General features: G+C 72.4%; 51 protein-coding genes. 17 read left to right on the top strand and 34 right to left on the bottom strand.

The features are described from left to right. Positions 1-80: 80 nt before the first annotated feature. Complete coding sequence (locus ACFVU3_RS24055) at positions 81-1,529, bottom strand: hypothetical protein (RefSeq protein WP_390069146.1); 1,449 nt, start codon at positions 1,527-1,529, stop codon at positions 81-83. A 253-nt stretch (positions 1,530-1,782) separates the two neighbouring features. On the opposite strand from ACFVU3_RS24055, the gene ACFVU3_RS24050 reads away from it, so the two are divergent. Beyond that, on the top strand, positions 1,783-3,621 hold the full coding sequence (locus tag ACFVU3_RS24050; RefSeq protein ID WP_390069144.1) for an endonuclease/exonuclease/phosphatase family protein: 1,839 nt from the start codon (positions 1,783-1,785) through the stop codon (positions 3,619-3,621). 14 nt (positions 3,622-3,635) lie between these two features. On the opposite strand, the gene ACFVU3_RS24045 is transcribed toward ACFVU3_RS24050, so the two are convergent. Continuing rightward, positions 3,636-4,343, bottom strand: coding sequence for an antibiotic biosynthesis monooxygenase (locus ACFVU3_RS24045; protein WP_390069142.1), 708 nt, complete (start codon positions 4,341-4,343; stop codon positions 3,636-3,638). A gap of 93 nt (positions 4,344-4,436) precedes the next feature. Here ACFVU3_RS24045 and ACFVU3_RS24040 point away from each other — a divergent pair, with 93 nt between their 5' ends. Together ACFVU3_RS24040 and dapA are read left to right on the top strand one after the other, a co-directional pair. Next, positions 4,437-4,889: a GNAT family N-acetyltransferase gene (locus ACFVU3_RS24040; RefSeq protein ID WP_390069140.1), complete on the top strand. Its 453-nt coding sequence runs from the start codon at positions 4,437-4,439 to the stop codon at positions 4,887-4,889. A gap of 79 nt (positions 4,890-4,968) precedes the next feature. Next, the gene (dapA, locus tag ACFVU3_RS24035) at positions 4,969-5,862 is read left to right on the top strand and encodes a 4-hydroxy-tetrahydrodipicolinate synthase (protein WP_390069138.1); all 894 of its coding nucleotides are present in this window, start codon (positions 4,969-4,971) and stop codon (positions 5,860-5,862) included. Here dapA and ACFVU3_RS24030 read toward each other — a convergent pair. After that, entirely contained in the window at positions 5,841-6,059 is a 219-nt protein-coding gene (locus ACFVU3_RS24030; RefSeq protein ID WP_390069136.1) for a hypothetical protein, read from the bottom strand. The two genes, dapA and ACFVU3_RS24030, sit on opposite strands and share 22 nt — an antisense overlap. A 200-nt stretch (positions 6,060-6,259) precedes the next feature. On the opposite strand from ACFVU3_RS24030, the gene ACFVU3_RS24025 reads away from it, so the two are divergent. Continuing rightward, positions 6,260-7,498 (top strand): PQQ-binding-like beta-propeller repeat protein, encoded by a 1,239-nt coding sequence (locus tag ACFVU3_RS24025; RefSeq protein WP_390069134.1) that lies wholly within the window; start codon positions 6,260-6,262, stop codon positions 7,496-7,498. A 26-nt stretch (positions 7,499-7,524) separates the two neighbouring features. Here the strand turns inward: ACFVU3_RS24025 and dapD are convergent, their stop codons facing one another. The 3 genes from dapD to ACFVU3_RS24010 are packed head-to-tail and all read right to left on the bottom strand — an operon-like array spanning position 7,525 to position 9,472. Further along, positions 7,525-8,511, bottom strand: a complete 987-nt coding sequence (dapD, locus tag ACFVU3_RS24020; RefSeq protein WP_390069132.1) for a 2,3,4,5-tetrahydropyridine-2,6-dicarboxylate N-succinyltransferase — start codon at positions 8,509-8,511, stop codon at positions 7,525-7,527. Between the two features lie 44 nt (positions 8,512-8,555). Further along, a complete protein-coding gene (locus ACFVU3_RS24015) occupies positions 8,556-9,152 on the bottom strand; it encodes a TetR/AcrR family transcriptional regulator (RefSeq protein WP_390069130.1) in 597 nt (198 codons plus the stop codon). Beyond that, complete coding sequence (locus tag ACFVU3_RS24010) at positions 9,152-9,472, bottom strand: DMT family transporter (RefSeq protein ID WP_390069128.1); 321 nt, start codon at positions 9,470-9,472, stop codon at positions 9,152-9,154. Before ACFVU3_RS24010 ends, ACFVU3_RS24015 begins: the two co-directional genes overlap by 1 nt. A 63-nt stretch (positions 9,473-9,535) precedes the next feature. On the opposite strand from ACFVU3_RS24010, the gene ACFVU3_RS24005 reads away from it, so the two are divergent. Next, entirely contained in the window at positions 9,536-10,615 is a 1,080-nt protein-coding gene (locus ACFVU3_RS24005) for an oxidoreductase (protein ID WP_390069126.1), read from the top strand. A gap of 64 nt (positions 10,616-10,679) precedes the next feature. Here the strand turns inward: ACFVU3_RS24005 and ACFVU3_RS24000 are convergent, their stop codons facing one another. The 8 genes from ACFVU3_RS24000 to ACFVU3_RS23965 form a co-directional block, all read right to left on the bottom strand. Then, positions 10,680-11,018, bottom strand: a complete 339-nt coding sequence (locus ACFVU3_RS24000; protein ID WP_376595993.1) for a metal-sulfur cluster assembly factor — start codon at positions 11,016-11,018, stop codon at positions 10,680-10,682. Beyond that, complete coding sequence (sufU, locus tag ACFVU3_RS23995; RefSeq protein WP_390069123.1) at positions 11,015-11,488, bottom strand: Fe-S cluster assembly sulfur transfer protein SufU; 474 nt, start codon at positions 11,486-11,488, stop codon at positions 11,015-11,017. The genes ACFVU3_RS24000 and sufU overlap by 4 nt, the downstream gene beginning before the upstream one ends. 9 nt (positions 11,489-11,497) lie before the next feature. Then, positions 11,498-12,766, bottom strand: a complete 1,269-nt coding sequence (locus ACFVU3_RS23990; RefSeq protein WP_390069121.1) for a cysteine desulfurase — start codon at positions 12,764-12,766, stop codon at positions 11,498-11,500. Further along, positions 12,763-13,527 (bottom strand): Fe-S cluster assembly ATPase SufC, encoded by a 765-nt coding sequence (gene sufC, locus ACFVU3_RS23985; protein WP_351108928.1) that lies wholly within the window; start codon positions 13,525-13,527, stop codon positions 12,763-12,765. The genes ACFVU3_RS23990 and sufC overlap by 4 nt, the downstream gene beginning before the upstream one ends. A 7-nt stretch (positions 13,528-13,534) precedes the next feature. Beyond that, complete coding sequence (locus tag ACFVU3_RS23980; RefSeq protein ID WP_030322524.1) at positions 13,535-13,852, bottom strand: bifunctional 3-phenylpropionate/cinnamic acid dioxygenase ferredoxin subunit; 318 nt, start codon at positions 13,850-13,852, stop codon at positions 13,535-13,537. Next, positions 13,852-15,033: a Fe-S cluster assembly protein SufD gene (gene sufD, locus ACFVU3_RS23975; protein ID WP_390069119.1), complete on the bottom strand. Its 1,182-nt coding sequence runs from the start codon at positions 15,031-15,033 to the stop codon at positions 13,852-13,854. Before sufD ends, ACFVU3_RS23980 begins: the two co-directional genes overlap by 1 nt. Before the next feature lie 63 nt (positions 15,034-15,096). Further along, positions 15,097-16,512: a Fe-S cluster assembly protein SufB gene (gene sufB, locus ACFVU3_RS23970; RefSeq protein WP_390069117.1), complete on the bottom strand. Its 1,416-nt coding sequence runs from the start codon at positions 16,510-16,512 to the stop codon at positions 15,097-15,099. Next, positions 16,509-17,234 (bottom strand): helix-turn-helix transcriptional regulator, encoded by a 726-nt coding sequence (locus ACFVU3_RS23965; RefSeq protein ID WP_390069116.1) that lies wholly within the window; start codon positions 17,232-17,234, stop codon positions 16,509-16,511. Before ACFVU3_RS23965 ends, sufB begins: the two co-directional genes overlap by 4 nt. A 294-nt stretch (positions 17,235-17,528) precedes the next feature. On the opposite strand from ACFVU3_RS23965, the gene ACFVU3_RS23960 reads away from it, so the two are divergent. From ACFVU3_RS23960 to ACFVU3_RS23950, 3 genes are read left to right on the top strand one after another with little or no spacing between them, the layout of a single operon-like run. Continuing rightward, positions 17,529-18,464: an ABC transporter ATP-binding protein gene (locus tag ACFVU3_RS23960; protein WP_390069114.1), complete on the top strand. Its 936-nt coding sequence runs from the start codon at positions 17,529-17,531 to the stop codon at positions 18,462-18,464. Next, on the top strand, positions 18,461-19,225 hold the full coding sequence (locus ACFVU3_RS23955) for an ABC transporter permease (protein WP_390069112.1): 765 nt from the start codon (positions 18,461-18,463) through the stop codon (positions 19,223-19,225). Before ACFVU3_RS23960 ends, ACFVU3_RS23955 begins: the two co-directional genes overlap by 4 nt. 52 nt (positions 19,226-19,277) lie before the next feature. Then, complete coding sequence (locus ACFVU3_RS23950; protein WP_390069110.1) at positions 19,278-20,267, top strand: heme A synthase; 990 nt, start codon at positions 19,278-19,280, stop codon at positions 20,265-20,267. Positions 20,268-20,295: 28 nt separating this feature from the next. Here the strand turns inward: ACFVU3_RS23950 and ACFVU3_RS23945 are convergent, their stop codons facing one another. The 3 genes from ACFVU3_RS23945 to ACFVU3_RS23935 form a co-directional block, all read right to left on the bottom strand. After that, positions 20,296-21,375 (bottom strand): amidohydrolase family protein, encoded by a 1,080-nt coding sequence (locus tag ACFVU3_RS23945; RefSeq protein ID WP_390069108.1) that lies wholly within the window; start codon positions 21,373-21,375, stop codon positions 20,296-20,298. Positions 21,376-21,468: 93 nt separating this feature from the next. Continuing rightward, positions 21,469-21,813, bottom strand: a complete 345-nt coding sequence (locus ACFVU3_RS23940; protein ID WP_390069107.1) for a hypothetical protein — start codon at positions 21,811-21,813, stop codon at positions 21,469-21,471. A 92-nt stretch (positions 21,814-21,905) separates the two neighbouring features. Further along, positions 21,906-22,859, bottom strand: a complete 954-nt coding sequence (locus ACFVU3_RS23935) for a heme o synthase (protein WP_390069296.1) — start codon at positions 22,857-22,859, stop codon at positions 21,906-21,908. Between the two features lie 331 nt (positions 22,860-23,190). Here ACFVU3_RS23935 and tkt point away from each other — a divergent pair, with 331 nt between their 5' ends. The 5 genes from tkt to pgl are packed head-to-tail and all read left to right on the top strand — an operon-like array spanning position 23,191 to position 29,844. After that, a complete protein-coding gene (tkt, locus tag ACFVU3_RS23930; RefSeq protein WP_390069105.1) occupies positions 23,191-25,278 on the top strand; it encodes a transketolase in 2,088 nt (695 codons plus the stop codon). A gap of 36 nt (positions 25,279-25,314) precedes the next feature. Beyond that, the gene (tal, locus tag ACFVU3_RS23925; RefSeq protein ID WP_390069103.1) at positions 25,315-26,439 is read left to right on the top strand and encodes a transaldolase; all 1,125 of its coding nucleotides are present in this window, start codon (positions 25,315-25,317) and stop codon (positions 26,437-26,439) included. Next, a complete protein-coding gene (gene zwf, locus ACFVU3_RS23920) occupies positions 26,436-27,977 on the top strand; it encodes a glucose-6-phosphate dehydrogenase (RefSeq protein ID WP_390069101.1) in 1,542 nt (513 codons plus the stop codon). The genes tal and zwf overlap by 4 nt, the downstream gene beginning before the upstream one ends. Continuing rightward, positions 27,974-29,065, top strand: a complete 1,092-nt coding sequence (gene opcA, locus ACFVU3_RS23915) for a glucose-6-phosphate dehydrogenase assembly protein OpcA (protein ID WP_390069099.1) — start codon at positions 27,974-27,976, stop codon at positions 29,063-29,065. The genes zwf and opcA overlap by 4 nt, the downstream gene beginning before the upstream one ends. Next, the gene (pgl, locus tag ACFVU3_RS23910; protein ID WP_390069098.1) at positions 29,062-29,844 is read left to right on the top strand and encodes a 6-phosphogluconolactonase; all 783 of its coding nucleotides are present in this window, start codon (positions 29,062-29,064) and stop codon (positions 29,842-29,844) included. The genes opcA and pgl overlap by 4 nt, the downstream gene beginning before the upstream one ends. 22 nt (positions 29,845-29,866) lie before the next feature. Here pgl and ACFVU3_RS23905 read toward each other — a convergent pair whose 3' ends face one another. The 15 genes from ACFVU3_RS23905 to ACFVU3_RS23835 form a co-directional block, all read right to left on the bottom strand. Beyond that, positions 29,867-31,480, bottom strand: a complete 1,614-nt coding sequence (locus ACFVU3_RS23905) for a PH domain-containing protein (RefSeq protein ID WP_390069096.1) — start codon at positions 31,478-31,480, stop codon at positions 29,867-29,869. Further along, positions 31,477-31,977: a PH domain-containing protein gene (locus ACFVU3_RS23900; RefSeq protein ID WP_390069095.1), complete on the bottom strand. Its 501-nt coding sequence runs from the start codon at positions 31,975-31,977 to the stop codon at positions 31,477-31,479. Before ACFVU3_RS23900 ends, ACFVU3_RS23905 begins: the two co-directional genes overlap by 4 nt. Positions 31,978-31,980: 3 nt before the next feature. Continuing rightward, positions 31,981-33,645 carry a glucose-6-phosphate isomerase gene (gene pgi, locus ACFVU3_RS23895; protein ID WP_390069093.1) on the bottom strand — a complete coding sequence of 555 codons (1,665 nt, stop codon included), beginning with the start codon at positions 33,643-33,645 and terminating at the stop codon, positions 31,981-31,983. Between the two features lie 155 nt (positions 33,646-33,800). Beyond that, positions 33,801-34,136 (bottom strand): RNA polymerase-binding protein RbpA, encoded by a 336-nt coding sequence (locus ACFVU3_RS23890; RefSeq protein ID WP_003957010.1) that lies wholly within the window; start codon positions 34,134-34,136, stop codon positions 33,801-33,803. A 77-nt stretch (positions 34,137-34,213) separates the two neighbouring features. Next, positions 34,214-34,444 carry a preprotein translocase subunit SecG gene (gene secG, locus ACFVU3_RS23885; RefSeq protein WP_017238647.1) on the bottom strand — a complete coding sequence of 77 codons (231 nt, stop codon included), beginning with the start codon at positions 34,442-34,444 and terminating at the stop codon, positions 34,214-34,216. A gap of 105 nt (positions 34,445-34,549) precedes the next feature. Next, entirely contained in the window at positions 34,550-35,326 is a 777-nt protein-coding gene (tpiA, locus tag ACFVU3_RS23880) for a triose-phosphate isomerase (protein WP_390069092.1), read from the bottom strand. Between the two features lie 7 nt (positions 35,327-35,333). Beyond that, entirely contained in the window at positions 35,334-36,545 is a 1,212-nt protein-coding gene (locus tag ACFVU3_RS23875; RefSeq protein WP_390069090.1) for a phosphoglycerate kinase, read from the bottom strand. Positions 36,546-36,662: 117 nt separating this feature from the next. Further along, entirely contained in the window at positions 36,663-37,673 is a 1,011-nt protein-coding gene (gap, locus tag ACFVU3_RS23870) for a type I glyceraldehyde-3-phosphate dehydrogenase (RefSeq protein ID WP_390069088.1), read from the bottom strand. A 222-nt stretch (positions 37,674-37,895) separates the two neighbouring features. Continuing rightward, positions 37,896-40,850, bottom strand: coding sequence for a M14 family zinc carboxypeptidase (locus tag ACFVU3_RS23865; RefSeq protein WP_390069086.1), 2,955 nt, complete (start codon positions 40,848-40,850; stop codon positions 37,896-37,898). Between the two features lie 360 nt (positions 40,851-41,210). Continuing rightward, positions 41,211-42,200 carry a DNA-binding protein WhiA gene (gene whiA, locus ACFVU3_RS23860; protein WP_030746080.1) on the bottom strand — a complete coding sequence of 330 codons (990 nt, stop codon included), beginning with the start codon at positions 42,198-42,200 and terminating at the stop codon, positions 41,211-41,213. Then, a complete protein-coding gene (gene yvcK / locus ACFVU3_RS23855) occupies positions 42,191-43,231 on the bottom strand; it encodes a uridine diphosphate-N-acetylglucosamine-binding protein YvcK (RefSeq protein WP_390069084.1) in 1,041 nt (346 codons plus the stop codon). The genes whiA and yvcK overlap by 10 nt, the downstream gene beginning before the upstream one ends. Continuing rightward, complete coding sequence (gene rapZ, locus ACFVU3_RS23850; protein WP_079021787.1) at positions 43,228-44,208, bottom strand: RNase adapter RapZ; 981 nt, start codon at positions 44,206-44,208, stop codon at positions 43,228-43,230. Before rapZ ends, yvcK begins: the two co-directional genes overlap by 4 nt. Beyond that, positions 44,205-46,187: an excinuclease ABC subunit UvrC gene (gene uvrC / locus ACFVU3_RS23845; protein ID WP_390069082.1), complete on the bottom strand. Its 1,983-nt coding sequence runs from the start codon at positions 46,185-46,187 to the stop codon at positions 44,205-44,207. The genes rapZ and uvrC overlap by 4 nt, the downstream gene beginning before the upstream one ends. A 280-nt stretch (positions 46,188-46,467) precedes the next feature. Continuing rightward, positions 46,468-47,337, bottom strand: coding sequence for a hypothetical protein (locus ACFVU3_RS23840; protein ID WP_390069081.1), 870 nt, complete (start codon positions 47,335-47,337; stop codon positions 46,468-46,470). A 2-nt stretch (positions 47,338-47,339) separates the two neighbouring features. Next, on the bottom strand, positions 47,340-47,975 hold the full coding sequence (locus ACFVU3_RS23835) for a papain-like cysteine protease family protein (protein WP_390069079.1): 636 nt from the start codon (positions 47,973-47,975) through the stop codon (positions 47,340-47,342). Positions 47,976-48,222: 247 nt separating this feature from the next. On the opposite strand from ACFVU3_RS23835, the gene ACFVU3_RS23830 reads away from it, so the two are divergent. Next, positions 48,223-49,152, top strand: a complete 930-nt coding sequence (locus ACFVU3_RS23830) for a hypothetical protein (protein ID WP_390069077.1) — start codon at positions 48,223-48,225, stop codon at positions 49,150-49,152. Between the two features lie 12 nt (positions 49,153-49,164). On the opposite strand, the gene ACFVU3_RS23825 is transcribed toward ACFVU3_RS23830, so the two are convergent. After that, positions 49,165-49,602, bottom strand: a complete 438-nt coding sequence (locus ACFVU3_RS23825) for a Rieske (2Fe-2S) protein (protein ID WP_390069075.1) — start codon at positions 49,600-49,602, stop codon at positions 49,165-49,167. Positions 49,603-49,813: 211 nt separating this feature from the next. Further along, a complete protein-coding gene (gene uvrA / locus ACFVU3_RS23820) occupies positions 49,814-52,843 on the bottom strand; it encodes an excinuclease ABC subunit UvrA (protein ID WP_390069073.1) in 3,030 nt (1,009 codons plus the stop codon). Between the two features lie 237 nt (positions 52,844-53,080). On the opposite strand from uvrA, the gene ACFVU3_RS23815 reads away from it, so the two are divergent. The 3 genes from ACFVU3_RS23815 to ACFVU3_RS23805 all read left to right on the top strand — a co-directional run bounded on the left by ACFVU3_RS23815 (position 53,081) and on the right by ACFVU3_RS23805 (position 55,917). Continuing rightward, positions 53,081-53,770: a maleylpyruvate isomerase family mycothiol-dependent enzyme gene (locus ACFVU3_RS23815; protein WP_390069071.1), complete on the top strand. Its 690-nt coding sequence runs from the start codon at positions 53,081-53,083 to the stop codon at positions 53,768-53,770. Between the two features lie 47 nt (positions 53,771-53,817). Continuing rightward, entirely contained in the window at positions 53,818-54,474 is a 657-nt protein-coding gene (locus ACFVU3_RS23810) for an MBL fold metallo-hydrolase (RefSeq protein ID WP_390069069.1), read from the top strand. A 141-nt stretch (positions 54,475-54,615) separates the two neighbouring features. Next, the gene (locus tag ACFVU3_RS23805; protein WP_390069294.1) at positions 54,616-55,917 is read left to right on the top strand and encodes an MFS transporter; all 1,302 of its coding nucleotides are present in this window, start codon (positions 54,616-54,618) and stop codon (positions 55,915-55,917) included. The last annotated feature ends 87 nt before the right edge of the window (positions 55,918-56,004 follow it).

Here is a 56,004-nt window from a genome sequence, read left to right as displayed (position 1 = left end):
CGGCTGAACGCCACGGGAACGGCCGCGGAGCGCTTTCCCCGGGCCGGGGAAAGCACTCCGCGGGCGTGCCGGAGGAGGGGTCAGGCGGAGCCGGCGCGGGAGCGGGCCTTGAAGGCGGCCTTGCGGGCCTCCTTGGCGGCCGTCTTGTCCGGGTGGAGCCGGCCCATGGCGTCGAGGACGTCGGCGGTGGCGGGGTGCTCGACCCGCCAGGCGGTCTCCAGGAAGCCGGTGTGACGGCTGGTCAGGCCCTCGATCAGCTCCTGGAGCTCGGTGAGGTCGCCGGCGGCGTCGAGCTGGGCGGCGATGGTGTCCACGGCGAGCCAGAAGATCAGGGACTCCGGCGGCGGGGGCACGTCCGAGGCGCCGCGCTCGGCGAGCCAGACGCGGGCGAGGCCGCCGAGCTCGGGGTCGTCGAGGACGGCGCGGACCATCGGCTCGGCCTCGGCGCCGACGAGGGCGAGGGCCTGCTGGCAGTGGAGGCGGCGGAGCGGGGACTCGGGGTCGGAGCCGCGGGCGGCGGCGAGGAGTTCGGCGGCGGCGGGCACCGGCTCGCGGCCGGCGAGCCATGCCTCGGTCTCGGCGCGGGCGGCGGACTCGGGATAGCCGGCGAGGCCGGCGAGGAGGGTGTCGGCGTCCTTCTCCGCGAGGTCTCCGACGGCGGGGGCGTCGACGCCGGCCTCCAGCATGCGGGTGCGGACGCCGTAGAGGCCGAGCGGGGTGAGCCGGACCATGCCGTAGCGGGAGACGTCCTCGTCGTCGACGGGCGGGGCGGGCTCCTCGCCCTCCTCGGCCATCAGGGCCTCGTCGACGGGGTGGTACTCGACGAGGCCGATGGGCTCCAGGAGCCGGAACTGCTCGTCGAGCCGCATCATCGCGTCGGAGACCTGCTCCAGGACGTCGTCGGTGGGTTCGCCCATGTCGTCGGGGACGACCATGGAGGCGGCGAGCGCGGGCAGCGGGACGGGGCCTTCGCCGGGGCCGCCCTCGCTGACGGTGAGCAGGTAGAGGTTGCCGAGGACGCCCTCCAGGAAGTCGGCCTCCGCCTCGGGGTCCCAGTCGAGGCTGTCGAGGTCGAGGCCGCCGTCCTCGTCGAGCAGCGGCTCCAGGTCGTCGAGGACGGGGGCGACGGCGTCGGCGAAGACGGCCTCGAAGGCGTCGAGCCAGATGCCGAGCACGTCCCGGGGCGCGCCGCCGGTGACGACGGCGAGGTTCTCGCCGGGGGCGGCGGTGCCGGGGGTGTCGTCGTCGGCGCCGTCCTCGACGTCGACGAGGCCGGTGTCGACGGCGAGCCGCCAGGCGTCGCCCGCCCAGTACTCGGCGTCCTCGTCGTCGCCGAGGCCGAGGGCGCCGGCGGCGTCCGGCAGCTGCTCGTCGACGAGTTCGCCGCCCGCGCCGACCCGGGTGTCGGGTCCGGCCCAGCGGGCGAGGCGCACGGCGTGGGCGAGGAGGGGCGCGGCCAGGGCTTCCCGAGCCAGCTCCGCGTCCGAGGGCAGCCGAACGGGGGGAAGGGTGGGGTGCTCCGCAGCCATGTGGGGGATCTCCTCGACGCGTGCGTGGATCGGTGTGGATCGTGGGGTGGATCGCGGGCCGGCCGGGGTCGGCCGGCGGCGGCCGGGCGGGACCGGCGTCCTCAGCGTAGACGCATCCGGGGGGCCGTCCGGCGGTTCACGGATCCGTCAGCCTTCGTACACCCGTCGACCCTTGACAAGTGGGGCGCTCTCGCAAGAGATTGACGCGCGTAGATCTCTCTGCCGTTCCTCCAAGCACCCTCGGAGCCTCCTGATGTCTTCCTCCATACCGAGAACCGCCGCCGTCTCCGCGGTGGTCGCGGCCGCGCTCGCGGCCGGACTGCTCGCCGGCTCGCAGAGCGCCGCGGCCGAGGACACCGCCGCGGTCCGCATCCACGACGTCCAGGGCACGACCCGGGTCTCGCCGCTGGCGGGCAAGCAGGTCACCGGCGTGACGGGCGTCGTCACCGGTGTCCGCGGCTACGGCTCCTCGCGCGGCTTCTGGATGCAGGACCCGCAGGGCGACGGGAACCCGGCCACCAGCGAGGGCCTGTTCGTCTTCACGAGCTCCAACCCGACGGTCGCGGTCGGCGACGCGGTCAGCGTCGACGGCACGGTCACCGAGTACGTCCCCGGCGGCCTGAACTCCGGCAACCAGTCGCTGACGCAGCTGTCCCGTCCCAAGGTCACCGTGGTCTCGAAGGGCAACGCGCTGCCCGCCCCGGTCACCATCGCCCCCTGGTCGGTGCCGGACGCGTACGCCCCCGCGGGCGACCCGGCGAACGGCGGCTCCGTCAACGGCCTGACCTTGGACCCGGACACCTACGCCCTGGACTACTACGAGTCGCTGGAGGGCACCAACGTCCGCGTCTCCTCCTCCCGGGTGGTCGGCGCCACCGACCCGTACTCCGAGCTGTGGGTCACGGTGAAGCCGTGGGAGAACCGCAACCGGCGGGGCGGCACGGTCTACGGCTCGTACGAGTCCCAGAACACCGGCCGGCTCCAGATCCAGTCGCTGATCCCGCTCGCCCAGCAGCCCTTCCCGAAGGCGAACGTGGGCGACTGGCTGACCGGTTCGACCGAGGGGCCGCTCGACTTCAACCAGTTCGGCGGCTACACCCTGACCGCCCGCACCCTCGGCACCGTCGAGGACGGCGGCCTGGAGCGCGAGGTCACCGAGAAGCAGCACAAGAACGAGCTGGCCGTGGCCACGTACAACGTGGAGAACCTCGACCCGACCGACCCGCAGGAGAAGTTCGACGCGCTCGCGAAGGCGGTCGTCGAGAACCTGGCCGCGCCGGACGTCCTGGCCCTGGAGGAGATCCAGGACGACAACGGCGCCAAGAACGACGGCACGGTCTCGGCCGCGCAGACGGTGAAGAAGTTCACGGACGCGATCGTGGCCGCCGGCGGCCCGGCGTACGAGTGGCGCTCGATCGACCCCGAGAACAACAAGGACGGCGGCGAGCCCGGCGGCAACATCCGTCAGGTCTTCCTCTTCAACCCCGAGCGCGTCTCCTTCGTGGACCGCGCGGGCGGCGACGCGACCACCGCGACCGGCGTCACGGGTTCGAAGGGCCGCGCCGCCCTGACCCTCTCCCCCGGCCGGATCGACCCGGCGAACGCCGCCTGGGAGGCCAGCCGCAAGCCGCTCGCGGGCGAGTTCGTCTTCCGCGGCCGCACGGTCTTCGTCATCGCCAACCACTTCGGCTCGAAGGGCGGCGACGAGTCGATCGTCTCCCACCACCAGCCGCCGAACCGTTCCTCCGAGGTGAAGCGCCACCTCCAGGCGCAGGCCGTCAACGCCTTCGTCAAGGAGATCACCGCGCTCGACAAGCAGGCGGACGTCCTCGTCGTCGGCGACATCAACGACTTCGAGTTCTCGGACACCACCGAGGCGCTGACCGACGGCGACGTGCTCTACCCGGCCGTGAAGTCGCTGCCGCGCTCCGAGCGGTACTCGTACGTCTACCAGGGCAACAGCCAGGTCCTCGACCAGATCCTGACCAGCCCCGGTGTGCACCACTTCGAGTACGACAGCGTGCACATCAACGCCGAGTTCGCGGACCAGGACAGCGACCACGACCCGCAGGTCCTGCGCTTCCGCCCGTAACCCGGATCCCGCCGCTACGCGCCCGCGCTCAGGCTGAGCGCGGGCGCGTACCTGCGCACCCGGCTGCCCACGAGCGCCGGGTGGTGGTGGACCCGCGCCCACGCCCCGCTCGGCGGGGCGTCGTCCGCCAGCCACCTCTCGTGGGCGCGCTCGCTCTCCCACTCGGCGTAGTTCAGGACCCGGACGCCGTCGACGGACAGATGGAAGCGGCCGCTGATCCCGCCGGACGCGGGCCGCGTCACCGCGTCCTCGCCGAGCGCGGCGAACACGCTTTCCACCCACTCCTCCTGGTGCCCGGCCCCGTCGAAGTCGGCCTCCACGACCACGACGATCCCGGGCAGCTCCCCCGCGCCCGTGCCGGCGTGGACGGTGGAGCGGTGGATCGGCCCGTAGCGGCGGAGCTCCACCCGCTCGATTCCGGGCACGGCGGCGTCGATCTCGGCGTTCCGGTCGTCGCGGTAGGTGCGGACGAAGTCGTCGTAGGCCCGCTGATCGGTCCACTGCGAGTAGTGCAGCAGCGTCTCCCCGTCGGTCCCCGCGAGGACGCTGTACCCGAGCAGGCCGAGGTCCGGCCAGTCCCGGCTCTCCCATGCCTTACGGATCGCCTCGACGGCGGCGCGCTGGCGCTCGGGGGTGCCGACCCGCCAGGTGCTGACGAGGACGGCGCCGACTCCGGGGCGGTGGAGGTCGGGACGGGCATCGGGGCGTGCGACGGCGTTCATGGGGTGTCTCCTCCTGCTCGGTGCGGACGGTTCGACCCTCCACCCTCGACCTTGGTCGAGGTCAAGGGGGTTCGCCGTGAAAGACTGGCCGTCGTGATCCTCCGCCCCGCCACCCGCGCCGAACTCCCCGCCGTCCTCGCCCTCCTGGCCGACGAGGAGCGGGTCGTGGACCCGGCGACCGTCCTCGTCACCGAGGCGTACGAGCGGGCCTTCGCCGCCATCGAGGCCGACCCGCGCAACGAGATGCTGGTGCTGGCCGGCGCGGACGGCGTGCTCCTCGGCTGCCTCCAGGCCACCTACGTCCCGGGGCTCGGCAAGGGCGGCGCCGAGCGGGCGCTGATCGAGGCGGTCCGGATCAGGGCCGACCGGCGGGGCGCGGGCCTGGGCCGCCGGCTGATGGAACTGGCGGCGGAGCGGGCCCGGGCGCGCGGCTGCGCCCTCGTCCAGCTGACCAGCAACAAGGAGCGCGCCGACGCCCACCGCTTCTACGCCTCGCTGGGGTACGCCCGCAGCCACGAGGGGTTCAAGCTCGCCCTCCACCCCTGATTCCGTTCACCCGAACTGAACGTTCCGCCCAAGCAGATCTAAGTGGACCTGAACGATGGCGTCCGCCCAGACTGCTTCCATGAGCACTCCAGGAACGCCCCGCCCCTTCGGCCGCGCCCTCTGCGCGATGGTCACCCCCTTCACCGGCACCGGCGCCCTCGACCTCGACGCGGCCGGGAAGCTGGCCGCCCGGCTGGTCGGGGAGGGCTGCGACGGCCTGGTCCTCAACGGCACCACCGGGGAGTCGCCGACCACCACCGACGCCGAGAAGGCGGCCCTGGTCCGGGCGGTCCGGGAGGCGGTCGGCCCGGCCCCCGCGCTGGTCGCGGGCGTGGGCACGGCCGACACCCGGCACACGGTGGAGCTGGCCCGCCAGGCGGAGGCGGCCGGCGCCGACGGCGTGCTCGTCGTGACCCCGTACTACAGCCGTCCGCCGCAGGACGCGGTCGCCGCCCACTTCCTGAGGGTCGCGGACGGCAGCGGGCTCCCCGTGATGGTCTACGACATCCCGGGCCGCACCGGCACCCGCGTCGAGCCCGACACCATGCGCCGGCTCGCCGCGCACCCGCGGATCACGGCCGTGAAGGACTGCTCGTACGACCTCCTCACCGCGGCCCGGCTGATCGCCGAGACGCCCCTCGCCTACTACTCCGGCAGCGAGGAGCTGAACCTCCCGCTGTACGCCGTCGGCGGCGCCGGCTACGTGAGCACGGTCGCGAACGTGGCGCCGCGTCAGCTGGCCGCCGTCCTCGACGCGTACGACGCCGGCGACACCGCCCTCGCCGCCCGGCTGCACGCCCGCACGCTCCCCCTCGTCGAGCGGATGATGGCCGCGGGCCTGCCGGGCACGGTCACCGCGAAGGCGCTCCTCGGCGGCCCGCTCCGGGAACCGCTGCTGCCCGCCGGCCGGGAGACGGCCGACGGGCTGCGGGCCCTCCTGGAGGAGCTGGTTCAGGCGGAGTCGGTGGTGTAGGTCCGCCCGAGGATCGCCGCGTGCTCCAGGACGTCCTCCAGCGGGTCGTCGATCTGGCCGGTGTGCAGGGTGAGACTGGGACCGTTGGTCACGGTGGGCCCGTTGTGCGTGTGCGTCTCGTCGGCCCGGGCTGCCCCCGCCGGCAGCAGCACCGCCGCCGCGGTGAGCACCGCGGCGACCATGGGCTTCGTCCTCATGTCGGCTCCTCGCCTCGTCTCTCGGTGGAGCACTGCGCTCCCCAGTGACAACGCTCCGTGACCGGAAGGGTTGCCGTGCTGTCACGAGGTTCACGGTCCTGTCCCCGTTGCGTCCCGGACCCGGGTGCGGCCCGGCCGGGTCGCTAGGCTCCCCGCCGTCGAACAAGGACACGAACCACACGAGAGTCGGGGGCGGACGGATGAGACGGCACGAGGGACGCGGAGTCTCCCGCAGGACCATGCTGCGGCGGGCGGGCACGGGGATCGGCCTCGCGGCGCTGGGGGCGGGCGCCTGGGGCTGCGGCCCGGCGGAGGAGCCGGGCGTGGCCGCCCCCTCCGCCCCGGAGGGGACCCCGTCCGGGACGCCCGCCGCCGGCGGGGACTCCTTCACCGCCCCGCCGCCCGGCACCGCCCCGGAACCCCTGTGGCAGCAGCGGACCGCCAAGGGCACCCTCGGCATGGACGCGCTCGCCGTCGCCGGAGACGTGGTCCTCGTCTCGAACGACCCGCTGGTCGGACGGGACGCCGCCACCGGCGCGGAGCGCTGGCGGCGCGAGGAGGTCGCCGTCCCGGGCGCGCGGATGCTGGTGCGCGGCGGCACGCTCTACCTGGCGAGCGCCCAGTACGACGGGGACGTCGTCGGCCTCGACCCGGCGACCGGCCGGGAGACCTGGCGCAGCCGGCTCGGCAGGCGGTTCTCGCAGCCGCGGCCGATCGCCGCCGACGAGCACCGGGTGTACGTCCTCGCGGGCATCCTGGAGAAGGACTTCCGGGTCGAGCGGAACGTCGTCGCGGCGATCGACACCTCGACGGGCAAGGTGGCCTGGCAGGAGCTGCGCGACGCGGGGACGCAGGAGTACGGGATCGCCGCCGACGCCGTCGGCCGGTATCTCGTCTACACGGACTACAAGGAGAACGTGACGGTCCGGTCCACCGACACCGGCCGGCAGCTCTGGACGAAGAAGATCGGGCGCTCCAACAGCGGCCGGCTCGCGGTCCACGACGGTCTGGTGATCGTCGCCGACGCCGGGCGGCTGCGCGCCTTCGCGCTGGCCGACGGGGCGGAGAAGTGGTCGCTGGCGTCGGAGGAGTTCACCCGCTTCCACGGCATCGGCGTGCTCGACGGGGTGCTGTACGCCGCCGACTCGGGCCATGTGGTGCGGGCGGTCGATCCGTCGACCGGCAAGGAGAGCTGGCGCACCGAGGCGCTCCTGGACGTCGCGTACCCCGGGCAGTTCGCCAAGGTGGGCGGCACGCTCTACGCGGCCACCGAGCTGGACGACAAGGGCGGGATCCTCGCCTTCGACGCGCGGAACGGGAAGCTGCGCTGGCGGTACAACGACGGCAGCAAGGCGCTCGACCAGTGGTACGTCGCAGCGGCGGGCACGCGTCTGATGGCGCTCCACGGGGAGCGGCTGACCGCCCTCCCGGCCGTCTGAGCGGGTCCGGGAGGGCGGCCGGGCCGTCAGTTGTGGCTGTGCAGGATGTCGTTGAGGCCGCCCCAGACCGCGTTGTTCGGGCGGGCCTCGACGGCGCCGGTGACCGAGTTGCGGCGGAAGAGGATGTTCGAGGCGCCGGAGAGGTCACGGGCCTTGACGACCTGGCCGTCGGGCATGGTGACCCGGGTGCCGGCGGTGACGTACAGGCCGGCCTCGACGACGCACTCGTCGCCCAGGGCGATGCCGACGCCCGCCTCGGCGCCGACGAGGCAGCGCTCGCCGATGGAGATGACGACGTTGCCGCCGCCGGAGAGGGTGCCCATGGTGGAGGCGCCGCCGCCGATGTCGGAGCCGTCGCCGACGACGACGCCGGCGGAGATACGGCCCTCGACCATGGAGGTGCCGAGGGTGCCGGCGTTGAAGTTGACGAAGCCCTCGTGCATGACGGTGGTGCCGGCGGCGAGGTGGGCGCCGAGGCGGACGCGGTCGGCGTCGGCGATGCGGACGCCGGCGGGCACGACGTAGTCGGTCATGCGGGGGAACTTGTCGATCGAGGTGACCTGGAGGTGCAGGCCCTCGGCGCGGGCGTTGAGCCGCACCTTCTCGATGTCGTCGACGGCGACCGGACCGAGCGAGGTCCAGGCGACGTTGGCGAGCAGGCCGAAGACGCCGTCCAGGCTCTGGCCGTGCGGCTTCACCAGGCGGTGGCTCAGCAGGTGGAGGCGGAGGTAGGCGTCGTGCGCGTCGAGCGGCTTCTCGCCGAGGGAGGCGATGACGGTGCGGACGGCGACCACCTCGACGCCGCGGCGGGCGTCCACGCCGAGGGCCTTGGCGGCGCCCTCGCCGAGGGCGTTCACCGCCTCGTCCGGGGAGAGCCGCGTGGTGCCGGCCGGGCCGGGCTCTTCGGTGAGCTCGGGGGCGGGGAACCAGGTGTCGAGGACGGTGCCGTCACCGGCGATGGTGGCGAGGCCGGCGGCGACGGCGCCGGTGGTGCGAGGAGCAGTGGTGGTCATGACGGAAAACCTAACGGGCGGGCCCCTGCGCGGGCCAACCGGTCTCAGGTGCCGGTCGGGCCGACCGGAGCTTCCGACGAGTCCGCGGGCCGGTCGTTCGGGCCTTCGTTCAGGATCCGGGCGACCATCTCGCGCGTGTACGCCTCGTCGTACGGCGCGCCGGTGAGCAGGGTCTGGAGGCCGATGCCGTCCATGAGGGCGACGAGGGCGCGGGCGGTGGTCCGTCCGGTGTGCGGGGCGAGGACGGTGACGACCTCCTCGGCCCATTCGGCGGCGACGGGCCGGAGCGCGGGGCGGCGCAGGGCGGCGAGGTAGAGCTCGTACTCCAGCTCCACCTGGCTCCGTTCGGCCCCGAGCCACGCGCCGAGCAGCCGGGCGAGTCCGGCGGGGAGCGCCTCCCCCTCGCGCAGGGTCGCGCCGCGCAGTTCGCCGGCGAAGCCCGCGTTGACCTTCCGCAGGGCGGCGACGAGGAGTTCGTCGAGGGAGCCGAAGTGGTAGGTGGTGGAACCGAGCGGGACGTCGGCCTCGGCGGCGACCGTCCGGTGGGTCAGTCTGCCGATCCCGTCCCGCCGCACCACCCGCAGGGCCGCGTCCACGATCCGCTCCCGCCGCTCGGGGTCGTGGCGGCGGGCCCGCGCCATCAGTGCGCCCCGCCCAGGTTGAGCACGGCGACCCCGGCGACGATGAGGACGATCCCGGCGATCTTGGCGAGGCTCAGGGCCTCCCCGAGGAAGAGGATCCCGATGCCGGCGACGGCGGCCGTGCCGACGCCGGACCAGATCGCGTAGGCGGTGCCGACCTGGAGGGTCTTGAGGGCCTGCGCGAGCAGCGCGAAGGCGATGACGTAGCCGGCGCCGGTGACGATCGAGGGCCAGAGCCGGGTGAAGCCCTCGCTGTACTTCATGGAGGTGGTGGCGATGATCTCGGCCGCTATGGCCCCGGCGAGCAGTCCGTATCCCATGTGTACGAAGGTACACATCGTTGCGTACGGGCGTACACAACGGTGACGGCTACGGTATGGCGCATGACTGACGCCCCCGGGCCGTACGGGTACGGCTACGCGCCCGCGCCGCCTTCGCCGAAGCCCGGCGTGATACCCCTGGCCCCGCTCGACCTGGGAGACGTGCTGGCGGGCGCCTTCGCCGCGTACCGTCGGCACTGGGCGGTGCTCCTCGGCATGGCCCTCACCACCTACGCGGTGGCCGCCGCGCTGATCGCCGGCGTGGGCCTCGCCGCCTGGGCCGGCCTCGCCGACCACTACCGGCGCTGGGCGGACACCCCCACCCCTGGGGACCCCGGCCTCCGGGACCTCGCGCCGCTCCTCGCCGTCCTCGGCACCGTCTGGCTGGTCTGCGCGGTGGCGCTGCTGGTCGCCACCGCCCTGCTGAACGCGGCCGTCGCGACCGTGGTCCAGGAGACGGTGCTCGGCCGCCGGGCCGGCTTCGGGACCGTGTGGCGCCGGGCCTGGTCGCGGCTCGGCCCGGTGCTCGGCTCCCTCGTCCCGCCGGCGCTGGCCGCCCTCGTCCCGGTGGCGCTCTCCCTGGTCGGCCTCTGCCTGATGCTCGCCGCGATGATCGTGAACGTCTCCGCCCACGGGGGGCACGACGAGGGCGTCGGGCTCGCGCTCACCGGCCTCCTCGCGCTCCTCCTGAGCCTCGGGACCCTGCCGTTCGCCCTCTGGATCTGGGTGAGGTACAGCCTCGCCCCGGCGGCCGCGGTGATCGAGTCCGCCGGGCCGGTGGCCGCGATGCGCCGCTCGGCCGAGCTGGTCCGCGGCTCCTGGTGGCGGATCTTCGGGTGCACCCTGGTGATGCTGCTGATCGTCGGCGCGGTCTCGTTCGTGGTGCAGACGGGCGTCTCCGCGGTGAGCCAGTTGTCGATGTTCTCCGTCCAGGCCGGGATGGACCTCACCCTCACGCCCGGCACGCTGTTCGCCGCCGCCGGCGCCCTGGCCGTCACCCTCGGCCTCGTCCAGCTCCTCACCCACGCGTTCCTCGCCCCGCTCCAGCCCCTGGTCTCCGGCCTGCTCTACGTCGACCAGCGCATCCGCAAGGAGAACCTCGGCCCGGTCCTGGCCGAGACGGCGTCCGTGCCGCGCTCCTGACCCGGGCGGAGACGGAGAAGAGGCCCCCGGCGATGCCGGGGGCCTCTTCTCACGTACTCACCGCTCAGACGTTGAAGCCGAGCGCGCGCAGCTGCTCGCGGCCGTCGTCGGTGATCTTGTCCGGGCCCCACGGGGGCATCCAGACCCAGTTGATCCGCAGCTCGTTGACGATGCCGTCGGTGGCCGCGCGGGCCTGGTCCTCGATGACGTCGGTCAGCGGACAGGCCGCCGAGGTCAGCGTCATGTCGAGCGTCGCGATGTTCGCGTCGTCGATGTGGATCCCGTAGATCAGGCCCAGGTTGACGACGTCGATGCCCAGCTCGGGGTCGACGACGTCGTACAGGGCCTCGCGGACCTCTTCCTCGGAGGCCGGCTTCATCGTGGCCTCGATGTTCTCGGTCATGCCGACTTCCTCACAGACTTCTGGTCGTCTCCGCCCAGGGCCTGGGCGGTCGCGTCCTTCCACGCCATCCAGCTGAGCAGCGCGCACTTCACACGGGCCGGGTACTTGGAGACGCCGGCGAACGCGACCGCGTCCTCCAGCACCTCCTCCATGGCGTCGTCCGGCTCGATCTGGCCCTTGGACTGCATCAGCTCCAGGAAGGTCTCCTGGATCTTCTGCGCCTCGGCCAGCTCCTTGCCGACGAGCAGCTCGTTGAGGACGGAGGCCGACGCCTGGCTGATGGAGCAGCCCTGGCCCTCGTACGACACGTCCTCGACCCGGTCGCCGTCGTACTTCACGCGGAGCGTGATCTCGTCGCCGCACGTCGGGTTGACGTGGTGCACCTCGGCGTCGCCGTCCCGCAAGCCCCGCCCGTGCGGGTGCTTGTAGTGGTCCAGGATGACGTCCTGGTACATCGAATCCAGCTTCACGACCGACCCCTACCCGAAGAAGTTCCGTACGTGCTCCAGACCCGCGACGAGGGCGTCGACCTCGGCCGGCGTGGAGTACAGATAGAACGACGCCCGCGTGGTCGCGGGAATTCCGTACCGCAGGCAGACCGGCCGCGCGCAGTGGTGGCCGACCCGGACCGCGATGCCCTCTTCGTCGAGCACCTGGCCCACGTCGTGCGGGTGGATGTCGCCGAGCGTGAAGGAGATCGCCGCGCCGCGGTCCTCGGCCGTGGTGGGGCCGATGATCCGCAGGTCCGGGACCTCCTGGAGGCGCCGGACGGCGTACTCGGTGATCGCGTGCTCGTGGCGCGCGATGTTCTCCATGCCGATCGCCGACAGGTAGTCCACGGCCGCGCCGAGGCCGACGGCCTGGGCGATCGGGGGCGTACCCGCCTCGAACTTGTGCGGGGCCGGCGCGTAGGTGGAGGAGTGCATCGAGACGGTCTCGATCATCTCGCCGCCACCGAGGAAGGGCGGGAGGTCCTCCAGGAGCTCCTGCCGTCCCCACAGCACGCCGATGCCGGTCGGGCCGCACATCTTGTGGCCGGTGAAGGCCACGAAGTCGGCCTGGAGCGCCTGGACGTCCAGGACCTGGTGCGGGGCCGCCTGCGAGGCGTCGATGCAGACGAGCGCACCGACCTCCTGGGCGCGCCGGACGATGGTCTCGACCGGGTTCTGGGTGCCGAGCAGGTTGGAGACCAGCGTGAAGGAGACGATCTTCGTCTTCTCCGTGATGACCTCTTCTATGTTCGACAGGTCGAGGCGGCCGTCGTCGGTGAGGCCGAACCACTTCAGCTTCGCGCCGGTGCGCTGCGAGAGCAGCTGCCACGGGACGATGTTGGAGTGGTGCTCCATCTCCGTGATGGCGATCTCGGTCTCGTGGTCCACGCGGTAGGGCTCGTCGGCCCAGCCCAGCATGTTGGCCACGAGGTTGAGCGACTCGGAGGCGTTCTTGGTGAAGATCACCTCGTTGCGGCTCGGCGCGTTGATGAAGGCGGCGACCTTGTCGCGGGCGCCCTCGTACAGCGCGGTGGCCTCCTCGGCGACCGTGTAGACGCCGCGGTGGACGTTGGCGTTGTGACGCTCGTAGTAGGCGTTGAGCGCGTCGAGGACCTGCCGCGGCTTCTGCGAGGTCGCCGCGGAGTCCAGGTACACGATCTTCTTGCCGTCGTGGACCGTGCGATCCAGGAGCGGGAAGTCCTTGCGGATCGCCTCGGTGTCGAGGAGGCCGGTCAGCCCCTGATGGGCGGAAGTCACGCGGATGCGCCACCCTTCACGTACTTGTCGTAGCCCTCGTTCTCCAGCTGGTCGGCGAGCTCGGCGCCGCCGGACTCGACGATGCGGCCGTTCGCGAACACGTGCACGAAGTCGGGCTTGATGTAGCGCAGGATGCGCGTGTAGTGGGTGATCAGCAGGGTGCCGACCTCGCCCGTCTCGCGGACGCGGTTGACGCCCTCGGAGACGATGCGCAGGGCGTCGACGTCGAGGCCGGAGTCGGTCTCGTCGAGGATCGCGATCCTCGGCTTGAGCAGCTCCAGCTGGAGGATCTCGTGGCGCTTCTTCTCGCCGCCGGAGAAGCCCTCGTTCACGTTGCGCTCGGCGAAGGCCGGGTCCATGGAGAGCTTCTCCATGGCCTCGCGGACCTCCTTCACCCAGGTGCGCAGCTTGGGGGCCTCGCCGCGGATGGCGGTGGCGGAGGTGCGCAGGAAGTTGGAGACCGAGACGCCGGGGACCTCGACCGGGTACTGCATGGCGAGGAAGACGCCGGCGCGGGCGCGCTCGTCGACGGACATCTCCAGGACGTCCTCGCCGTCGAGGGTGACGGTGCCGCCGGTGACCGTGTACTTGGGGTGGCCCGCCAGGGAGTACGCCAGGGTCGACTTGCCGGAGCCGTTGGGGCCCATGACCGCGTGGGTCTCACCCTGCTTGATGGTCAGGTCGACGCCCTTGAGGATCTCGCGGGGGCCGTTCTCCGCCTCGACGGAGACGTGCAGGTCGTGGATTTCGAGCGTTGCCATGGGTGACTCAGGACTCCTGGGTGACGGAGACGAGCACATCGTCCCCTTCGATCTTTACGGGGTACACGGGGACGGGGCGCGTCGCGGGAAGGCCGGACGGCTTGCCGGTACGGAGGTCGAAGCTGGAACCGTGCAGCCAGCACTCGATGGCGCAGTCCTCGACCTCCCCCTCCGAGAGGGAGACGTTCGCGTGCGAGCAGATGTCGTTGATCGCGAACACCTCGCCCTCGGTGTGGACGACCGACACCGGCGTGCCGTCGACCTCGACCCGCTTCGGGGTGTCGGCCTCCAGCTCGCTCAGTGCGCAGACTCGGACGAAGGCCATCAGACGGTGGCCTCCAGCTCGGCCTCGACCTTGGCGATCAGGCGCTCCTCGACGTCCGGCAGGCCGATCTGCTGGACCAGCTCGGCGAAGAAGCCGCGGACGACGAGGCGGCGGGCCTCGGTCTCCGGGATGCCGCGGGCCATCAGGTAGAAGAGCTGCTCGTCGTCGAAGCGGCCGGTGGCGGAGGCGTGGCCGGCGCCGGCGATCTCGCCGGTCTCGATCTCCAGGTTCGGCACGGAGTCGACCCGGGCCCCGTCGGTGAGGACGAGGTTCCGGTTGAGCTCGTAGGTGTCGGTGCCCTCGGCGGCGGCCTGGATGAGGACGTCACCGATCCACACCGCGTGCGCGTCCTGGCCCTGGAGCGCGCCCTTGTAGGCGACGTTCGAGGTGCAGTGCGGGGTGTTGTGGTCGACCAGGAGGCGGTGCTCCTGGTGCTGGCCCGCGTCGGTGAAGTACAGGCCGAGGAGCTCGGCCGAGCCGCCGGGGGCGGCGTAGCTGACGCGCGGGTGGAGGCGGACGACGTCACCGCCGAAGGTGACGACGACCGACTTGAAGGAGGCGTCCCGGCCGAGCAGCGCGTTGTGCTGCGCGACGTGGACGGCGTCCTTGTCCCAGTCCTGCACGGAGACGACGGTGAGCTTGGCGCCGTCGCCGAGCACGAAGTCGACGTTGGCGGCGAGCACCGCGTCACCGGTGTGGTCGATGACGACGACGGCCTCGGCGAAGGCGCCGAGCTCGATCACCTGGTGGCCGAAGGCGACGCCGCCCTGGCCGTGCACGGCGACGCGGATCGGCTCGTCGAGGACGGCCTCCTTGGCGACGGTGACGACCGACGCCTTCTCGAAGGAGGAGTACGCCTGGGCGGCGACGCGGTCGACGGGCGTGCCGGCCTTGCGGAGGCGCTCGTCGTCGCGGCCGACGGTCTCCACGGTGACGCCCTCGGGGGCCTCGATCTCGACCCGGACGCCCTCGCCGGTGGCGACGGCGGTGCCGTCGTGCAGACCGCGGAGGCGGGCCAGCGGGGTGAAGCGCCACTCCTCCTCGCGGCCGTGCGGGACGGGGAAGTCCGCGACGTCGAAGGACGGCGGGGCGCTCATGCGCGTGGCGACGGTGGACTCGGCGGCCACCGCGATCGAGCCGGCGGTGGTGGAGCCCGCCGGGATGTTCTGAGCCTCAGCCATGGCTGTCGTCTTGCTCTCTTCCTGCGTACGTGTGAGTCGGTCGCTGCGGTGGGGCGGTGGCTGCTAGCCGACCGCGCCTTCCATCTGCAGCTCGATCAGCCGGTTCAGCTCCAGCGCGTACTCCATCGGCAGCTCCTTGGCGATCGGCTCGACGAAGCCGCGGACGATCATCGCCATGGCCTCCTGCTCGGTGAGACCGCGCTGCATCAGGTAGAAGAGCTGGTCCTCGGAGACCTTGGAGACGGTGGCCTCGTGGCCCATGGTCACGTCGTCCTCGCGCACGTCCACGTAGGGGTACGTGTCGGAGCGGGAGATCGTGTCGACGAGCAGGGCGTCGCAGAGCACGTTGGACTTGGCGCCGGGGGCGCCCTCGCCGATCTCGATGAGGCCGCGGTAGGAGGTGCGGCCGCCGCCGCGCGCCACCGACTTGGAGACGATGGACGACGAGGTGTTCGGGGCCATGTGGACCATCTTGGCGCCGGCGTCCTGGTGCTGGCCCTCGCCCGCGAAGGCGATGGAGAGGGTCTCGCCCTTGGCGTGCTCGCCCATCAGGTAGACGGCCGGGTACTTCATGGTGACCTTGGAGCCGATGTTGCCGTCGACCCACTCCATGGTGGCGCCCTCGTAGGCGACGGCGCGCTTGGTCACCAGGTTGTAGACGTTGTTCGACCAGTTCTGGATGGTCGTGTAGCGGCAGCGGCCGCCCTTCTTCACGATGATCTCGACGACCGCGGAGTGCAGCGAGTCGGAGGAGTAGATCGGGGCGGTGCAGCCCTCGACGTAGTGGACGTAGGCGTCCTCGTCGACGACGATCAGCGTCCGCTCGAACTGGCCCATGTTCTCCGTGTTGATACGGAAGTACGCCTGGAGCGGGATCTCGACGTGCACGCCCTTCGGCACGTAGATGAACGATCCGCCGGACCACACGGCCGTGTTCAGCGAGGCGAACTTGTTGTCGCCGACCGGGATGACGGTGCCGAAGTACTCCTTGAAGAGCTCCTCGTGCTCCTTCAGCGCGGTGTCGGTGTCGACGAAGATGACGCCCTGCTCCTCCAGGTCCTCGCGGATCTGGTGGTAGACGACCTCGGACTCGTACTGGGCCGCGACACCGGCGACGAGGCGCTGCTTCTCCGCCTCCGGGATGCCGAGCTTGTCGTACGTGTTCTTGATGTCCTCCGGCAGGTCCTCCCAGGACTCGGCCTGCTTCTCGGTGGACCGCACGAAGTACTTGATGTTGTCGAAGTCGATGCCGCCGAGGTCGGAGCCCCAGGTCGGCATGGGCTTCTTGTCGAAGAGGCGCAGACCCTTGAGACGCAGCTTCAGCATCCACTCGGGCTCGTTCTTCTTCGAGGAGATGTCGCGGACGACGTCCTCGTTGAGACCGCGCTTGGCAGTGGCGCCGGCCGCGTCCGAGTCGGCCCAGCCGTACTCGTACCGACCCAGGCCCTCGAGCTCGGGGTGGCTGATCTCGGTGGTCATGCGGGGTTCCTCCCGGCCGTGCTTGCAGATGCTGATTCGTCGGTCTGTGGGGCGCTGTGCGGAATGAACGTGGTGCAGACGCCGTCACCGTGGGCGATGGTGGCCAGGCGCTGGACGTGCGTTCCCAGGAGGCGGGAGAAGATCTCCGTCTCCGCCTCGCACAGCTGCGGGTACTGCTCGGCGACGTGGGCGACCGGGCAGTGGTGCTGGCAGAGCTGCTCGCCGACCGGCGCGTTGCGCGCAGTGGCAGCGTACCCGTCCGCCGTCAGGGCCTTGGCCAGCGCCTCGGCCCGCCGCTCGGGCTCGACCGCCTCGACGGCCTCCCGGTAGGACTCGGCCTGGGCCTCGATCCGGTCGCGGGCGAAGGCGGCGACGGCGGCCTCTCCTCCGGCGTTGCGCTCGATCCAGCGGAGCGCCTCGACGGCGAGGGAGTCGTACGACTGGTCGAAGGCGTCCCGGCCGCAGTCGGTGAGGGCGAAGACCTTGGCGGGCCGGCCCCGGGTGCGGGCGCCGTAGACGCGCTTCTCGCGGGCCTCGACGACCTGCTCGGCGACGAGCGCGTCGAGGTGCCTGCGGACGGCGGCCTGGGTGAGGCCGAGCCGCTCCGCGAGGTCGGCGACGGTGGACGGCCCGTGATCCAGGATGGACCGCGCGACCCGGTTGCGTGTGGACCGCTCTCGGGTCGCGAGTTCCTCCGACGGAGCCGCGCCAAGGTTTTTCACAACGCCATTGTTGCGTAATTAATCAGGCAGTGACAAGCCGCGCCGGAAGTGGTGACGATGGCGTGCATCACTCAGGTAAGGCTTACCTGACCTGCGGAAACGATCATTCGTGGGATGAATCGGAGCCCCCTCCCGGCCGTCCCCCGCGGGCCCGCGGGGCGCCCGTACGCGCCTCCCACCAGCACTCCCTCGCCCCCGGAGCGGTCCCGGCGACCCGCGCGGAGGCGCTCCCTCCGCCCCCGGCCCGGGCCCCGGACCCGAAGCGCCCCCGCCCCCTCTCCTAGACTTCCCGGCATGCGAAAAGAGTCCGTCGACACCGCCGTCCGCGTCCGCGGCCTGGTCAAGCGGTACGGCACCAAGACCGCCGTCGACGGCCTCGACCTCGACGTGCGCACCGGCACCGTCACCGCCGTCCTCGGCCCCAACGGCGCCGGCAAGACCACCACGATCGAGACCTGCGAGGGCTACCGGAAGCCGGACGCCGGCACCGTCCGCGTCCTCGGCCTCGACCCGGTCGCCGACGCCGCCGCCCTGCGCCCCCGCGTCGGCGTGATGCTCCAGTCCGGCGGCGTCTACTCCGGCGCCCGCGCCGACGAGATGCTCCGCCACATGGCGAAGCTGCACGCCCACCCGCTGGACGTCGACGCCCTGATCGAGCGCCTCGGCCTCGGCTCCTGCGGCCGGACGACCTACCGGCGGCTCTCCGGCGGCCAGCAGCAGCGGCTCGCCCTCGCCATGGCCGTCGTCGGCCGCCCCGAGCTCGTCTTCCTCGACGAGCCCACCGCCGGCCTCGACCCGCAGGCCCGCCGCGCCACCTGGGACCTCGTCCGCGAGCTGCGCGCCGACGGCGTCACCACCGTCCTCACCACCCACTTCATGCAGGAGGCCGAGGAGCTCGCCGACGACGTCGCCATCGTCGACGCGGGCCGGGTCGCCGCCCAGGGCAGCCCCGAGCAGCTCTGCCGCGGAGGAGCCGAGAACACCCTCCGCTTCTCCGGCCGCCCCGGCCTCGACCTGGGCTCCCTGCTCAAGGCGCTCCCGGACGGCACCGAGGCCGCCGAGCCGCTCCCCGGCACGTACCGGATCACCGGCGCCGTCGACCCCCAGCTGCTCGCCACCGTCACCACCTGGTGCGCCCAGCACGGCGTCATGCCCGACCGCATCTCGGTCGAGCGCCACACCCTCGAAGACGTCTTCCTCGAACTGACCGGCAAGGAGCTGCGCGCATGAGCGCCGGTACGTACGCGCCCAGGCCGGGGGCCGCCCCCGTCGGACGGATGATCGCGGCCCAGACGGCCCTGGAGACCCGGATGCTGCTGCGCAACGGCGAGCAGCTCCTCCTCACGGTGATCATCCCCTCCCTCCTGCTGGTGCTCTTCTCGACCGTCGACATCGTCGACACGGGCGCCGGCGAGGCCGTCGACTTCCTCGCGCCGGGCGTCCTCGCGCTCGCCGTGATGTCCACCGCCTTCACCGGCCAGGCCATCGCCACCGGCTTCGAACGCCGCTACGGCGTCCTCAAGCGGCTCGGCGCCTCCCCGCTGCCCCGCTGGGCCCTGATGACCGCCAAGACGCTCTCCGTGCTGGTCACCGAGGTCCTCCAGATCGCCCTGCTGACCGCCATCGCGCTCGGCCTCGGCTGGTCCCCGCGGGGCAACCCGCTCGCCGTGCTGCTCCTGCTGGTCCTCGGCACCGCCGCCTTCTCCGGGCTCGGGCTGCTCATGGCCGGCACCCTCAAGGCCGAGGCCACCCTCGCCGCCGCCAACCTGGTCTTCCTGCTGCTCCTGGTCGGCGGCGGGGTGATCGTCCCGCTGGAGAAGTTCGGCGCGGCCGGCGACGTCCTGGCGCTGCTGCCCATCTCCGCCCTCTCCGACGGCCTCAGGGACGTCCTCCAGGGCGGTGCGGGCATGCCGTGGGCCGACGGCGGGATCCTCGCCGTCTGGGCGGTCCTGGGGCTCGGCGCGGCCGCGCGGTTCTTCCGCTGGGAGTAGCGGAAGACACTCAGAGGGTGACGTGTCCCGACAAGGCACCCCTCGTGAAAGCGTGCACAAGCCCGCGCCTACGATAGGGCCCGTGCAGACCCCCCTCGCCTTCATCGCCCAGCGCTGGACGCCGTCCCCCCGGATCCTCCGGCGCGCCGCGCTCTCCGCCGTCGTGATGAGCGTGCTCATCATCGTCACGGGCGGCGCGGTCCGGCTGACCGGTTCCGGTCTCGGCTGCGACACGTGGCCCAAGTGCACCGACGACAGCCTCATCGTGACGCCCGAACAGGGCTACCGCGGCCTGATCGAGTTCGGCAACCGGATGCTGACGTACGTCCTGTCGGCGGCCGTCGGCTGGGCGATCGTCGCCGCCCGCTCGACCAAGCCGTGGCGGCGGAACCTCACCCGCTGGGGCTGGGCGCAGTTCTGGATCGTGATGAGCAACGCCGTGCTCGGCGGCATCACCGTCTGGATGGGCCTCAACCCGTGGACGGTGGCCGGCCACTTCCTGGCCGCGAACGCGCTGCTGACGGTCGCCCTGATCACCTGGCACCGGGCCGGCGAGGGCGACACGCCCGCGCGCCCGCGCGTGCCCAAGCCGGTACGGAAGCTGTCCTGGGCGATCACCGTCACCTCGGCCGTGCTCATCGCGCTCGGCACCACGGTGACCGGCGCCGGCAAGCACGCGGGGGACAGCAGCGACGTGCCCCGCATGCCCTGGGACTGGACGGCCGCCGCCCATCTGCACGCCATCGCCGCCTGGGTCGTCTGCGCCCTCGCCGTCGCGATGTGGCTGGTCCTGCGCGTGGTCGACGCCCCGGACGACACCCGCGCCCGCGCCCGCGAGCTGCTGATCGTGCTGCTGCTCCAAGGCGGGGTGGGCTACATCCAGTACTTCACCGGCGTTCCGGAGCTGCTGGTCGGCGCCCACATGCTCGGCTCCTCGCTGATGTGGATCGCCGTGCTGCGGCTGGCCCTGAGCCTGCGCGAGCGACCGCTGCCGACGGCCGGCATCCCCGCCCAGGCCGAGCCGGAACCGGCGAGGGCCTGACCCACACCCCCGACGCGGGTCCACCGGCTCACCCGAGCCGGTAGACCCGCGTCGCGTTGTCCGCGGCGATCATCGCGGCGACCCGCTGCGCGTCCGTACGGGACCAGGCGCCGTCCATGACCCAGGCGCCCAGCACCCGGCCGAGGGCGGTCCGGAAGGCGCTGGCGGCGACCACGTGCAGCTCGGGCAGGCCGCGGGCGCCGCTGGAGTAGAGCAGCTTGCCGAACGGCGCCAGTTCCAGGACCTCGGCGAGGACGTCCGCCGCCCGCGCCCCGGTGTGCGCCAGGGCGGCCCCCAGGTCCGCGTACACGTGCGGGAAGACCCCGGCCATCCGGGCCGCCGTCCGGTGGTGCGGCGAGCCGTGGAGCAGGACGAGGTCGGCGCCGAGCCCGGCGGTGGCGGCGGCGAAGCCGGCCAGGCCGCCGGGGTCCCGGTCCCCGGTGTGCAGCTGGAGCGGCCGTCCCGCGCCCACCGCGGTCCACAGCAGGTGGCGCACGAGCGCCGGCGCGTCGAGGGGGCCTCCGGCGGGACGGTCCGCGAGCCAGCGCCCGGCGGCCCGGCGGACCTCGCCGCGCCCGGGGGGCTCCGCGACGGCGGCGAGCCCGCAGCGCGCGGCGGAGACCGAGGAGAAGGCGACCGAGTGCACGGCGGCGTCCTGGACGGCCTCGGTGAGGTTGGCGAGGAAGGCGTCCACGGTCCCGGAGGTGTCGGCGACCTGCTCGGCGAGGGGTTCGAGGCGGACGATCTCGTGGGCGCGGGCCCGGCCCGCGGCGGCGAGCTCGGCGGGCCCGGTGAGGTCGCCGGGGAGGCCGGTGTCGACGAGGTACGTGGCGATGCCGGCGCCCCGCAGCAGCCTGCGGCCGGTCTCGGCGACGCCGAGCTCGCGGCGGCGGGCGAGGTAGCGGGCGGGCGGGCAGTGCGGTTCGAGGCCGAGCAGCGGCGGGCACCAGCGGCGTACGGCGAAGCCCGTCTGGGTGTCGAAGAAGGTGGTGCCGGAGGCGGGCAGGACGGCGGCCGGGCCGAGGTGGGCCTCGAAGGTGCCGAGGCCCAGCTCCGTCCGGAGCACCCCGTGGCAGTACTGGTCCACCAGGCGCGGCGTGTCGATCATCTCGGGGGGCTCCCTGCGTGGGCGTGTCTCCACACGTCCTAACGGGTGAGCCCCGTGCGAGGTTGTTGCCTGGCGCCCGGTGCCGTCGCCGGATCAGGTGTTGGCGGGACCGCCGAGCTGGATGCCGGCCATCCGGGTCCACTCGTACGGGCCGGTGACGACCTTGGCGGCGAACTCGCCGTCGAACTCGTCGTGCAGGGTCAGCCCGGCCTTCTCGGCGGCCTGCTGGGCGATCGCGTAGGTGGGGGCCACCAGGTCGCCCCAGCCGCCGTCCTCGCCGACGAGGACGATCCGGGTGCCGGCCTGGCCGATGTGGGCGAGCTGGCCCTCGACGCCGCCGTGCTCCTTGCCGAAGGCGCGGATCTCCTTGGCCAGCTTGGCCGCCTTGCGCTCCGCTCGCGGGGAGACGGCCGTGGTGTCTTCCGTGGTGTCTGCCATGGCAAGGATGCTACCGATGGGTAGATCGACTGGCGACGGCCGGGCCGCGTGGGACAGCCCACACGACCCGGCCGTCGCCGGAAACGTTCGTCCTACCGCAGGAAGGGGTCCACCGCGACGGCCACGAAGAGCAGCGACACGTAGGTGATGGACCAGTGGAAGAGGCGCATCTCCTTGAGCTTCGCGCCGGTGACCTCGGCCTTGGCGCGGTTCAGCAGGCCGTGCGCCTCCCAGAGCCACCAGCCGCCGGTGGCCAGGGCGACGGCGGTGTAGAACCAGCCGGTGTAGCCCAGCGGGGTGAGCAGCAGCGAGACCGCGACCATGACCCAGCTGTAGAGGACGATCTGCTTGGCGACGACCTTGTTGGAGGCGACCACGGGCAGCATGGGCACGCCCACGCGCGCGTAGTCCTCCTTCACCTTCATCGACAGCGGCCAGTAGTGCGGCGGCGTCCAGAAGAAGATGACCATGAAGAGGATGACGGCGGCCCAGGACATCGAGTTCGTGACCGCGGACCAGCCGATGAGGACGGGCAGGCAGCCGGCGATGCCGCCCCAGACGATGTTCTGCGCGGTGCGCCGCTTGAGGATCATCGTGTAGACGACCACGTAGAAGAGGAGCGCGCCGAGGGAGAGCCAGGCGGAGAGCCAGTTGACGAGCAGGCCGAACCAGAGGGTGGAGACGACGGCGAGGGTGACGCCGAAGACCAGGCCCTCGCGCGGCGAGACCATGCCGGTGACCAGCGGGCGCTGCGCGGTGCGTTCCATCAGCGCGTCGATGTCGCGGTCGATGTACATGTTGAGCGCGTTGGCGCCGCCGGCCGACAGGTAGCCGCCGAAGCAGGTGGCGAGCACCAGCCACAGGTCGGGCACGCCCTGTTCGGCGAGGAACATCACCGGAACGGTGGTGATGAGCAGCAGCTCGATGATCCGCGGCTTGGTCAGCGCCACGAATGCCTTGGCGCGGGCCCCGAACGGCCGATGGCCCCCCGGGCCGGTAGCCAAGACGACCCCTGCGGGTCGGGACTCGACGGCCGTCACGCACACCCCTGACAGAGAAATTCCCAGCAAGTTCCCCGGATAAAGGCGGGGTGAAACTTGCGCGTACCACGCCACTGTAGACGTTGCCCAGACAGCGATCTTCGCGGGGGTGGGGTCGTGTTGGCGGGCCTCACTCTTAGGCGCGTATCAAGGGGCGGACACCCTTCGGCGCGCCGTTCGGGAGGCGAACCGCCACGGGCACCGGCACTCTTGCTCTGTCCGCTCATTTGAGGGGCATGGACACGAAAAGAGGGGGCTTTTTCGGGGGTAGGCTCGACACCGCCGGTACACCCTCAGTCACCGGCTACAGACATGTGGAGAGGAGCCCTGACCCAGGGTGAGCACTAAGCCGACCACCACAGACCTCCAGTGGACCGAATTGGACCAGCGGGCCGTCGACACCGCCCGCATCCTGGCCGCGGACGCCGTACAGAAGGTCGGCAACGGCCATCCCGGTACGGCGATGAGCCTCGCGCCGGCCGCGTACACCCTCTTCCAGAAGGTGATGCGCCACGACCCGTCCGACCCCGAGTGGGTCGGCCGCGACCGGTTCGTGCTCTCCGCGGGCCACTCGTCCCTGACCCTCTACACCCAGCTGTACCTGGGTGGCTTCGGTCTGGAGCTGGACGACCTCAAGGCGTTCCGCACCTGGGGCTCGAAGACCCCGGGTCACCCCGAGTACGGCCACACGGCCGGCGTCGAGACCACCACGGGCCCGCTGGGCCAGGGCGTGGCGAACGCGGTGGGCATGGCGATGGCCGCCCGCTACGAGCGCGGTCTCTTCGACCCGGAGGCGGCCCCCGGCACCTCCCCCTTCGACCACAACGTCTACGCGATCGCCGGCGACGGCTGCCTCCAGGAGGGCATCTCCGCCGAGGCGTCCTCGCTCGCGGGCCACCAGAAGCTCGGCAACCTGATCCTGCTGTGGGACGACAACCACATCTCGATCGAGGGCGACACCGAGACCGCCGTGTCCGAGGACACGATGAAGCGGTACGAGGCGTACGGCTGGCACGTGCAGCGCGTGGAGCCGCAGGCCAACGGCGACCTGGACCCGGCCGGCCTGTACGCGGCGATCCGCGCGGCCGAGGCCGAGACGGAGCGCCCCTCCTTCATCGCGATGCGCTCGATCATCGCCTGGCCGGCGCCGAACGCGCAGAACACCGAGGCCGCGCACGGCTCGGCGCTCGGCGCCGACGAGGTCGCGGCCACCAAGCGCGTCCTGGGCTTCGACCCGGAGCAGAGCTTCGAGGTCACCGACGAGGTCATCGGCCACACCCGTGCGCTCGGCGACCGGGGCCGCGACGCCCGCGCCGCCTGGGAGAAGCAGCTCGCCGAGTGGCGTACGGCCAACCCGGAGCGCGCCGCCGAGTTCGACCGGATCCAGGCGAACGAGCTGCCGGCCGGCTGGGAGGAGAAGCTCCCGGTCTTCGAGGCGGGCAAGAGCGTCGCCACCCGTGCCGCCTCGGGCAAGGTCCTCCAGGCGCTCGGCGAGATCGTCCCCGAGCTGTGGGGTGGCTCGGCCGACCTCGCGGGCTCGAACAACACGACGATCGACAAGGCGTCGTCCTTCCTCCCCGAGGGCAACCCGCTGCCGGAGGCGAACCCGTACGGCCGCACGATCCACTTCGGCATCCGCGAGCACGCCATGGCCGCGGAGATGAACGGCATCGCGCTGCACGGCAACACCCGCATCTACGGCGGCACCTTCCTGGTCTTCTCGGACTACATGCGCAACGCGGTGCGCCTGTCGGCCCTGATGCACCTGCCGGTCACCTACGTGTGGACGCACGACTCGATCGGTCTCGGCGAGGACGGCCCGACCCACCAGCCGGTGGAGCACCTGGCCTCGCTGCGCGCGATCCCGGGCCTGAACGTGGTCCGTCCGGCCGACGCCAACGAGACGGCGATCGCCTGGCGCGAGATCATGAAGCGGCACACGCGCGAGTACCTGAAGGGCGCGCCGCACGGTCTGGCGCTGACCCGCCAGGGCGTGCCGACCTACGCGCCGAACGAGGACGCGGCCAAGGGCGGATACGTGCTGTTCGACGCCGAGGGCGGCTCCCCGGAGGTCGTGATCATCGCGACCGGCTCCGAGGTGCACCTGGCCGTCGAGGCCCGCGAGCAGCTCCAGGCCGAGGGCGTCCCGACCCGCGTGGTCTCGATGCCGTCCGTGGAGTGGTTCGAGGAGCAGGACCAGGCGTACAAGGACTCCGTCCTGCCGCCGTCGGTCAAGGCGCGGGTGGCGGTCGAGGCCGGTGTCGGCCTGACCTGGCACAAGTACGTCGGTGACGCCGGCCGGATCGTCTCGCTGGAGCACTTCGGCGCCTCGGCCGACGCCAAGGTCCTCTTCCGTGAGTTCGGCTTCACGCCGGAGGCCGTGGCCTCCGCCGCCCGGGAATCGATCGCCGCCGCCGCGCGCTGACGCGGATACGTACGACTTTTTGGAGATGCAACTCTCATGACAGACGCTCTCAAGCGCCTCTCCGACGAAGGCGTCGCGATCTGGCTGGACGACCTGTCGCGCAAGCGGATCACGTCGGGCAACCTGGCCGAGCTGATCGACCAGTCGCACGTGGTCGGTGTGACCACCAACCCGTCGATCTTCCAGAAGGCGATCACCTCGGGCGACGGCTACGAGCAGCAGCTCGCCGACCTGGCCGCCCGCAAGGTGACCGTGGACGAGGCCATCCGCATGATCACGACGGCGGACGTCCGCGACGCCGCCGACATCCTGCGCCCGGTCTTCGACGCGACCGACGGCCAGGACGGCCGGGTCTCGATCGAGGTCGACCCCCGTCTGGCCCACCACACGGCCCCGACCATCGCCGAGGCGAAGCAGCTGGCGTGGCTCGTGGACCGGCCGAACACCCTCATCAAGATCCCGGCGACGAAGGCCGGCCTGCCGGCGATCACCGAGGTCATCGGCCTCGGCATCAGCGTCAACGTGACGCTGATCTTCTCGCTGGAGCGCTACCGCGCGGTCATGGACGCCTACCTGGCGGGCCTGGAGAAGGCCCGCGAGCGCGGCCTCGACCTGTCGAAGATCCACTCGGTTGCGTCCTTCTTCGTGTCCCGCGTGGACACCGAGATCGACAAGCGCCTGGACGGCATCGGCACCGACGAGGCCAAGGCGCTCAAGGGCAAGTCGGCCCTGGCCAACGCGCGTCTCGCCTACGAGGCGTACGAGGAGGTCTTCTCGGACTCCTCGGAGCGCTGGGCGGCCCTGGACAAGGCGCAGGCCAACAAGCAGCGTCCGCTGTGGGCCTCGACCGGCGTCAAGGACCCGGAGTACAAGGACACGCTGTACGTGGTGGACCTGGTCGCCCCGGGCACCGTGAACACCATGCCGGAGGCGACCCTGGAGGCCACCGCCGACCACGGCGAGGTCGCCGGCGACACCGTCCGCGGCACGTACGACTCCTCCCGCGAGGTCCTGGAGGCCGTCGCCAAGCTGGGCATCAGCTACGACGACGTGGTCCAGCTCCTGGAGGACGAGGGCGTCGAGAAGTTCGAGGCGTCCTGGAACGACCTGCTCAGCTCGACCGAGGCGGAGCTCGCGCGCCGCGTCCCTTCGGAGGCATGACCACTTTGAGCACCGTCGACGGAGCCAACCCGCTCCGTGACGCCGCAGACCGACGGCTCCCGCGCATCGCGGGGCCGTCGGGCCTGGTCATCTTCGGCGTCACGGGCGATTTGTCCCGTAAGAAGCTGATGCCTGCCGTCTACGACCTGGCCAACCGCGGCCTGCTGCCGCCGGGCTTCTCGCTCGTCGGCTTCGCCCGCCGGGAATGGCAGGACGAGGACTTCGCGCAGGAGGTCCACGACGCGGTCAAGCAGCACGCCCGCACCCCCTTCCGCGAGGAGGTCTGGCAGCAGCTCATCCAGGGCATGCGGTTCGTCCAGGGCGACTTCGACAGCGACGAGGCGTTCGAGCAGCTGAAGGACACCATCCAGGAGCTGGACAAGGCGCAGGGCACCGGGGGCAACTTCGCCTTCTACCTGTCCGTGCCGCCGAAGTTCTTCCCGCTCGTCGTCCAGCAGCTGAAGAAGCACGGTCTGGCCGACCAGAAGAACGGCTCCTGGCGCCGCGCCGTCATCGAGAAGCCCTTCGGCCACGACCTCGCCTCCGCCAAGGAGCTCAACGAGGTCGTCCACGAGGTCTTCCCGCCCGAGGCGGTCTTCCGCATCGACCACTACCTCGGCAAGGAGACCGTCCAGAACATCCTGGCGCTCCGCTTCGCCAACACCCTCTTCGAGCCGATCTGGAACCGGTCGTACGTCGACCACGTGCAGATCACCATGGCCGAGGACATCGGCATCGGCGGCCGCGCCGGCTACTACGACGGCATCGGCGCCGCCCGTGACGTCATCCAGAACCACCTCCTCCAGCTGCTCGCGCTGACCGCGATGGAGGAGCCCGCCTCCTTCGACGCCGACGCGCTCGCCGCGGAGAAGACCAAGGTGCTGGGCGCCGTGCGGCTGCCCAAGGACCTGGCGAAGTCCACCGTCCGCGGCCAGTACGGGGCGGGCTGGCAGGGCGGCGCGAAGGCCGTCGGCTACCTCGAGGAAGAGGGCATCGACCCCCAGTCGAAGACCGACACCTACGCGGCGATCAAGCTGGAGATCGACAACCGCCGCTGGGCGGGCGTCCCCTTCTACCTGCGCACCGGCAAGCGGCTCGGCCGCCGGGTCACCGAGATCGCGGTGGTCTTCCAGCGCGCCCCGCACTCCCCCTTCGACCACACGTCGACGGAGGAGCTGGGCCGCAACGCCATCGTCATCCGGGTCCAGCCGGACGAGGGCGTCACCGTCCGCTTCGGCTCCAAGGTGCCCGGCACCCAGATGGAGATCCGGGACGTGTCGATGGACTTCGCCTACGGCGAGTCCTTCACCGAGTCCAGCCCCGAGGCGTACGAGCGGCTCATCCTGGACGTCCTCCTCGGCGATTCCAACCTCTTCCCGCGCGTGGAGGAGGTCGAGCTGTCCTGGAAGATCCTCGACCCGATCGAGCAGTACTGGGACGCGCACGGCAAGCCCGCCCAGTACGAGTCCGGGACCTGGGGTCCGGGCGAGGCGGACGAGATGCTCGCACGAGACGGCAGGAGCTGGCGCCGGCCATGAAGACCGACCTGACGGACACCACGTCCTCCAAGATCAACAAGGCGCTGGTGCTCGGGCGGCGGGCGATCGGCACCCCGGCCGTCGGCATGGTGCTCACCCTCGTGATCGTCACCGACGAGGAGAACGCCTACGACGCGCTGAAGGCGGCCAACGAGGCGTCCCGCGAGCACCCCTCGCGGACCCTCGTGGTGATCAAGCGGGTCTCGCGCTCGCCGCGGGACCGCGCCAACACCCGGCTCGACGCCGAGGTCCGCCTCGGCGCCGACGCCGGCTCCGGGGAGACGGTCGTCCTCCGGCTGTACGGCGAGGTCGTCGACCAGGCCCAGTCGGTGGTGCTGCCGCTGCTCCTCCCGGACGCCCCCGTCGTCGTCTGGTGGCCGGTGAACGCGCCGACCGACCCGGCGAACGACCCGCTGGGCGCCCTCGCCCAGCGGCGGGTGACCGACACGTACGCCGCCGAGCAGCCCATCCAGGAGCTGACCGCGCGCGCGGACACTTACACCCCCGGCGACACGGACCTCTCGTGGACCCGGATCACCCCGTGGCGCTCGATGCTGGCCGCCGCGCTCGACCAGGTCCACTGCCAGGTGACCTCGGCCGACGTGGAGGGCGAGGAGTTCAACCCGAGCGTCGAACTGCTCGCGATGTGGCTGGCCGAGCGGCTGAAGGTGCCGGTGCGGCGGTCCCGCTCCACCGGCCCCGGCCTCACCTCCGTACGGCTGGAGACCAGCGCCGGACCGATCGTCCTCGACCGGCCCGACGGCTCGCTCGCGACCCTCTCCATAGAGGGCCAGCCCGACCGCGGGGTGGCGCTCAAGCGGCGCGAGACGGCCGAGCTCATCGCGGAGGAGCTGCGCCGGCTCGACCCGGACGACACCTACGCCGCGGCGCTCCGGTTCGGTCTGGAGCGGCTCGACGAGGAGGCGGCCACCACCGCCCCCGCGCCCGAGGAGCCCGCCCCGGACGTCACGGCCGCCCCGGAGGCCGCTTCGGAGCCCGCTTCGGAGTCCGCTTCTGAGCCCGCTCCTGAGCCGGCGAGGAAGGCACCCGCCAAGAAGGCCCCGGCGAAGAAGGCGGCGTCGAAGTGAGCGCCCCCCAGCTGGTGGTCCACCGGGACAAGGAGCTGATGGCCGAGGCCGCCGCGGCCCGGCTGATCACGAGGATCGTGGACGCCCAGTCCGCCCGGGGCGCGGCCTCGGTCGTGCTGACCGGCGGCCGCAACGGCAACGGGCTGCTCGCCGCGCTCGGCACGGCGCCCGCCCGGGACGCGATCGACTGGTCGCGGCTCGACCTGTGGTGGGGCGACGAGCGCTTCCTGCCCGAGGGCGACCCCGAGCGGAACATCACCCAGGCCCGGGAGGCGCTGCTCGACCGGGTCCCGCTGGACCCGGCCCGGGTGCACGCCATGCCGGCGTCGGACGGTCCCTACGGGGACGACGCCGACGCCGCCGCGGCGGGGTACGCGGCCGAGCTGGCCGCCGCGGCCGGCCCGACCGAGCGGGGCGGGGTGCCCGCCTTCGACGTGCTCATGCTGGGCGTCGGCCCGGACACCCACGTGGCCTCGCTCTTCCCGGAGCTGCCCGCGGTCCGGGAGACCGAGCGGACGGTCGTCGGGGTGCACGGCGCGCCCAAGCCGCCGCCGACCCGGATCTCCCTGACCCTCCCGGCGATCCGGGCGGCGAAGGAGGTCTGGCTGCTCGCGGCCGGCGAGGACAAGGCGAAGGCGGCGGCGATCGCGCTGTCCGGCGCGGGCGAGGTGCAGGCCCCGGCGGCCGGCGCCTACGGGCGCTCGCGCACGCTGTGGCTGATGGACACGGCGGCGGCCTCGGAGCTGCCGCGGAGCCTGTATCCGCCGGCCTCGGCCTGACGGAGCCCCCAGGAGGCCCGGTTCACCCCTCGGTGGACCGGGCCTCCGCCGTTCCCGGCGCCTCCACGGTCCGCGCCGGCTCCGCCGTCTCCGGAGTCCCCGCCGACTCCACCGTCGCCGCAGTCGCCGCAGTCTCCGCAGTCTCCAGGAAGGGCGTGAGCAGCCCCGGTACGGCCTCGGCGGCGAAGGCCAGGCCCTCGCTCGCGTCCGCGTCGAGGACGTCGTAGGCGCGCTCTCCGGCGGCCGTGGTGGCGGTGAGGGTGAGGATCCCGGCACGCCGCTGGAAGTACGACTGCTTGACCGTCCAGCCGATGATCCCGGACCGCTGGAGGGCGACCGTGGCCCGCCGTGCCGTGCCCGACCGGGTCACCAGATGGGCGCCGCCGAGGGCGTGGCCGAGGGAGCGGTACGCGTCCAGGGCGAGGGCCACCGCGAGCGGGCTCAGGACCAGCGTCCAGCCGGCCGCCACGTACAGCAGCACCGGCGTGAGGAGCGCGCCGAGCAGGGCGAGGACGGCGGCGGGCAGCAGCACGGCGCTGAGCGCCCAGCGGAGCCTGCGGGCGCGGGCGGCGCGCGGGTGGGGGGTGAGGGGGACGGAGAACGGGGTGACGGGCTCGCGCAGGACCTCGGCGGCGATCCGGGCGGCGACGGCCCGGGGCGCGGCCGGCAGCAGCGTCTTCAGGTCGGTGTGCTTCTCGTCGTCCTCGGCGAGGCCACTGGCGACGGCGTCGACGCGTGCGGCGCCGGCGAGGCGGACGCCGAGCGGTTCGACCAGCTCGACCCCGCGCAGGCGCTCCTCCTCCAGGGTGACCGAGCGGGTGCTGAACAGGCCGCGACGGACCCGGAGGGTGCCGCCCGGTTCGCGTTCGAGCCGGTGGTTCCACCACATCTCGACCCAGAGCCCCAGCGAGCCGACCGCGCCGGCCAGGGTGGCGAGGAGGGCGAGGTCGACGATCATCCACGGCAGGGAGACGTCCTGGAAGCGGTCCCCTATCCAGTCGATGACCTCGGACTGGACGCCGAACCACTCGCTGACCTGCATGACCGCTCCGGCGGCGGCGCCGGCGAGCAGACCGGTGACGAAGGAGACGGGGGCGTAGCGGATCCAGCGGGGGTCGAGGACGGCGAGGGTGCCGTCGTGACCGGGGACGGCCTCGGGGGCGAAGGCGCGGGTGAGGAGTTCGCGGCGGAGCCGTTCGCCCTCGGTCCGGGTGACGAACTCCAGTTCCAGGGTGGACTCGCCGCCGCCGGTGGACTCACCGGTGCCGATGCGGACCTTGACCAGCCCGAGGACCCGCTGGAGGGGATTGGCGGTGAGGTCCACGCTGCGGATCCGCTCGCGGGCCAGGGAGCGCCGCTTGAGGAGCAGCAGGCCGGAGTGGAGCTCGACCTGGTCGGCGCCGATCCGGTAGCGGGTGTGGCGGAGGCGGACGTGCTCGGCGGTGGTGCCGCCGCCGATCAGCAGGAAGGCGCCGGCGAGGACCCAGGCGAGCGCCTGCCAGAGGGGCCGGGAGCCGGCGAGCCCGGCGGTGACCGGGACTCCGGCTCCGGCCGCGACGCCGCAGAGGACGGCGGCGGTGACGAGGGAGGTACGCCGGTCGAGGCGCCGCCACTCCCCCTCGCCGGCGGGCGTCACGTGGCGTCCCCGGGGGTCGCCTGCGTGATCCGGGTCAGCTTCTCGGCGAGCTCCGCGGCGAGTGAGTGGTCGAGTCCCTCGACGCGGAGCGCGCCCTTGGAGGAGGCGGTGGTGACGGTGACCGTGGCCAGCCCGAAGAGCTGTTCCAGCGGGCCGCGTACGGTGTCGACGGTCTGGATCCGTGACATGGGGGCGATCCGCCACTCCTGCCACAGGGCGCCCGTGCGCGTGTACACGGCCTCGTCGGTGACCTCCCAGCGGTGCACCCGGTACCACCAGGCGGGGAAGAACGCGGTGCAGGCCAGGCCGATCGCGGCCAGCACGGCGGCCGGCGACAGCAGCCAGAACCGGGCCGGTTCGATCAGGAGGCCGAGGACGCCGAGCACCACCACCGGGACGGCGGTGCCGATGAGGCACTGGGTGCGCCACCAGCCGACGGCCCTGCGGTCCACGGCGTTCCTGGGCGGCCGGAGCCGTACCGCGTTCTCCCCCGCCATCGGTCAGCTCCGGCCGCGCAGGGCGCGGTAGGCGGAGACGAGGGCCGCGGTCGAGCTGTCGAGGCCCTCGGCGGACTCCTCGCCGGTCAGGACGGGCTCGATCCGCTTGGCGAGGACCTTGCCGAGCTCGACGCCCCACTGGTCGAAGGAGTCGATGTTCCAGACGGCGCCCTGGACGAAGACCTTGTGCTCGTAGAGCGCCACCAGCTGGCCGAGGACCGAGGGGGTGAGGGCGTCGGCGAGGATCGTGGTGGTGGGGTGGTTGCCCCGGAAGGTCTTGTGCGGGACGAGCTCCTCCGGCACGCCCTCGGCCCGTACCTCCTCGGGCGTCCTGCCGAAGGCGAGGGCCTGGGTCTGGGCGAAGAAGTTGGCCATCAGCAGGTCGTGCTGGGCGGCCAGGGCGGGCGGCAGCTCGGCGACGGGCCGCGCGAAGCCGATGAAGTCGGCGGGGATCAGCTTGGTGCCCTGGTGGATCAACTGGTAGTAGGCGTGCTGCCCGTTGGTGCCGGGGGTGCCCCAGACGACCGGGCCGGTCTGCCAGTCGACGGGCTCGCCCTGGCGGTCCACGGACTTGCCGTTGGACTCCATGTCGAGCTGCTGGAGGTAGGCGGTGAACCTGGACAGGTAGTGGGAGTAGGGCAGGACGGCGTGCGACTGGGCGTCGAAGAAGCCGCCGTACCAGACGCCGAGGAGGCCGAGCAGCAGCGGCGCGTTCTCCTCCGCGGGGGCGGTGCGGAAGTGCTCGTCGACGAGGTGGAAGCCGTCGAGCATCTCGCGGAAGCGGTCCGGCCCGATGGCGATCATCAGGGAGAGGCCGATGGCGGAGTCGTACGAGTAGCGGCCGCCGACCCAGTCCCAGAACTCGAACATGTTGGCGGTGTCGATGCCGAACTCCTCGACCCGCTCGGCATTGGTCGACAGGGCCACGAAGTGCCGGGCGACGGCCTCCTGGCCGGCCCCGAGTCCGCCGAGGAGCCAGTCGCGGGCGGAGGTCGCGTTGGTGACCGTCTCGATGGTCGTGAAGGTCTTCGAGGCGACGATGAAGAGCGTCTCGGCCGGGTCGAGCCCGTGGACGGCCTCGTGGAGGTCGGCGCCGTCGACGTTCGAGACGAAACGGAACGTCAGGTCGCGCCGGGTGTAGGCGCGCAGGACCTCGTACGCCATGGCGGGGCCGAGGTCGGAGCCGCCGATGCCGATGTTGACGATGTTCTTGACCGGCTTGCCGGTGTGGCCGGTCCAGGCGCCGGCGCGGACCTTGTCGGCGAAGCCGGCCATCTTGTCGAGGACGGCGTGGACCTTGGGGACGACGTTCTCGCCGTCCACCTCGATCACGGCCTCGCGGGGGGCGCGCAGGGCGGTGTGGAGGACGGCCCGGTCCTCGGTGGTGTTGATCTTCTCGCCGCGGAACATGGCGTCGCGCAGCCCGGCGACGCCGGTGGCGGCGGCCAGCTCGCGCAGCAGCTCCAGGGTCTCGTCGGTGACGAGCTGCTTGGAGTAGTCCAGGTGGAGGTCACCGACCCGCAGGGTGTAGCCGGTGCCGCGCTCCGGGTCGGCCGCGAACAGCTCGCGCAGATGGGTGTCGCCCAGCTGCTCCCGGTGCTTGCCGAGGGCCGCCCACTCGGGCAGCCGGTTGAGCCTGATGCGTCCTTCTGTGGTCATTTCGGACATCGCCCACTTCTTCTCGTACGTGTCTGCCCCGCTGCTCCTCCAACCTAGTTGATCGAACGGGGCGATCCGTGCCACCCGCCCCGGACACGACGAAGGGCTCTGCCCGCGAACCGAGTTCACGGGCAGAGCCCTTTCCACCGATGTTCAGTTGTCGTTCAGATCTCGCCCCGCAGCTTGGCGAGCGCCTCGGCGAGGATGGCCTCGCCGTCGGCGTCGCTGCGGCGCTCCCGCACGTAGGCGAGGTGGGTCTTGTACGGCTCGGTGCGCGGGGGGTCCGGCGGATTGTCCCGGTCCTGGCCGGCCGGGAAACCGCAGCGGGGGCAGTCCCAGGTGTCCGGGACCTGCGCGTCGCTCGCGAAACTCGGCTGGGTCTCGTGCCCGTTCGAGCACCAGAAGGAGATGCGGAGGCGCGGTGCCGACTCGCCCCGCTCGGCCTCCCCCATCGGCCCCGCTCCGACCCGGCTTCCCCGGATCGCGTTGCCACTTGCCACGGTCGTAACTCCCTGCGTGATGGTGCTCGAAGATGCCCCAGTCTACGGAAGGCCCAACGCGCGTCCAGTGTGCGGAGTTACCCGTCCAGCTTCATGAGCAGACCAAGTACCACAATGCAGGCGAACCAGAGCAGTCCGACCACGACCGTGATCCGGTCGAGGTTGCGCTCGGCGACCGAGGAGCCGCCGACGGAGGACTGCATGCCGCCGCCGAACATGTCGGAGAGGCCGCCGCCCTTCCCCTTGTGCATCAGCACCAGCAGCATCAGCAGGCCGCTGAAGACGATCAGGGCGATCGAGAACCCCATAACCACGGCTGGACCAACTTCCTCGGAGCTTGAAAAGGGACGGGGGCCGGGCACCGGCCCGACCCCCGCAAGGGTACGACGGATCGCCTCCGCCGCTCTACATCATCACTGGTCGCGGAATCGGACGATCTTGACGAACTCGTCCGCGTCCAGCGAGGCACCGCCGACCAGGGCGCCGTCGATGTCGGGCTGCGCCATGATCTCGGCGACGTTCGAGCCCTTCACGGAGCCGCCGTACTGGATGCGGATCTTGTCGGCGACGTCCTGCGAGTACAGCTCGGCGAGCTTGCCGCGGATCGCCCCGCAGACCTCCTGGGCGTCCTCGGCACCGCAGACCTTGCCGGTGCCGATGGCCCACACCGGCTCGTACGCGACCACGATCGTCTCGGCCTGCTCGGCCGGGACGTCCTTGAGGCCGCCCTCGACCTGGGCGAGGGTGTGCGGGACGGCGTTGCCGGCCTCGCGCACGTCCAGCTCCTCGCCGACGCAGAGGATCGGGGTGATGCCGTGGGCGAAGGCGGCCTTCACCTTGGCGTTGCACAGCTCGTCGGACTCGCCGTGGTACTGGCGGCGCTCGGAGTGGCCGACGGCGACGAAGCCGGTGTTCAGCTTGGCGAGCATGGCGCCGGAGATCTCACCGGTGTACGCGCCGGACTCGTGGGCCGACAGGTCCTGGGCGCCGTACTTGATCTTGAGCTTGTCACCGTCGATCAGGGTCTGCACGGAGCGCAGGTCGGTGAAGGGGACGAGGACGGCGACCTCGACGGCGTCGTAGTCCTTGTCGGTGAGCGTGAAGGCGAGCTTCTGGACGTGGGCGATGGCCTCGAGGTGGTTGAGGTTCATCTTCCAGTTGCCCGCCATCAGCGGGGTGCGGGTGGTCATAAGGGGGTCAGTCCTCCAGTGCGACGAGGCCGGGGAGCTTCTTGCCCTCGAGGTATTCGAGGGAGGCGCCGCCACCGGTCGAGATGTGTCCGAACGCCTTCTCGTCGAAGCCCAGGGTGCGGACCGCGGCGGCGGAGTCGCCACCGCCGACGACGGTGAAGGCCGGGGAGTCGACGAGCGCCTGGGCGACGGCCTTGGTGCCCTCGGCGTAGTCGGGGTGCTCGAAGACGCCCATCGGACCGTTCCAGAAGACGGTGGCCGCGTCGGCGAGCTTCGAGGCGTACAGCTTGCGGGTCTCCGGACCGATGTCCAGGCCCTCCTGGTCGGCCGGGATGGCGTCCGCGGCGACGGTGGTGGGGTGGGCCGGGGCCTTGGTCCTGAGGTCCGGGAACTCGGTGGCGACCAGGACGTCGACGGGGAGCACGAACTCCACGCCGCGGTCCTGGGCGCGCTTCAGGTACTCCTGGACGGCCGGGATCTGGTCCTCCTGGAGGAGGGAGATGCCGACCTCGTGGCCCTGGGCCTTGAGGAAGGTGTAGGCCATGCCGCCGCCGACGAGGATGCGGTCGGCCTTCTCCAGGAGGTGGTCGATCACGCCGAGCTTGTCGGAGACCTTGGCGCCGCCGAGGACGACGGCGTACGGCCGCCGGACGTCCTCCGTCAGCTTCTTGAGGACGCCGACCTCGGTGGCGATGAGGTAGCCGGCGGCGTGCGGCAGCTTGCCCGGGAGGTCGTACACCGAGGCGTGCTTGCGGTGGACGGCTCCGAAGCCGTCGCCGACGTAGAGGTCGGCGAGGGTGGCCAGCTGCCCCGCGAAGGCGTCGCGCTCGGCGTCGTCCTTCGAGGTCTCGCCGGCGTTGAAGCGCAGGTTCTCGATGACGGCCACCCGGCCGTCGGCCAGGCCCGCGACGGTCGCCTGCGCGGACTCGCCGACGGTGTCGGTGGCGAAGGCCACCTCGGCGCCGAGCAGTTCGCCGAGCCGCGCGGCGGCGGGGGCGAGGGAGAACGCCGGGTCCGGGGCACCCTTCGGGCGGCCCAGGTGGGAGGCGACCACGACCCGGGCGCCGGCGTCGGCGAGCGCCTTGACCGTGGGGACGACGGCGCGGATGCGGCCGTCGTCGGTGATGGTGGTGCCGTCGAGCGGCACGTTGAGATCGGCGCGGACGAACACCCGCTTGCCCTCGACGCCCTCGCCGAGAAGCTCGTCGATCGTCTTCATCTGTTCACTGACTCCTTGGTACGCGGTGGAGCACACGAGACAGGGCCCGCGCAGCGCTTCGTCGCGCTGCCCGAGCCCTGCTCACATCGAAAGCCTGCCCTGCTGAACCCTAGTACGTCAGAGCTGGTCGCCGACGAAGGTGGTGAGGTCGACGAGACGGTTGGAGTAGCCCCACTCGTTGTCGTACCAGCCGAGGATCTTGATGTTGTTGCCGTCCTGGACCATGGTCAGGGAGGAGTCGAAGGTGCACGACGCCGGGTCGCTGACGATGTCCGAGGAGACGATCGGGTCCTCGGTGTAGAAGAGGATGCCCTTGAGCGGGCCGTCCTCGGCCGCCTTCTTGAAGGCTGCGTTGACCTCGTCGCGGGTGACCTCGCGGTCGAGGGTGACGACCAGGTCGGTGGCCGAGCCGGTCGGGACCGGGACGCGCATGGCGATGCCGTCCAGCTTGCCCTTGAGCTGCGGGAGGACCAGGGCGGTGGCCTTGGCGGCACCGGTCGTGGTCGGGATGATGTTCTCCGCGGCGGCGCGGGCGCGGCGCAGGTCCTTGTGCGGGAAGTCCAGGATGCGCTGGTCGTTCGTGTAGGCGTGGACCGTCGTCATGAGGCCGCGGACGATGCCGAAGTTCTCGTCGAGGACCTTGGCCATCGGGGCGACGCAGTTGGTGGTGCAGGACGCGTTGGAGATGACGTCGTGGTTCGCCGGGTCGTACTTGTCCTGGTTGACGCCCATGACGATGGTGATGTCCTCGTCCTTGGCCGGAGCCGAGATGAGGACCTTCTTCGCGCCGCCGGCGAGGTGCTTGGCGGCGTCCGCCCGCTTGGTGAAGATGCCGGTGGACTCGATGACGATGTCGACGCCCAGGTCGCCCCACGGGATGTCGGCGGGGTCGCGCTCGGACAGCACCTTGATGGTGTGGCCGTCGACGGTGATGGTGTCGGCGGTGTGGGACACCTCGGCCTTGAGGCGGCCCAGGATGGTGTCGTACTTCAGCAGGTGGGCCGTGGTCGCGGTGTCGCCCAGGTCGTTGACGGCCACGACCTCGATGTCGGCACCCTGCTCAAGGAGCGCGCGGAAGTAGTTGCGACCGATACGGCCAAAGCCGTTGATGCCTACGCGGATCGTCACGAACCGATCTCCTCGTTAGGAAAGCCGGGTGATATGTCACACCGGCTAGATCTTGATTTTTTTGGGATGTCCCCGACCGCTTCCGACCCTACCTCCACCGCCGCCCCCGGGTGACATCGAGCGCTGCCGTTCGCGCCCGGAAAATCCCCGGAAAATGGCCGACGGCCCGTACCTGTCAACAGGTACGGGCCGTCTTGGGACCTTCGGCCCCACTACTCTCCGTCAGCGGCGGAGCGCGGTGAGGGCACGGTCGAGGAGCCGCTGCCGTTCGGCCCCGGATCCGACGTGCTCCAGGCCGAAGCCGAGGAGGACGGTGTCGCGGGTGGTGACGGCGGCGACGGAGTGGAACAGGCCGGGCGAGCGGGCCCAGTCGGCGGCGTTGCCGGGGCTGCCGGCCGGTGCGCCGGGGACGGTCCAGGCGCCGAGCGAGCTCTCGAAGCCCTCCCGCTCGGTGCCCGCGGCGGTGACCAGCCGGACGTCGTCGACGAAGGCGCCGGTCTCGCCGGTGCCGGGGTCGGAGACGTACGACAGGGAGAGCTCGACCTGCTTGCCCGCCCAGGCGGAGAGGTCGACGGACGCCTGCCGCCAGCCGTTGGAGGGGCCGGTGAAGGCGTGCCAGGCTCCGGTGGTGCCGGTGGGCGCGCAGCCGTCCTCGCCGAGGGTGAGGTAGCGGCCGAGGGCGGGGTGGAGCTTCAGGTAGTAGCCCTCGCCGCAGTCGGCGGGCGGCTCCGCGGAGGTGCCGCCGTTGCGGTCCGGCAGGGTGGTCCAGTCGTCCTGCCCTGCGGTGCGGGCCTCGACGACGAGGTTGTCGTAACCGGGCTCGGTGTCGTAGCTGATCTGGAAGTCGAGCCGGGGGCCGTCGGCGGCGGTGGTGCCGGTGAGGTCGACGGTCCGGGTGAGCCGGGCCCAGGTGTCGTCGGCGTGCCGGACGGCGGCGAAGGTGCTGCCCTCGGCCGGTTCGAACGGGGTCCGCAGGCCGGGGTAGTCGCCGGCCGGGGCGCTGGAGGCGAACTGCGGGAACCGCTCCGGGTCGAGGGTGCCGGAGGTGACGGTGAAGGCGCCGGCGTTGTCCAGCGGGTTGCCGTCGGCGGCGCCGAGCCCGGTGGCCGGTCCGGCGAGGCGGCCGGCGCCGGCGAAGGACGACGGGCCGTTCAGCCCGGCCCGGTGGTAGGCGCCGAGGTAGTACTGGGCGAAGTCGTTGGACTCGGCCCGGCCGATCCGGGTGAGTCCGCCGGTCTTCTCGCCGGCGTTGAGCAGCTTGCCGCCCTCGTTGAGGTAGGAGCGGACGGCGAGCTGGACGGCCCCGGAGGGCCGCTCGGCGCCGGTGTACCAGACGACGGTGCGGAAGTGGGAGAGGGTGCCGAGGGCGTGCGGGACGCCCTGGGTGGCGACGTCCCAGACGGCGGCCTTCCGGCCGGTCGCGGCGAGCGTCCCCGTGTACGTGTCCGCGTGCCGGGCGGCGCTCGTCCCGCCTTCCTCGGCGAGGACGAGGACGTCCCCGCGGGCGCGTTCGGCGACCTTGTACGTGAAGGGGGTGGAGGCGGTGGTCCGGCCGTCGCGGCCCCGGGCGGTGAACCAGACCTCGACGGAGTCGCCGGGCCGGGCGCCCCGCACCTCGCCCCGGTACTGGTCGTAGTACAGGTTGTCCTCGCCGCCGTAGGTCTCTCCGCCGTCCCACGCCTCCACTCCGGCGCGGTGGGTGCGGCCGCCGTTGATCCGGTAGTGGAGGGTCTTGGCACGGAGGGACGCGCGGGCGGTGACCGCGACCTGCTGCTCCTCGCCGGCGGCGGCGTAGGAGGTGGTGAACGGGTCGGGGGTGAGGGCCGCGGCCGGGGCGCCGACCGGGGAGACCGGGTCGTCGGGGCGGGCGGCGGACTCGGCGACGGCGAGCGCGAAGGGGATGTTCTTGGCGAACTCGGCCTGGATCAGCTTCTCGTCGTCGGGGAAGGTGAAGACGGAGGCGCAGTCGGCGGCCTCCCAGGCGTCGTCCGGGTCGACCCGGGAGGCGGTGGCGCAGGTGGACATCTCCGGGGTGAACATCTGCATGCCGTTGACGTTGGCGGCGTGTCCGTCGGCCTCGCCGTTGGTGATGTACAGCTCGGAGGAGACCTGCGGCCGGTAGCCGGGGACCGCGGAGTTCTGCGGGGTGCCGGCGAGCGCCCTGAGGGCGGTGTCGTCGGGGGTGTCGGTGGCGACCTGCCAGCCGACGCCGTACAGCAGCAGCTGGGCGGCGGAGTGGTAGTTGATGCCGTACGAGAAGCCGATGCGCTTCTGGAAGGCGTCCAGGGCGCGGGTCTCCGGCTCGGACATGGGGCCCTTGCCGCGGAAGGTCTCGTCGGCCGGGTCGGGGGACGAGCCCTCGTCGTCGTAGCCCCACTTGTAGGCGAAGTTCCGGTTGAGGTCGACGCCGTCGCCGGTGCCGATCGCGCCGTCGCCGTCGTTGTCGCGGAGGTTCTTGCGCCACTGGCGGTTGGCCGGGTCGGCGTGGGTGAAGTCGTAGCCGTCCGGGTTGGCGGAGAGCACGAACCACAGCTCGGTGGAGTCGACGATCCGGGTGATCCGCTCGTCGGTGCCGTAGTTGTCGAGGTAGTGGTGGAACAGCCGCCTGGTCATCTCCGGGGTGATCCACTCGCGGGCGTGCTGGTTGGAGAGGTACAGGGTGGCCGGCCTGCTGCCGTCCTTCGCCTTGCGGGCGCCCTTGCTGACCTTGACCGCGAGGATGTCCTGGCCCTTGAGCGTCTTGCCGATCGAGACGACCTTGGTGAGGTCGGGGTGGGCGGCGGCGGTGGCGAGGAGCTCCGCCTTGAGGCCGCCGGAGCCGCCGTACGGGCGGAAGACGCCGTCGCCGGCGGCGGCCGAGCGCCGGACGGCGGCCGGGCCGGGGTCGTGCTCGGCGACCGGGACGCCCCGGCCGCGCAGCGCTCCGGCCTGCGCCTCGGTGAGGTACACCTCGACGGTGGCGGTGCCGCGTTCGGGCACCTGCTCGGTCAGTTCGTGGCCGTCGGCCCCGGCCTCCAGGAGCAGTGGCACCTGCTCCTTGGTGACCGTGGCCCGCCATACGGAGAGGGCGTCGCCGCCCTCCGGGTCCGCCGGCCGCGCTCCGGCGGCGGGTGCCGCCGCGACTCCGGCGATCAGCAGTGAAGCGGCGGCGAGGATCGCGCGCGCCCTTCGTCTCATGAGCCCCCCTCGGTGTGATCCGTCACGAAGAAGAACGGATGCCAGGCTCATGGGCGTCCATGGGCCTGTCAAGGGTGCCTCGCCGCAACACGCCTGGGACACACGGATGCTGATGCGACTTCAGAAAGGTTTCATCGCTGCGGAGTTCATGATTCCCACCGCTGAACCGGGGACGCCGGAGCGGGAGGGGATGGGTGACGGGGACGGGAACGGGGACGGGAACGGGGACGGGGACGGGAACGGGGACGGGAACGGGGACGGGAACGGGGACGGGAACGGGGACGGGAACGGGGACGGCCCCCGCCCCGGGCGGGGCGGGGGCCGTACGGACCGGGGCCGGGCCGCGGGCCGGGGCCGGGCTCAGCCGACCAGGCTCTCGTCCAGCTCCTCCGTCAGGTTCGACTCGGTGCCGGGGATGCCCAGGTCCTGCGCCCGCTTGTCGGCCATGGCGAGCAGCCGGCGGATCCGGCCGGCCACCGCGTCCTTGGTGAGCGGCGGGTCGGCGAGCGCGCCCAGCTCCTCCAGGGACGCCTGCTTGTGCTCCATGCGCAGCCGTCCGGCGGCCGCGAGGTGCTCCGGCACCTCCTCGCCCAGGATCTCCAGGGCGCGCTGCACCCGGGCGCCCGCCGCGACGGCGGCGCGGGCCGAGCGGCGCAGGTTGGCGTCGTCGAAGTTGGCCAGCCGGTTGGCGGTGGCGCGGACCTCGCGGCGCATCCGCCGCTCCTCCCAGGCCAGCACCGACTCGTGCGCGCCGAGCCGGGTGAGCAGGGCTCCGATGGCGTCGCCGTCGCGGACCACGACCCGGTCCACACCGCGGACCTCGCGGGCCTTGGCGGCGATGGAGAGCCGGCGGGCGGCGCCGACGAGGGCGAGCGCGGCCTCCGGGCCGGGGCAGGTGACCTCCAGGGAGGAGGAGCGGCCCGGCTCGGTCAGCGAGCCGTGGGCGAGGAAGGCTCCGCGCCAGGCCGCCTCGGCGTCACAGGTGGCCCCGGAGACGACCTGCGGGGGCAGGCCCCGGATGGGGCGGCCCCGGCCATCGACCAGACCCGTCTGCCGGGCCAGCTGGTCGCCGCCGGCCACCACGCGCACCACGAAGCGGGAGCCGCGCCGCAGCCCGCCGGGGGCCATCACGATCAGTTCCGAGCTGTGCCCGAAGATCTCCAGGATGTCCCGCTTCAGCCGCCGGGCCGCCATCGCCGTGTCGAGCTCCGCCTCGATCACGATCCGGCCGCTGACCAGGTGCAGACCGCCCGCGAACCGCAGGATCGACGAGACCTCCGACTTCCTGCAGCAGGTCCGGGTGACGGGAAGCCGGGAGATCTCGTCCTTCACCGCTGCCGTCATCGCCATGGGCCGATCCTTCCATGCATCCGAAAAATACGGTCGTACGCGGCGGCCAACTGCTCCGGGTCGTGCTTCGGAGAGCCGTCGGCACGGGCCACCGGCGCCAGCTCGAGCGCGGCGCCGAGCCGCTTGGCGGCGTCGACGAGGGGTTCCCTGGCTGACACGTCGGGCACGGCGGCCTCGTCGGCCAGCACCACGTCCAGGGCGAGTTTAGGGGCGTGTCGTCCCAAAACCTCCAAATGACGCTGCGGGGAGAAGCCCTCTGTTTCTCCCGGCTGGGGCGCGAGGTTCAGCGAGAGCACCTTGCGGGCCTTCGTCTCGACCAAGGCGTCGAGCAGTTCGGGCACGAGCAGGTGCGGAATCACCGAGGAGAACCAGGACCCCGGGCCGAGGACGACCCAGTCCGCGTCGAGGACCGCCGCGACGGCCTCCGGCACGGCCGGCGGGTCGTGCGGCACCAGGTGCACGGACTGCACCTCCCCCGGGGTGAGCGCCACGGTGGCCTGGCCGCGGACCGTGTCCACGTCGTCCGGGCGCGCCGGGTCGTGGCCCCTGACCAGGGCCTGGAGCTCCAGTGGCACGGCGGACATGGGCAGCACCCGGCCCTGGGCGCCGAGCAGCCGGCCGACCAGGTCGAGGGCCTGCACGGGGTCGCCGCCCAGCTGCTCCCAGAGGGCGACGATCAGCAGGTTGCCGACGGCGTGGCCGCCCATCTCGCCCTTGGACCGGAAGCGGTGCTGGATGACCCGGGCCCAGGTCTGGCCCCAGTCGTCGTCGCCGCAGAGGGCGGCGAGCGCCTTGCGCAGGTCGCCCGGGGGCAGCACGCCCAGTTCCTCCCGGAGCCGGCCGCTGGAGCCCCCGTCGTCGGCGACGGTGACGACGGCGGTCAGGTCACCGGTGATCCGCCGCAGCGCGGCGAGGGAGGCGGAGAGGCCCATGCCGCCGCCGAGGGCGACGACCTTCGGCTGGGCGCCGCGCCTGCGGAGCGTCCGCTTCACCGAGAGGGTGGAGGAGGAGCGCCGGCGGTACGGCTTCACTCGCGCCCCATGTCACGGTGGACGACCACCGTCTCGACGCCCTCGGCGGCGATGCGGGCGGCCAGCTTCTCGGCGGTGGCGACGGAGCGGTGCTTGCCGCCGGTGCAGCCGACGGCGATGGTGACGTACCGCTTGCCCTCGCGGCGGTAGCCGGCGGCGATCAGCTGGAGCAGCTCGGTGTAGCGGTCCAGGAACTCCTTGGCGCCGGGCTGGTTGTAGACGTAGTTCGCCACCTCCTCGTTGAGGCCGGTGTACGGGCGCAGCTCGGGGACCCAGTGCGGGTTGGGCAGGAAGCGCATGTCCACGACGAGGTCGGCGTCGACGGGCAGGCCGTACTTGAAGCCGAAGGACATGACGGTGGCCCGCAGCTCGGGCTCCTCGTCGCCGGCGAACTGGGCGTCCATCTTGGCGCGCAGTTCGTGGACGTTGAGGCTGGAGGTGTCGATGACGAGGTCGGCGTCGCCGCGCAGCTCGCGCAGCAGGTCGCGCTCGGCGGCGATGCCGTCGACGATGCGGCCGTCGCCCTGGAGGGGGTGGGGGCGGCGGACGGACTCGAAGCGGCGGACCAATGCCTCGTCGGAGGACTCCAGGAAGACGATCCGGCGGGTGACCTGCTTGGCGTCGAGGTCGGCGAGGGACTCCCGCAGGGCGTCGAAGAACTGCCGGCCGCGGACGTCGACGACGACCGCGATCCGGGCGACGTTGCCCTGCGAGCGGGCGCCGAGCTCCACCATGGTGGGGATCAGCGCGGGCGGCAGGTTGTCGACGACGAACCAGCCCAGGTCCTCCAGACACTTCGCCGCGGTGGACCGGCCGGCTCCGGACATGCCGGAGATGATCACCAGCTCGGGGATGGCCGCCTCGGCGCCGTTGTCGCCCGCGGTCTCCTTCGTGCCCGTACTCACGTGTCCTGCTCCGTCTTCTCGGTGGTGCCCGTCGTGCGTGTGGTGCCCGTCGCCGGGGTGGCGGTCGGTCATGCGGTGGTGCCCCCGTCGTCTTCCATGATCTCTCCTGTGGCCGTGTTCACGGCGGGTGCGGCGGGGGCCGCCTGGGCCAGGGCCACGGCGATCGCCTCCGCGGTCTTCCGGCCGAAGCCGGGGACCTCACAGATCTGCTCGATTGTCGCCTGCTTCAGCCGCTTCACCGAGCCGAAATGCTTGATCAGGGCCTGTTTGCGCGTGTCGCCGAGACCGGGGACGGCGTCGAGGGGGCTGCTCCGGAGCCGTTTGGTCCGCTTGGAGCGCTGGTAGCGGATGGCGAAATCGTGAGCCGTGTCACGGACCCGCTGGAGCAGGTAGAGGCCCTCGCTGGAGCGGGGCAGCACGACCGGGTCGTCCTCGCCGGGCAGCCAGACCTCCTCCAGGCGCTTGGCGAGGCCGCAGACGGCGACGTCGTCGATGCCGAGCTCGTCGAGGGCGCGGCGGGCGGCGGCGACCTGCGGCTGTCCGCCGTCGACGACGACGAGCTGCGGCGGGTAGGCGAAGCGCTTGGGGCGGCCGTCGTCGCCGGCCTCGTCCACGGCGACCTCGCCGTCCTCGCCCCACTCCCCGGTCCTCTCCTTCTCGGCGAGGTAACGGCGGAAGCGGCGGCCGATCACCTCGTGCATGGAGCGGACGTCGTCCTGGCCCTCGAAGGTCTTGATCTGGAAGCGGCGGTACTCGCTCTTGCGGGGCAGCCCGTCCTCGAAGACGACCATGGAGGCGACGACGTCCTCGCCCTGGAGGTGGGAGATGTCGAAGCACTCGATGCGCAGCGGCGCCGACTCCAGGTCCAGGGCCTCGGCGATCTCCTCCAGGGCGCGGGAGCGGGTGGTGAGGTCGCTGGCGCGCTTGGTCTTGTGGAGGACCAGGGCCTGCTGAGCGTTGCGCGCGACCGTCGCCATCAGATCCTTCTTGTCGCCGCGCTGCGGGATCCGCAGGGAGACCTGGGAGCCGCGGCGGCCGGAGAGCCACTGGGTGACGGCCTCGGCGTCCTCGGGCAGCGCCGGGACCAGGACCTCCTTGGGGACGGCGTCGCCGCTCTCCTCGCCGTACAGCTGCTGGAGGGCGTGCTCGACGAGCCCGGCGGTGTCGACGGCCTCGACCTTGTCGGTGACCCAGCCGCGCTGGCCGCGGACGCGTCCGCCGCGGACGTGGAAGATCTGGACGGCGGCCTCCAGCTCGTCCTCGGCGAGGGCGATCAGGTCGGCGTCGGTGGCGTCGGCGAGGACGACGGCGCTCTTCTCCATGGCGCGGCGCAGCGCCTCTATGTCGTCGCGGAGCCGGGCCGCCTTCTCGTACTCCATGTCCTCGGCCGCCACCATCATCCGCTTCTCCAGGCGGCGGATGTACGTGCCGGTGCGGCCGGCCATGAAGTCGCAGAACTCGGCGGCCAGTTCCCGGTGCTCCTCGGGCGTGACCCGGCCGACGCAGGGGGCCGAGCACTTGCCGATGTAGCCGAGCAGGCAGGGGCGTCCGGCCGAGGCGGCGTTGCGGAACACCCCGGCCGAGCAGGTCCGCACGGGGAAGACCCGCAGCATCAGGTCGACGGTCTCGCGGATCGCCCACGCGTGCGCGTACGGCCCGAAGTAGCGGACGCCCTTCTTCTTGTGGCCGCGCATGACCTGGACGCGCGGGAACTCCTCGTTCAGCGTGACCGCGAGGTAGGGGTAGCTCTTGTCGTCCCGGTACTTCACGTTGAACCGGGGGTCGTACTCCTTGATCCAGGTGTACTCCAGCTGGAGCGCCTCGACCTCGGTCGAGACCACCGTCCACTCCACGGAGGCGGCCGTGGTCACCATGGTGGCGGTCCGCGGGTGGAGGCTCACGAGCGGCTGGAAGTAGTTGGCCAGCCGCTGCTTCAGCGACTTCGCCTTCCCGACGTAGATCACCCGCCGGTGCTCGTCCCGGAACTTGTAGACACCCGGCGAGTCCGGGATCTGACCCGGCTTGGGGCGGTAGCTGGAGGGGTCGGCCATGGCCCCCACCCTACTGGCGGAGAGCGACACCGAGGGCGTGCGCACGGGCGCTCCCGGGCCCGTCCCGGGCGGCGCGCCCGTCGGCCCGGGACGCCTCGTGGGCGTCCCGGGCCGTGCGCGCCGGCGGTCGGCCTCGTGGGCCGGGCGGCGGGGGCGGGAGGGGCGGTGCGGGAGCGGCTCCGGCCGGAAGGGCCAGGACTCCCGCGCGGGTGGGGCGGGACTCCGGGGCGGACGGGTCAGGACTCCTCGGCAGGTGGGTCGGGACGCACGGGCGGGCGGGTCAGGACTCCCGCGCGCGGCGGGCGGTCGCGCGGCGGCGGAGGGCGGCGGCGCCGGTGAGGGCGAGGGCCGCCACGGCGCCGAGGGCGGCGATCGTGGAGGCGGCGGTGGCCGCGGCGGGCTGGTGGTGGGGCTCGGCGGCCGTGGGCGCCGCCGGCCGGGGCCCGGGCGCCCCCGCGGCCGCCGCGCGGGCCGGGGCCGGAGCGGCTCCGGGGGCCGCGGCGTCGGGCGCGTAGCCGCCCGCGGCGCCCTTGCGGGCGTAGGCGGAGCCGGGGAGCTTGTCGGCGTACGCGCGCGTGACCCGGTCCCGGTAGGCGGCGAGGGTCGTCCCGTTCCTGCCGACGGCGGTCACCGCGTCCTCGTCCAGCGGCAGCACCTTCGTGCCCTTCTGGACGTACCAGGCGTCGATCTGCGGCTCGCGGAAGACCAGGCCGCCGGGGAGTCTGCGGGCCCCCTCGCGCGCGTACCGGAGCTCGTCGTCGCCGGTGGCGATGTTCACCACCTGCCAGCCGCCGGGGCGCTTCACCGTCCACAGGGACGCCTTCTGTCCGTCGGCGGCGACGGCGAGGCTGGCCCGGAACTCCTCGCGGGCCACGGGCGCGCCCGCCGTGCCGGCGACGAAGTCCGCGGAGAGGATCCGCACCGGAACGGACGCGCCGGATATCCGGGGCGCCGCGGCGATACGGGCGAGCGCCCCGTCGCGGGCGAAGAAGCGGCCCAGGGTGGCCAGGGTCTCCGGTGCGGCGGCGGCCCGCTCGGCGGTCGGCGCGACCGGCAGCGGGTCGGTGGCCGGGGCTGCCGCGGCGGCGGGTGCCCCGGCGGCGAGGGCGAGGAGCGCGGCGGCTCCGGTGACGAGTGCCGTGGTGGTCATGATCACGCCCCGATCCGGTAGAGGGAGTGGGTCCAGGAGAAGGAGGCGTTGTTCACGTACCACGCGTGGGAGGCCCAGTTGTAGCGATTGCTGGAAGGCCACGGGTCTCCCCAGTACACCCAGCTGTTGGCGTCGTCGTAGCCGTACAGCACGTGCATGTGGCCGCCGCCGCCGGCCCACTGGATGCGGGTCTCGATCGGCCGGTCGGCGTCGATCTCGGTCTGGACGGTGGAGTAGCGGAGCCAGCCGTCGACGTACGAGCCGGGGCTGACGCCCGCCCAGGAGAGGCCGGTCTGGACGTTGCCGAGCGTGGCCTGCCAGTTGGGGCAGTCGTACCCCTGCTGCCGCTGGAAGGCGGCGTTGCAGAACTGGTTCTGGCTGTAGCCGCGGCCGAACCAGGTGGCGATGGTGTTCCCGCCGGCCGCCCAGCACCAGTTGGTCTTCTGCTGGGCCTGCATGGTGATGTTCAGCCGCTTGGAGGCGAGGACGGCGGCGGCCTCGCCGGCCGCGGGTGCCGGGGCGGAGGCGGGGACGGGCGCCGGCGCGGCGGACGCCGAGGCCGCGGTGGGGACGAGGAGGAGCGCTGCGGCGGCGAACGCCACGAGGCCCCTCTTCCTGTTCTGGAGTCGTCTGCGCATGGGGGTTCCTCCCAGTGCGGGGGGTGGGGATGGGTGGGGGGTGCGTGGGGGGTGGGGGTGGCGTCCGGACACCGCTTGGAGCATCGGTCGTTGTCGGGAGCGGGTCAACACGCTTCAATGCGGGGTGACATCGGGCTGTGAACGGTGGGGCGTACGTGTGAACGCGCGCCCGCCGTCCACCAGCCCGCCCGCCGCCCGGGCCGCGCCGGTCCGCGGCCCGGGCGTGAACGTTCACCGAGGAGCCCGTGTGAGCCACACCGAGGCCGATCTGGTGCAGCTGCTGCACACCGGCCCCTTCCACCTGGCGCTGCGCACCGCGCTGGCCGTGCGCGGCCTGCCGCTCCAGCGGGTCCAGCACCATCTCGCCCATCGGGGGGTGAAGGTCGGGGTGACCTCGCTGAGCTACTGGCAGCAGGGCGCGCGCCGGCCCCAGCGGCCGGAGTCGCTGAAGGCGGTCCGGGCCCTGGAGGAGGTGCTCCAGCTGCCGGGGAACTCGCTGCTGCGGCTGCTGTCGGAGGACGCGGCGGCCCGGGAGGGGGTCGAGCGGCCGGCGGGCCGCTCGTACCGTTCGCTGGTGGAGGCGTCGGGCGCGGTGGAGGAGCTCTTCGCGGAGCTGGAGTCGCCGGCGGACGGCGGGCTGCACACGGTCGGCCACCACGAACGGGTGCGGATCGGGCCGGGCCGGGAACTGGTGGGGCGCGCGTCGCAGCACGTGGTGCGCGCGCACCGGGACGGCGTCGACCGCTACCTCGCCATCCACCACGGCGATCCGGGCTGCGACCCCTCCGGGGTGCGCGTCCTCGCGGTGGAGAACTGCCGTACGGGGCGGGTGCGGTGGCACGCCGGGACGGGGGTGCTCGTCGCCGAGCTGCTCTTCGACGCGCGGCTGCGGGCCGGCGACACCCATCTGTTCTCGTACGGCTTCGAGGACGGGACGGCCGGTCCGAGCGGCGAGTACGTGCGCGGCTTCAGCTTCGCGGGCGGCCAGTACGTGCTCCAGGTCGCCTTCGACGAGGCGGCGCTGCCGGTACGGTGCCGGCGCTTCGCCCAGGCGTCGGCGGGTGCGCCGCGCGGTGGCCGGACGGAGCTGACGCTCGGCGGCCGGCACCGCACGGTGCACCTGGTGGAGCAGGGGGTGCGTCCCGGGATCCTGGGGATCGACTGGGACTGGGAGTGAGCCCGGCGGGGGTCAGGCGGAGGGCGCGGCCTTCGGTCCCGCGACCAGCTGTCCGCCCTCGACGCGGACCTCGACGGCGGGCAGCGGGACGGTGGCGGGGCCCTTGAGGGCCTTGCCGGTGGTGACGTCGAAGCGGCTGCCGTGGCAGGGGCAGTTGCCCTCGTTGTCCTCGATCTTGTCGAGGACGCAGCCGGCGTGGGTGCACTGGGCGCTGAACGCCTTGTACTCGCCCTTGGCCGGGCAGCTCACCAGGAGCCGCTGCTCGCGGTAGAGCTTGGCGCCGCCGACCGGGACCTCGTCCGGCGAGCCCAGGGCGACCGGCGCGGTGGGCGTCGGCACCCCGGCGTGGCCCAGCTTGGACTCGGTGGAGCAGGCGGCGACTCCCAGCCCGGCGGCACCGGCGAGAGCGGCACCCTTCAGGACGGTGCGGCGGGTGGACTGGCCGGACATGATCGTTCTCCACGGGGGCGGGGGACGGTGGTCTGCCCCGACGATACCCGCGCCGTTTGGTGCGGTTTCGGCCGGGCCCCGGGCGCGGTACGACGACCGCGCCCGGGCCCGCGAGGGCTGCCCGTGCCGTCCCGCGGGCCCCCGAAGGGGCCCTGCCCGTGCCGTCCTGCGGGCACCCCGAGGGGGCCGCCGGACGGCACGGGCGACGGCGTCACGCCTTGCGGGTGCGGGCCGCCGTCTTCTTGGCCGGGGCCTTCGCCGTCTTGGCCGCCTTGGCCGCCGTGGCGGTCTTCGCGGTGGCCGTCTTCTTGGCGGGGGCCTTCTTCGCCGGGGCCTTCTTGGCCGCCTTCTTCGCCGCCGCGCCGCGCGGCGCGCGGACGCCCGCGTCGCTGATCCGGTCGGCGCCGAGGATCCCGCGGAGGAACTTGCCGGTGTGGCTGGCCGGCTCCGAGGCGACCTCCTCGGGGGTGCCCTCGGCGACGACCATGCCGCCGCCGCTGCCGCCCTCGGGGCCCATGTCGATGATCCAGTCGGCGGTCTTGATGACGTCGAGGTTGTGCTCGATGACGATCACCGAGTTGCCCTTGTCGACCAGACCGGACAGCACCGTGATCAGCTTCGAGATGTCCTCGAAGTGGAGACCGGTGGTCGGCTCGTCCAGCACGTAGACCGTGCGGCCGGTCGACCGCTTCTGGAGCTCGGAGGCGAGCTTGACGCGCTGCGCCTCGCCGCCGGAGAGCGTCGGAGCCGACTGCCCGAGCCGGACGTACCCGAGCCCGACCTCGTTGAGCGTCCGCAGGTGGCGGGCGATCGTGGGGACGGCCTCGAAGAAGTCGAGGGCCTCCTCGATCGGCATGTCCAGGACCTCGGCGATGGACTTGCCCTTGTAGTGGACCTCCAGGGTCTCCCGGTTGTACCGGGCCCCGTGGCAGACCTCGCACGGCACGTACACGTCCGGGAGGAAGTTCATCTCGATCTTGATCGTGCCGTCGCCGGAGCAGTTCTCGCAGCGGCCGCCCTTGACGTTGAAGGAGAAGCGGCCGGGCAGGTAGCCCCGGACCTTCGCCTCCATGGTCTCCGCGAAGAGCTTGCGGACGTGGTCGAAGACACCGGTGTACGTCGCCGGGTTGGAGCGCGGGGTGCGGCCGATCGGCGACTGGTCGACGTGCACGACCTTGTCGACGAGGTCGTCGCCGTCCACGCGCGTGTGGCGGCCGGGCACCGTCTTGGCGCCGTTCAGCTCGCGCGCCAGGTGGGTGTAGAGGATGTCGTTGACCAGCGTCGACTTGCCGGAGCCGGAGACGCCGGTGACGGCGGTGAGGACGCCCAGCGGGAAGGAGACGTCGATGTCCCGCAGGTTGTTCTCCCGGGCGCCGTGCACGGTGAGCAGCCGGCCGGGGTCGACCGGGCGGCGGACGTCCGGGGTGGTGATGGCCCGGCGGCCGGACAGGTACTGCCCGGTCATCGACTCCTCGTTGGCCAGGAGCTCCTTCAAGGTGCCGGAGTGGACGACCTTGCCGCCGTGCTCGCCGGCGCCGGGGCCGATGTCCACGACCCAGTCGGCGACCTTGATGGTGTCCTCGTCGTGCTCGACGACGATGAGCGTGTTGCCCATGTCGCGGAGGCGGACCAGGGTCTCGATCAGGCGGTGGTTGTCGCGCTGGTGGAGGCCGATGGACGGCTCGTCGAGCACGTAGAGCACGCCGACCAGGCCGGAGCCGATCTGGGTGGCGAGCCGGATGCGCTGGGCCTCGCCGCCGGACAGGGTGCCGGCCGCGCGGTTGAGCGAGAGGTAGTCGAGGCCGACGTCGACGAGGAAGCGCAGCCGCTCGTTGACCTCCTTGAGGACCCGCTCGGCGATCCGCTTGTCGCGGGCGTTGAGCCTCAGGCGCGAGAGGAACTCGGCGCAGTCGCTGATGGACATGGCGGAGACCTCGGCGATGGACCGCTCCATCACGGTGACCGCGAGCACGATCGGCTTGAGCCGGGTGCCGTGGCAGGTGGGGCAGGGCACCTCGCGCATGTAGCCCTCGAAGCGCTCCCGGCTGGAGTCGCTCTCGGCCTCGCTGTGGCGCCGCTTCACGAAGGAGACGGCGCCTTCGAAGGCGGGGCTGGTCCAGGCGCGCTCGCGCCCGTACCTGTTCCGGTAGCGGACCTCGATCTGGGTCTTGTGGCCGTGCATGAGGGCCTTCTTGGCCCGCTGCGGGAGGCCCGCGTAGGGGATGTCCGTGCGGAAGCCGAGGGCCTGGGAGAGCCCGTCGATCATCCGGCCGAAGTACTCCTTGGTGTGGCCGTGGGACCAGGGGTGGATGGCGCCCTCGTCGAGCGACTTCTCCTCGTCCGGGACGACCAGCTCGGGGTCGACCTCCATGCGGGTGCCGATGCCGGTGCAGTCCGGGCAGGCGCCGAAGGGCGAGTTGAAGGAGAAGGAGCGGGGCTCCAGCTCCTCGAAGGAGAGGTCGTCGTAGGGGCAGTAGAGGTGCTCCGAGTACATCTTCTCGCGCTCGGGGTCGTCCTCCGCGAGGTCGACGAAGTCGAGCACGACCATGCCGCCGGAGAGCCCGAGGGCGGTCTCGACGGAGTCGGTGAGGCGGCGCTTGGCGCTGTCCTTCACGGTGAGGCGGTCGACGACCACCTCGATGGTGTGCTTCTCCTGCTTCTTGAGCGCCGGCGGCTCGCTGAGCTGGATCGTCACGCCGTCCACCCGGGCGCGGCTGTAGCCCTTGGTCTGGAGGTCGGCGAAGAGGTCGACGAACTCGCCCTTGCGCTCGCGCACGAGCGGGGAGAGCACCTGGAAGCGGCTGCCCTCGGGGAGCTCCAGGACCTTGTCGACGATGGCCTGCGGCGACTGGCGGGAGATCGGCCGGCGGCACTCGGGACAGTGCGGCTTGCCGATGCGGGCGAAGAGGAGGCGGAGGTAGTCGTAGACCTCGGTGATGGTGCCGACCGTGGAGCGCGGGTTGCGCGAGGTCGACTTCTGGTCGATGGAGACGGCGGGCGAGAGACCCTCGATGAAGTCCACGTCCGGCTTGTCCATCTGGCCGAGGAACTGCCTGGCGTACGAGGAGAGCGACTCGACGTACCGGCGCTGCCCCTCGGCGAAGATCGTGTCGAACGCGAGGGAGGACTTGCCCGATCCCGAGAGCCCGGTGAAGACGATGAGGGAGTCACGGGGGAGATCGAGCGAGACGTTCTTGAGGTTGTGCTCGCGCGCGCCACGGACGATGAGACGGTCGGCCACGCCGGTCCGCACCTTTCTTGAGAGAGCGGAGGGGAGAGCGGGTGCGCCCGGACAGCCGGCCCGGACAGATGCGCCTGGACGGATGAGCCGGAACACCCGAAGCACTCAACAACCAAGGATGCCGGATGCTTCCTCGGTCGCCGGTTGCCGCCACCGAGCCTATAGCACGTACATTCGATTTCCGGGGTTCGCCCGCCTGCTTCACCCGAACGAGTGGTCGGCGCTAGGGTCGGCGCCATGATCGACCACGAGCGCGACCTCGCCTCCCTGCGCGAAGCCACCGAGCGGCTGCTGACCGACGCCGCCTCCTGGGACAACGCGTCCGTCGCCGAGCCGTCACGGCTTCCCGGCTGGACCCGCGGCCATGTCCTCGCCCACCTGGCCAGGAACGCCGACGCCCTGGTGAACGTCCTCGAAGGCCGGCCGATGTACGCGAGCGCCGAGACGCGCGACGCCGACATCGAGCGCGACGCCCCCCGCCCCCTCGACGCCCAGCTCGCCGACGTCCGCGCGACGGACGCGCGCTTCCGGGAGACCGCCGCCGCGCCCGCCGACTGGAGCCGCACCGTCGAGCTGCGCAACGGCGTCACCGACAGCGCCTCCCGGATCCCCTTCCGCCGCTGGGTGGAGGTGGCCCTGCACCACGTGGACCTCGGCTGCGGCTACGAGCTGGAGGACCTCCCCCAGGAGTTCGTCCAGCGCGAGATCGACTTCCTCGCCGAGCGCTTCCGCGGCCTGGGGAGCGTGCCGCCGACCGTGCTGTGGACGAGCGACGGACGCACCTGGACGACCGGCGCCGCCGAGGGCGAGGGCGGCGTCGTCGTCACGGGCCCGGCGGCCGAGCTGCTCGGCTGGCTGGCCGGGCGCCGCGACGGCGCGGCGCTGAAGACCGAGGGCGGCCCGCTCCCCCAGCTCCCGCCGCTGTAGCCGCCCTTCCCGGGACCGCTGTCGGCGGGCGGGGCTACGCTGAGGCCATGACGTACAGCGGAACGGTGAGGGTGGGCGGTCCGGCCGACGTCCACGAGCTGAAGGACCTGATGATCTCCAAGGTCGCGGTCGGCCCGATGGACAACAACGCGTACCTGTTGCGCTGCCGGGCCACCGGTCAGCAGCTGCTGATCGACGCGGCCGCCGAGGCGGCGACCCTGCTCACGCTGATCGGTGACGACGGCATCGCGTCCGTCGTCACCACCCACCGGCACGGCGACCACTGGCAGGCCCTGGCCGAGGTGGTCGCCGCCACCGGCGCCACCACGTACGCGGGCGCGCACGACGCGGAGGGCATCCCCGTCGCCACCGACGTCCTGGTGGAGGACGGCGACACCGTCCGGGTCGGCGAGGTCGAGCTCACCGCCCGGCACCTCGTCGGCCACACCCCCGGCTCGATCGCGCTGGTCTACGACGACCCGCACGGCCACCCGCACCTCTTCACCGGCGACTGCCTCTTCCCCGGCGGCGTCGGCAACACCCGGCAGGACCCGGAGGCGTTCGCCAGCCTCCTGCGCGACGTGGAGACCAAGCTCTTCGCCGCGCTGCCGGACGAGACCTGGGTCTACCCCGGCCACGGCAAGGACACCACGCTCGGTGACGAGCGCCCCCACCTCCCGGAGTGGCGCGAGCGCGGCTGGTGATCCCCCCCGGTGCCGAAGCGCCCCCGGTGACACCGGGGGCGCTCCCGTACGCCCCCGTAACCCGGACGGCGGGCGGGTAGTTGGCGGCACATGCACCCCAGTCACGCTCCGTCGCCGCCGACGGCCCGTCCCACCCCCTCGATGCCCCGGCTCGCCGCCGCCTCCCTCGTCGGCACCGCCATCGAGTTCTTCGACTTCTTCGTCTACGGGACGGCCGCGGCCCTCGTCCTCGGGCCGCTCTTCTTCCCCACCTTCTCCCCGCTCGCCGGGACCCTCGCCGCCTTCGGCACCTTCGCCGTCGGCTTCCTCTCCCGCCCGATGGGCTCCGTCCTCTTCGGGCACATCGGCGACCGGCACGGGCGCCGGCCGGTGCTCTTCGCCTCCCTGCTCCTCACCGGCTGCGCCACCGTCGCCGTCGGCTGCGTCCCCACGTACGACGCGATCGGCGTCGCCGCTCCCCTGCTGCTGCTCGTGCTCCGCTTCCTCCAGGGACTCGGGCTGGGCGGCGAGTGGGGCGGGGCCGTCCTGCTGACCGCCGAGCACGCCCCGCCGCACCGCAGGGCGCTGTGGGCGAGCTTCCCGCAGATCGGCCCGGCGGTCGGCTTCCTCCTCGCGAACGGCGCGATGCTGGCGCTCACCGCCGGGCTGAGCGACGCCGACTTCCGGTCCTGGGGGTGGCGGGTGCCGTTCTGGGCGGCGGGCCTGCTCGCCGCCGTCGGGCTGCTGCTGCGCTCCTCGCTCGCGGAGACCCCGCAGTTCGAGGAGCTGTCCGCGTCCGGACGGCGGGCGAGCGCCCCGCTCGCCGAGGTGGCCCGCGACCACTGGCGGCTCGTCCTGCTGACCGCCGGGGCGCTCGCCGTGGGGTACGCGATCTTCTACGCGGTCTCCACCTGGGCGCTGGCCTACGGCACCGAGAAGCTCGGGGTGAGCAGCACGGTGATGCTGCTCTGCGTGATGGCGGCGGTGGCGGTGAAGGGCGCGGCGACGCCGTTCCTCGCCCTGCTGGGCGACCGCTGGGGCCGCCGGCCGCTCTGCCTGGCGGGGTGCGCGGCGGCCGCGCTGTGGATGTTCCCGATGGTGGCGCTGCTCCACACCCGGCAGCCGCTGCTGATGTTCCTGGGCTTCCTGGGGGCGCTGCTGGCCTTCATCACGATGTTCGCGGTGGTCGCCGCGTACCTCCCGGAGCTGTACGAGCCCCGGGTGCGCTGCACGGGCGCGGCGGTGGGCTACAACCTGGCGGGGGTGCTCGGCGGGGCGCTGACGCCGATCGTGGCCACCACGCTGTCGGAGGGCGGCGGCTCGGGCCCGCCGTGGGGCGTGGCGGCCTATCTGACGGTGGTGGCGCTGGTGAGCCTCGGCTGCTTCGCGCTGCTGCCCGAGACGCTCCCTGAGCGCCGCCCCCAGGAGGCGGTGGAGGAGGAGGCCGAGGGGGTGCCCGCCTAGCCGAGGGGGTGCCCGCCCAGGCCGTCCCTTCCGGATCCCGCCGGGCACGAGAACGGCGACGGCCGGCCCGGGCGGGATGCCCGGGCC

The organism is Streptomyces sp. NPDC058052, assembly GCF_042885515.1.
In the GTDB taxonomy this organism is placed as follows: domain Bacteria; phylum Actinomycetota; class Actinomycetes; order Streptomycetales; family Streptomycetaceae; genus Streptomyces.
The sequence above is the reverse complement of the archived record's forward strand: the minus strand, read 5'-3'. Positions and strand labels throughout refer to the sequence as shown.

What these genes read in the sequence shown, in the direction of transcription:
- ACFVU3_RS24055 (WP_390069146.1), bottom strand. Translation starts at nt 1,529, where the DNA reads ATGGCTGCGGAGCACCCCACCCTTCCCCCCGTTCGGCTGCCCTCGGAC.
- ACFVU3_RS24050 (WP_390069144.1), top strand. Translation starts at nt 1,783, where the DNA reads ATGTCTTCCTCCATACCGAGAACCGCCGCCGTCTCCGCGGTGGTCGCG.
- ACFVU3_RS24045 (WP_390069142.1), bottom strand. Translation starts at nt 4,343, where the DNA reads ATGAACGCCGTCGCACGCCCCGATGCCCGTCCCGACCTCCACCGCCCC.
- dapA (WP_390069138.1), top strand. Translation starts at nt 4,969, where the DNA reads ATGAGCACTCCAGGAACGCCCCGCCCCTTCGGCCGCGCCCTCTGCGCG.
- ACFVU3_RS24030 (WP_390069136.1), bottom strand. Translation starts at nt 6,059, where the DNA reads ATGAGGACGAAGCCCATGGTCGCCGCGGTGCTCACCGCGGCGGCGGTG.
- ACFVU3_RS24025 (WP_390069134.1), top strand. Translation starts at nt 6,260, where the DNA reads ATGAGACGGCACGAGGGACGCGGAGTCTCCCGCAGGACCATGCTGCGG.
- dapD (WP_390069132.1), bottom strand. Translation starts at nt 8,511, where the DNA reads ATGACCACCACTGCTCCTCGCACCACCGGCGCCGTCGCCGCCGGCCTC.
- ACFVU3_RS24015 (WP_390069130.1), bottom strand. Translation starts at nt 9,152, where the DNA reads ATGGCGCGGGCCCGCCGCCACGACCCCGAGCGGCGGGAGCGGATCGTG.
- ACFVU3_RS24010 (WP_390069128.1), bottom strand. Translation starts at nt 9,472, where the DNA reads ATGGGATACGGACTGCTCGCCGGGGCCATAGCGGCCGAGATCATCGCC.
- ACFVU3_RS24005 (WP_390069126.1), top strand. Translation starts at nt 9,536, where the DNA reads ATGACTGACGCCCCCGGGCCGTACGGGTACGGCTACGCGCCCGCGCCG.
- ACFVU3_RS24000 (WP_376595993.1), bottom strand. Translation starts at nt 11,018, where the DNA reads ATGACCGAGAACATCGAGGCCACGATGAAGCCGGCCTCCGAGGAAGAG.
- sufC (WP_351108928.1), bottom strand. Translation starts at nt 13,527, where the DNA reads ATGGCAACGCTCGAAATCCACGACCTGCACGTCTCCGTCGAGGCGGAG.
- ACFVU3_RS23980 (WP_030322524.1), bottom strand. Translation starts at nt 13,852, where the DNA reads ATGGCCTTCGTCCGAGTCTGCGCACTGAGCGAGCTGGAGGCCGACACC.
- sufD (WP_390069119.1), bottom strand. Translation starts at nt 15,033, where the DNA reads ATGGCTGAGGCTCAGAACATCCCGGCGGGCTCCACCACCGCCGGCTCG.
- sufB (WP_390069117.1), bottom strand. Translation starts at nt 16,512, where the DNA reads ATGACCACCGAGATCAGCCACCCCGAGCTCGAGGGCCTGGGTCGGTAC.
- ACFVU3_RS23960 (WP_390069114.1), top strand. Translation starts at nt 17,529, where the DNA reads ATGCGAAAAGAGTCCGTCGACACCGCCGTCCGCGTCCGCGGCCTGGTC.
- ACFVU3_RS23955 (WP_390069112.1), top strand. Translation starts at nt 18,461, where the DNA reads ATGAGCGCCGGTACGTACGCGCCCAGGCCGGGGGCCGCCCCCGTCGGA.
- ACFVU3_RS23945 (WP_390069108.1), bottom strand. Translation starts at nt 21,375, where the DNA reads ATGATCGACACGCCGCGCCTGGTGGACCAGTACTGCCACGGGGTGCTC.
- ACFVU3_RS23940 (WP_390069107.1), bottom strand. Translation starts at nt 21,813, where the DNA reads ATGGCAGACACCACGGAAGACACCACGGCCGTCTCCCCGCGAGCGGAG.
- tal (WP_390069103.1), top strand. Translation starts at nt 25,315, where the DNA reads ATGACAGACGCTCTCAAGCGCCTCTCCGACGAAGGCGTCGCGATCTGG.
- zwf (WP_390069101.1), top strand. Translation starts at nt 26,436, where the DNA reads ATGACCACTTTGAGCACCGTCGACGGAGCCAACCCGCTCCGTGACGCC.
- opcA (WP_390069099.1), top strand. Translation starts at nt 27,974, where the DNA reads ATGAAGACCGACCTGACGGACACCACGTCCTCCAAGATCAACAAGGCG.
- ACFVU3_RS23900 (WP_390069095.1), bottom strand. Translation starts at nt 31,977, where the DNA reads ATGGCGGGGGAGAACGCGGTACGGCTCCGGCCGCCCAGGAACGCCGTG.
- pgi (WP_390069093.1), bottom strand. Translation starts at nt 33,645, where the DNA reads ATGTCCGAAATGACCACAGAAGGACGCATCAGGCTCAACCGGCTGCCC.
- secG (WP_017238647.1), bottom strand. Translation starts at nt 34,444, where the DNA reads ATGGGGTTCTCGATCGCCCTGATCGTCTTCAGCGGCCTGCTGATGCTG.
- tpiA (WP_390069092.1), bottom strand. Translation starts at nt 35,326, where the DNA reads ATGACCACCCGCACCCCGCTGATGGCGGGCAACTGGAAGATGAACCTC.
- ACFVU3_RS23875 (WP_390069090.1), bottom strand. Translation starts at nt 36,545, where the DNA reads ATGAAGACGATCGACGAGCTTCTCGGCGAGGGCGTCGAGGGCAAGCGG.
- ACFVU3_RS23865 (WP_390069086.1), bottom strand. Translation starts at nt 40,850, where the DNA reads ATGAGACGAAGGGCGCGCGCGATCCTCGCCGCCGCTTCACTGCTGATC.
- whiA (WP_030746080.1), bottom strand. Translation starts at nt 42,200, where the DNA reads ATGGCGATGACGGCAGCGGTGAAGGACGAGATCTCCCGGCTTCCCGTC.
- rapZ (WP_079021787.1), bottom strand. Translation starts at nt 44,208, where the DNA reads ATGACCGACCGCCACCCCGGCGACGGGCACCACACGCACGACGGGCAC.
- uvrC (WP_390069082.1), bottom strand. Translation starts at nt 46,187, where the DNA reads ATGGCCGACCCCTCCAGCTACCGCCCCAAGCCGGGTCAGATCCCGGAC.
- ACFVU3_RS23840 (WP_390069081.1), bottom strand. Translation starts at nt 47,337, where the DNA reads ATGACCACCACGGCACTCGTCACCGGAGCCGCCGCGCTCCTCGCCCTC.
- ACFVU3_RS23835 (WP_390069079.1), bottom strand. Translation starts at nt 47,975, where the DNA reads ATGCGCAGACGACTCCAGAACAGGAAGAGGGGCCTCGTGGCGTTCGCC.
- ACFVU3_RS23825 (WP_390069075.1), bottom strand. Translation starts at nt 49,602, where the DNA reads ATGTCCGGCCAGTCCACCCGCCGCACCGTCCTGAAGGGTGCCGCTCTC.
- ACFVU3_RS23815 (WP_390069071.1), top strand. Translation starts at nt 53,081, where the DNA reads ATGATCGACCACGAGCGCGACCTCGCCTCCCTGCGCGAAGCCACCGAG.
- ACFVU3_RS23810 (WP_390069069.1), top strand. Translation starts at nt 53,818, where the DNA reads ATGACGTACAGCGGAACGGTGAGGGTGGGCGGTCCGGCCGACGTCCAC.
- ACFVU3_RS23805 (WP_390069294.1), top strand. Translation starts at nt 54,616, where the DNA reads ATGCCCCGGCTCGCCGCCGCCTCCCTCGTCGGCACCGCCATCGAGTTC.